The organism is Bradyrhizobium sp. 190 (assembly GCF_023073415.1).
Lineage (GTDB): Bacteria > Pseudomonadota > Alphaproteobacteria > Rhizobiales > Xanthobacteraceae > Bradyrhizobium.
Genome location: NZ_JADPJL010000032.1, coordinates 57,672 through 114,313 on the forward strand (window position 1 = coordinate 57,672; position 56,642 = coordinate 114,313).

52 protein-coding genes and 2 pseudogenes (2 of these 54 cut by a window edge) are annotated in these 56,642 nt (G+C 63.3%); 29 read left to right on the forward strand and 25 right to left on the reverse strand.

The annotated features are described in order from the left end of the window. Positions 1-842: the 5' portion of a CaiB/BaiF CoA-transferase family protein gene (locus tag IVB22_RS19650; protein ID WP_247518931.1), read on the reverse strand. 364 nt of this gene lie to the left of the window's left edge; only the first 842 of its 1,206 coding nucleotides appear in the window; it begins with the start codon at positions 840-842; the stop codon falls past the left edge of the window. A gap of 186 nt (positions 843-1,028) precedes the next feature. Here IVB22_RS19650 and glgA point away from each other — a divergent pair, with 186 nt between their 5' ends. After that, positions 1,029-2,456: a glycogen synthase GlgA gene (glgA, locus tag IVB22_RS19655; RefSeq protein WP_247518932.1), complete on the forward strand. Its 1,428-nt coding sequence runs from the start codon at positions 1,029-1,031 to the stop codon at positions 2,454-2,456. 6 nt (positions 2,457-2,462) lie between these two features. Here glgA and IVB22_RS19660 read toward each other — a convergent pair whose 3' ends face one another. After that, a complete protein-coding gene (locus IVB22_RS19660) occupies positions 2,463-3,626 on the reverse strand; it encodes a patatin-like phospholipase family protein (RefSeq protein ID WP_247518933.1) in 1,164 nt (387 codons plus the stop codon). 28 nt (positions 3,627-3,654) lie between these two features. Next, positions 3,655-4,479 (reverse strand): 3-hydroxybutyrate dehydrogenase, encoded by an 825-nt coding sequence (locus IVB22_RS19665; RefSeq protein WP_247518934.1) that lies wholly within the window; start codon positions 4,477-4,479, stop codon positions 3,655-3,657. A gap of 184 nt (positions 4,480-4,663) precedes the next feature. Here IVB22_RS19665 and IVB22_RS19670 point away from each other — a divergent pair, with 184 nt between their 5' ends. Continuing rightward, positions 4,664-5,566, forward strand: coding sequence for a LysR family transcriptional regulator (locus tag IVB22_RS19670; protein WP_247518935.1), 903 nt, complete (start codon positions 4,664-4,666; stop codon positions 5,564-5,566). Positions 5,567-5,574: 8 nt separating this feature from the next. Here the strand turns inward: IVB22_RS19670 and IVB22_RS19675 are convergent, their stop codons facing one another. Further along, positions 5,575-6,294, reverse strand: coding sequence for a peroxiredoxin-like family protein (locus tag IVB22_RS19675; protein ID WP_247518936.1), 720 nt, complete (start codon positions 6,292-6,294; stop codon positions 5,575-5,577). 81 nt (positions 6,295-6,375) lie between these two features. Then, positions 6,376-6,660 carry a hypothetical protein gene (locus IVB22_RS19680; protein ID WP_247518937.1) on the reverse strand — a complete coding sequence of 95 codons (285 nt, stop codon included), beginning with the start codon at positions 6,658-6,660 and terminating at the stop codon, positions 6,376-6,378. Positions 6,661-6,937: 277 nt separating this feature from the next. On the opposite strand from IVB22_RS19680, the gene IVB22_RS19685 reads away from it, so the two are divergent. Both IVB22_RS19685 and IVB22_RS19690 read left to right on the forward strand, forming a co-directional pair. Then, positions 6,938-7,429, forward strand: a complete 492-nt coding sequence (locus tag IVB22_RS19685) for a cupin domain-containing protein (protein ID WP_247518938.1) — start codon at positions 6,938-6,940, stop codon at positions 7,427-7,429. Between the two features lie 121 nt (positions 7,430-7,550). Continuing rightward, positions 7,551-8,777, forward strand: a complete 1,227-nt coding sequence (locus tag IVB22_RS19690) for an MFS transporter (RefSeq protein WP_247518939.1) — start codon at positions 7,551-7,553, stop codon at positions 8,775-8,777. Here the strand turns inward: IVB22_RS19690 and IVB22_RS19695 are convergent. The 4 genes from IVB22_RS19695 to IVB22_RS19710 all read right to left on the reverse strand — a co-directional run bounded on the left by IVB22_RS19695 (position 8,749) and on the right by IVB22_RS19710 (position 14,766). After that, positions 8,749-9,978, reverse strand: coding sequence for an MFS transporter (locus tag IVB22_RS19695; protein WP_247518940.1), 1,230 nt, complete (start codon positions 9,976-9,978; stop codon positions 8,749-8,751). The genes IVB22_RS19690 and IVB22_RS19695 overlap by 29 nt on opposite strands. A gap of 232 nt (positions 9,979-10,210) precedes the next feature. After that, entirely contained in the window at positions 10,211-10,696 is a 486-nt protein-coding gene (locus IVB22_RS19700) for a PRC-barrel domain-containing protein (RefSeq protein ID WP_247518941.1), read from the reverse strand. A gap of 41 nt (positions 10,697-10,737) precedes the next feature. Continuing rightward, entirely contained in the window at positions 10,738-12,936 is a 2,199-nt protein-coding gene (locus IVB22_RS19705) for an amylo-alpha-1,6-glucosidase (RefSeq protein ID WP_247518942.1), read from the reverse strand. Between the two features lie 66 nt (positions 12,937-13,002). Next, complete coding sequence (locus IVB22_RS19710; protein WP_247518943.1) at positions 13,003-14,766, reverse strand: ABC transporter ATP-binding protein; 1,764 nt, start codon at positions 14,764-14,766, stop codon at positions 13,003-13,005. 303 nt (positions 14,767-15,069) lie between these two features. Here IVB22_RS19710 and IVB22_RS19715 point away from each other — a divergent pair, with 303 nt between their 5' ends. Beyond that, entirely contained in the window at positions 15,070-16,140 is a 1,071-nt protein-coding gene (locus tag IVB22_RS19715) for a glycosyltransferase family 4 protein (protein ID WP_247518944.1), read from the forward strand. Between the two features lie 133 nt (positions 16,141-16,273). Here IVB22_RS19715 and IVB22_RS19720 read toward each other — a convergent pair whose 3' ends face one another. From IVB22_RS19720 to IVB22_RS19730, 3 genes are read right to left on the reverse strand one after another with little or no spacing between them, the layout of a single operon-like run. Then, complete coding sequence (locus IVB22_RS19720; protein ID WP_247518945.1) at positions 16,274-18,220, reverse strand: alkyl/aryl-sulfatase; 1,947 nt, start codon at positions 18,218-18,220, stop codon at positions 16,274-16,276. A 42-nt stretch (positions 18,221-18,262) separates the two neighbouring features. Continuing rightward, positions 18,263-20,083 carry an NAD(P)/FAD-dependent oxidoreductase gene (locus IVB22_RS19725; RefSeq protein WP_247518946.1) on the reverse strand — a complete coding sequence of 607 codons (1,821 nt, stop codon included), beginning with the start codon at positions 20,081-20,083 and terminating at the stop codon, positions 18,263-18,265. A 49-nt stretch (positions 20,084-20,132) separates the two neighbouring features. Next, on the reverse strand, positions 20,133-21,374 hold the full coding sequence (locus IVB22_RS19730) for an acyl-CoA dehydrogenase family protein (RefSeq protein ID WP_247518947.1): 1,242 nt from the start codon (positions 21,372-21,374) through the stop codon (positions 20,133-20,135). Between the two features lie 103 nt (positions 21,375-21,477). Between IVB22_RS19730 and IVB22_RS19735 the strand changes: the two genes are divergently transcribed. Continuing rightward, positions 21,478-22,293 carry an IclR family transcriptional regulator gene (locus IVB22_RS19735; protein ID WP_247518948.1) on the forward strand — a complete coding sequence of 272 codons (816 nt, stop codon included), beginning with the start codon at positions 21,478-21,480 and terminating at the stop codon, positions 22,291-22,293. Positions 22,294-22,355: 62 nt separating this feature from the next. Then, on the forward strand, positions 22,356-23,342 hold the full coding sequence (locus tag IVB22_RS19740; protein WP_247518949.1) for a tripartite tricarboxylate transporter substrate binding protein: 987 nt from the start codon (positions 22,356-22,358) through the stop codon (positions 23,340-23,342). Between the two features lie 27 nt (positions 23,343-23,369). On the opposite strand, the gene IVB22_RS19745 is transcribed toward IVB22_RS19740, so the two are convergent. After that, positions 23,370-23,798: a DUF1772 domain-containing protein gene (locus IVB22_RS19745; protein ID WP_247518950.1), complete on the reverse strand. Its 429-nt coding sequence runs from the start codon at positions 23,796-23,798 to the stop codon at positions 23,370-23,372. A gap of 64 nt (positions 23,799-23,862) precedes the next feature. On the opposite strand from IVB22_RS19745, the gene IVB22_RS19750 reads away from it, so the two are divergent. Together IVB22_RS19750 and IVB22_RS19755 are read left to right on the forward strand one after the other, a co-directional pair. After that, positions 23,863-24,345 (forward strand): helix-turn-helix domain-containing protein, encoded by a 483-nt coding sequence (locus IVB22_RS19750; RefSeq protein ID WP_247518951.1) that lies wholly within the window; start codon positions 23,863-23,865, stop codon positions 24,343-24,345. A gap of 39 nt (positions 24,346-24,384) precedes the next feature. Further along, positions 24,385-24,687 carry a hypothetical protein gene (locus IVB22_RS19755; RefSeq protein WP_247518952.1) on the forward strand — a complete coding sequence of 101 codons (303 nt, stop codon included), beginning with the start codon at positions 24,385-24,387 and terminating at the stop codon, positions 24,685-24,687. Between the two features lie 54 nt (positions 24,688-24,741). Here IVB22_RS19755 and IVB22_RS19760 read toward each other — a convergent pair whose 3' ends face one another. Then, positions 24,742-25,746: an ABC transporter substrate-binding protein gene (locus IVB22_RS19760; RefSeq protein ID WP_247518953.1), complete on the reverse strand. Its 1,005-nt coding sequence runs from the start codon at positions 25,744-25,746 to the stop codon at positions 24,742-24,744. Between the two features lie 99 nt (positions 25,747-25,845). Here IVB22_RS19760 and IVB22_RS19765 point away from each other — a divergent pair, with 99 nt between their 5' ends. The 6 genes from IVB22_RS19765 to IVB22_RS19790 all read left to right on the forward strand — a co-directional run bounded on the left by IVB22_RS19765 (position 25,846) and on the right by IVB22_RS19790 (position 31,058). Next, on the forward strand, positions 25,846-26,493 hold the full coding sequence (locus IVB22_RS19765; RefSeq protein ID WP_247518954.1) for a TetR/AcrR family transcriptional regulator: 648 nt from the start codon (positions 25,846-25,848) through the stop codon (positions 26,491-26,493). 89 nt (positions 26,494-26,582) lie between these two features. Then, positions 26,583-27,353, forward strand: coding sequence for an ABC transporter permease (locus tag IVB22_RS19770; protein ID WP_247518955.1), 771 nt, complete (start codon positions 26,583-26,585; stop codon positions 27,351-27,353). Between the two features lie 13 nt (positions 27,354-27,366). Beyond that, entirely contained in the window at positions 27,367-28,404 is a 1,038-nt protein-coding gene (locus IVB22_RS19775) for an NAD(P)-dependent oxidoreductase (RefSeq protein WP_247518956.1), read from the forward strand. Then, positions 28,391-29,215: a GNAT family N-acetyltransferase gene (locus tag IVB22_RS19780; protein WP_247518957.1), complete on the forward strand. Its 825-nt coding sequence runs from the start codon at positions 28,391-28,393 to the stop codon at positions 29,213-29,215. The genes IVB22_RS19775 and IVB22_RS19780 overlap by 14 nt, the downstream gene beginning before the upstream one ends. A gap of 11 nt (positions 29,216-29,226) precedes the next feature. After that, positions 29,227-30,282 carry a dihydrodipicolinate synthase family protein gene (locus tag IVB22_RS19785; protein ID WP_247518958.1) on the forward strand — a complete coding sequence of 352 codons (1,056 nt, stop codon included), beginning with the start codon at positions 29,227-29,229 and terminating at the stop codon, positions 30,280-30,282. Then, positions 30,270-31,058 carry an ABC transporter ATP-binding protein gene (locus IVB22_RS19790; protein WP_247518959.1) on the forward strand — a complete coding sequence of 263 codons (789 nt, stop codon included), beginning with the start codon at positions 30,270-30,272 and terminating at the stop codon, positions 31,056-31,058. The genes IVB22_RS19785 and IVB22_RS19790 overlap by 13 nt, the downstream gene beginning before the upstream one ends. A 5-nt stretch (positions 31,059-31,063) precedes the next feature. On the opposite strand, the gene IVB22_RS19795 is transcribed toward IVB22_RS19790, so the two are convergent. From IVB22_RS19795 to IVB22_RS19805, 3 genes are read right to left on the reverse strand one after another with little or no spacing between them, the layout of a single operon-like run. Further along, positions 31,064-32,167 (reverse strand): ABC transporter ATP-binding protein, encoded by a 1,104-nt coding sequence (locus IVB22_RS19795; protein ID WP_247518960.1) that lies wholly within the window; start codon positions 32,165-32,167, stop codon positions 31,064-31,066. Positions 32,168-32,192: 25 nt separating this feature from the next. Then, complete coding sequence (locus IVB22_RS19800) at positions 32,193-33,224, reverse strand: ABC transporter substrate-binding protein (RefSeq protein WP_247518961.1); 1,032 nt, start codon at positions 33,222-33,224, stop codon at positions 32,193-32,195. A 24-nt stretch (positions 33,225-33,248) separates the two neighbouring features. Continuing rightward, on the reverse strand, positions 33,249-34,979 hold the full coding sequence (locus IVB22_RS19805; protein WP_247518962.1) for an iron ABC transporter permease: 1,731 nt from the start codon (positions 34,977-34,979) through the stop codon (positions 33,249-33,251). Between the two features lie 285 nt (positions 34,980-35,264). On the opposite strand from IVB22_RS19805, the gene IVB22_RS19810 reads away from it, so the two are divergent. From IVB22_RS19810 to soxA, 9 genes and pseudogenes are all read left to right on the forward strand, one after another. Further along, positions 35,265-36,659 (forward strand): MFS transporter, encoded by a 1,395-nt coding sequence (locus tag IVB22_RS19810; RefSeq protein WP_247518963.1) that lies wholly within the window; start codon positions 35,265-35,267, stop codon positions 36,657-36,659. Positions 36,660-36,813: 154 nt separating this feature from the next. After that, on the forward strand, positions 36,814-37,263 hold the full coding sequence (locus IVB22_RS19815; RefSeq protein WP_247518964.1) for a (2Fe-2S)-binding protein: 450 nt from the start codon (positions 36,814-36,816) through the stop codon (positions 37,261-37,263). 10 nt (positions 37,264-37,273) lie between these two features. Continuing rightward, positions 37,274-39,459: pseudogene (locus tag IVB22_RS19820) on the forward strand (molybdopterin cofactor-binding domain-containing protein). 53 nt (positions 39,460-39,512) lie between these two features. Continuing rightward, complete coding sequence (locus tag IVB22_RS19825) at positions 39,513-39,809, forward strand: cytochrome C (protein WP_247518965.1); 297 nt, start codon at positions 39,513-39,515, stop codon at positions 39,807-39,809. Positions 39,810-39,822: 13 nt separating this feature from the next. Next, positions 39,823-41,103, forward strand: a complete 1,281-nt coding sequence (locus IVB22_RS19830) for an NAD(P)/FAD-dependent oxidoreductase (RefSeq protein ID WP_247518966.1) — start codon at positions 39,823-39,825, stop codon at positions 41,101-41,103. Next, positions 41,096-41,554, forward strand: a complete 459-nt coding sequence (gene soxX / locus IVB22_RS19835) for a sulfur oxidation c-type cytochrome SoxX (RefSeq protein ID WP_374207569.1) — start codon at positions 41,096-41,098, stop codon at positions 41,552-41,554. Before IVB22_RS19830 ends, soxX begins: the two co-directional genes overlap by 8 nt. A gap of 9 nt (positions 41,555-41,563) precedes the next feature. Then, the gene (locus IVB22_RS19840) at positions 41,564-42,043 is read left to right on the forward strand and encodes a SoxY-related AACIE arm protein (RefSeq protein ID WP_247518967.1); all 480 of its coding nucleotides are present in this window, start codon (positions 41,564-41,566) and stop codon (positions 42,041-42,043) included. Beyond that, positions 42,043-42,363: a thiosulfate oxidation carrier complex protein SoxZ gene (gene soxZ / locus IVB22_RS19845; protein ID WP_247518968.1), complete on the forward strand. Its 321-nt coding sequence runs from the start codon at positions 42,043-42,045 to the stop codon at positions 42,361-42,363. Before IVB22_RS19840 ends, soxZ begins: the two co-directional genes overlap by 1 nt. Beyond that, positions 42,360-43,133, forward strand: coding sequence for a sulfur oxidation c-type cytochrome SoxA (soxA, locus tag IVB22_RS19850; protein WP_247518969.1), 774 nt, complete (start codon positions 42,360-42,362; stop codon positions 43,131-43,133). Before soxZ ends, soxA begins: the two co-directional genes overlap by 4 nt. An 11-nt stretch (positions 43,134-43,144) precedes the next feature. Here the strand turns inward: soxA and IVB22_RS19855 are convergent. Then, positions 43,145-43,910: pseudogene (locus tag IVB22_RS19855) on the reverse strand (ferredoxin--NADP reductase). Between the two features lie 145 nt (positions 43,911-44,055). Between IVB22_RS19855 and IVB22_RS19860 the strand changes: the two are divergent. The 3 genes from IVB22_RS19860 to IVB22_RS19870 all read left to right on the forward strand — a co-directional run bounded on the left by IVB22_RS19860 (position 44,056) and on the right by IVB22_RS19870 (position 47,862). After that, a complete protein-coding gene (locus tag IVB22_RS19860; protein WP_247518970.1) occupies positions 44,056-45,255 on the forward strand; it encodes an amidohydrolase family protein in 1,200 nt (399 codons plus the stop codon). A gap of 545 nt (positions 45,256-45,800) precedes the next feature. Then, positions 45,801-47,417 (forward strand): SUMF1/EgtB/PvdO family nonheme iron enzyme, encoded by a 1,617-nt coding sequence (locus tag IVB22_RS19865; protein WP_247518993.1) that lies wholly within the window; start codon positions 45,801-45,803, stop codon positions 47,415-47,417. A 19-nt stretch (positions 47,418-47,436) separates the two neighbouring features. Next, the gene (locus IVB22_RS19870; RefSeq protein ID WP_247518971.1) at positions 47,437-47,862 is read left to right on the forward strand and encodes a DUF4399 domain-containing protein; all 426 of its coding nucleotides are present in this window, start codon (positions 47,437-47,439) and stop codon (positions 47,860-47,862) included. A gap of 39 nt (positions 47,863-47,901) precedes the next feature. On the opposite strand, the gene IVB22_RS19875 is transcribed toward IVB22_RS19870, so the two are convergent. From IVB22_RS19875 to IVB22_RS19885, 3 genes are read right to left on the reverse strand one after another with little or no spacing between them, the layout of a single operon-like run. Continuing rightward, positions 47,902-48,759, reverse strand: a complete 858-nt coding sequence (locus IVB22_RS19875; protein WP_247518972.1) for a crotonase/enoyl-CoA hydratase family protein — start codon at positions 48,757-48,759, stop codon at positions 47,902-47,904. A 24-nt stretch (positions 48,760-48,783) separates the two neighbouring features. Next, on the reverse strand, positions 48,784-49,596 hold the full coding sequence (locus IVB22_RS19880; protein ID WP_247518973.1) for a crotonase/enoyl-CoA hydratase family protein: 813 nt from the start codon (positions 49,594-49,596) through the stop codon (positions 48,784-48,786). Positions 49,597-49,609: 13 nt separating this feature from the next. Then, a complete protein-coding gene (locus IVB22_RS19885; protein ID WP_247518974.1) occupies positions 49,610-50,272 on the reverse strand; it encodes a TetR/AcrR family transcriptional regulator in 663 nt (220 codons plus the stop codon). A 479-nt stretch (positions 50,273-50,751) separates the two neighbouring features. Here IVB22_RS19885 and IVB22_RS19890 point away from each other — a divergent pair, with 479 nt between their 5' ends. Both IVB22_RS19890 and IVB22_RS19895 read left to right on the forward strand, forming a co-directional pair. After that, positions 50,752-52,152: a selenium-binding family protein gene (locus tag IVB22_RS19890; RefSeq protein WP_247518975.1), complete on the forward strand. Its 1,401-nt coding sequence runs from the start codon at positions 50,752-50,754 to the stop codon at positions 52,150-52,152. Between the two features lie 2 nt (positions 52,153-52,154). Continuing rightward, the gene (locus tag IVB22_RS19895) at positions 52,155-52,820 is read left to right on the forward strand and encodes a hypothetical protein (protein ID WP_247518976.1); all 666 of its coding nucleotides are present in this window, start codon (positions 52,155-52,157) and stop codon (positions 52,818-52,820) included. A gap of 14 nt (positions 52,821-52,834) precedes the next feature. Here IVB22_RS19895 and IVB22_RS19900 read toward each other — a convergent pair whose 3' ends face one another. The 4 genes in view from IVB22_RS19900 to IVB22_RS19915 are tightly spaced (at most 31 nt apart) and all read right to left on the reverse strand, a layout consistent with a single transcriptional unit that may run on beyond the window. Beyond that, on the reverse strand, positions 52,835-53,290 hold the full coding sequence (locus IVB22_RS19900) for a MarR family winged helix-turn-helix transcriptional regulator (RefSeq protein ID WP_247518977.1): 456 nt from the start codon (positions 53,288-53,290) through the stop codon (positions 52,835-52,837). A 31-nt stretch (positions 53,291-53,321) separates the two neighbouring features. Then, complete coding sequence (locus IVB22_RS19905) at positions 53,322-54,026, reverse strand: ABC transporter ATP-binding protein (protein WP_247518978.1); 705 nt, start codon at positions 54,024-54,026, stop codon at positions 53,322-53,324. Then, on the reverse strand, positions 54,023-54,814 hold the full coding sequence (locus tag IVB22_RS19910; protein ID WP_247518979.1) for an ABC transporter ATP-binding protein: 792 nt from the start codon (positions 54,812-54,814) through the stop codon (positions 54,023-54,025). The genes IVB22_RS19905 and IVB22_RS19910 overlap by 4 nt, the downstream gene beginning before the upstream one ends. Beyond that, positions 54,811-56,642: the 3' portion of an ABC transporter permease gene (locus tag IVB22_RS19915; protein ID WP_247518980.1), read on the reverse strand. The gene runs 55 nt beyond the window's last position; only the last 1,832 of its 1,887 coding nucleotides appear in the window; its start codon lies off the right edge, out of view — the gene reads right to left on this strand; the stop codon is at positions 54,811-54,813. The genes IVB22_RS19910 and IVB22_RS19915 overlap by 4 nt, the downstream gene beginning before the upstream one ends.

Sequence of the window (56,642 nt, forward strand, 5' to 3'; positions counted from 1 at the left end):
TCGGAATATTTCGCAAAGCGTGGATCGCTCACCCATTCGGGATGACCGATCACCTGCATCAGGCTCTGAAAAGTTTTCTCGCTGGCGATTGCCATCATCACGTAGCCGTCCGTCGTCTCGATCGGACCGAACATCGGCCGCTGCGTCGGCTTCACCTCGAATTGCGACCATTGCAGTTCGTTCAGCGTCAGGCTCAGCATGGATTCCAGCATCGAGACGTCAATATGCTGGCCCTGCCCGGTTGCTGTGCGCTGATACAGCGCCGCCGAGATGGCGCCGAACGCATAGACGCCGGTGAGCACGTCGGCGTGGTAGATCCCGCAATAGTCCGGCCGGCTTCGTCCCGGCTGGTACGCCAGATGCGCCATCTCGTAACCGGAGGCCGCGTGGATCACCGGCGCATAGGCCGGCAGTTCGGCCGACGGCCCAGTCTGGCCGTATCCCGAGATCGAGCAATAGACCAGTTTCGGGTTGACCTCATGCAGCGAGGCGTAATCGAGCTTCAATCGCCGCATCACGCCTGGACGGAAATTTTCCACCAGCACGTCCGCGGTCGCGACCAGCCGGCGGACCGCCTCCGATCCCTCAGGCGACTTCAAATCCAGGACCAGGCTGTTCTTGCCGACATTGAGCTGGCCGAAGGCGGTCGAGCAATTATTCCGCACCGGCGGGCGGGTCCGCATCGTCTCGCCTTCCTCGGTCTCGATCTTGATAACCTCCGCTCCCATATCGGCGAGCATTCGTGTACAATGAGGTCCGGCAATCGTGGTTGAGAAATCGAGAATCCGCAGGCCCGCGAAGCTGCCTGTCAAATTCCTCTGATCATTGCCGGCTATCGTCATTGCGTGAAACTCCCCGGCCTTTTGCGGCCATTCGTTTTGGTTAGCGGGCGTGACCCTAAATTGTGCAGCGTCGACAGGAAAGTAGTTCGCTTAGGAACGACGGCCCGCAGCGCGCGTTGTAACACGTAAGGAAGTTGGACCCATTCTTGCATCAGTATCACAGTGGCTGGTACGAGGGCGTTTGCCTTGAAGGTCTTGTTCGTCACCACTGAAATGGATGACTTTGTCCGGGTGGGCGGTCTCGCTGCCGTTTCCGCCGCGCTGCCCCGGGCACTGCGCCGCTGGAGTGACGTCAGGATCATGCTGCCCGGTTATCGGGACATCGTCGAACAGTTCACCCACATTGAAATCGTTGGGGAATGCCCCGCCCTGGCGGAGATGCCGGCATGCTCGCTCGGGCGGGCAGCGACCAAGGATGGCCTGCCGGTTTACGTCCTGCTCTGCCCGCAACTTTATGACCGACCGGGCAACCCCTATGGCGACGAATCCGGGCGCGACTGGCCGGACAACGACGTCAGGTTTGGCCGCTTCGCATCCGCCGCCGCCGAACTTGCCGCGGGCACCCTGGACAAGAATTGGGCAGCAGACCTGGTCCATGCCAACGACTGGCAGGCCGCGCTCGCGCCGGCTTATCTGGCATGGCGAGGCTCAAAGGTTCCCTCGATCCTGACCATCCACAATCTGGCATATCAGGGGCTGTTCCCGCCGGACTCGCTGCGCCGGATCGGGGCGCCCGAAAGCTCCTTCCACATCGACGGGCTCGAGTTCTACGACCACGTGTCGTTCCTCAAGGGCGGTCTCGTTTACGCCTCGCATCTGACCACCGTCAGCGCCACCTATGCGAAGGAGATCACGACGCGCGAACTTGGCTGCGGGCTGGAAGGTCTGCTGCAGCGCCGCTCGGACGCCGCGCAACTGACCGGCATCTTGAACGGCATCGACGAAAGCTGGGATCCCAGCGCCTGCGCGCATCTGGCGCAGACCTTCGCCCCCGGCGATTGGGAAGGCAAACAGGCGAATGCCGATTACGTCCGCAAGCAGTTTGGCCTGGCGCTGTCGCGCGGTCCGCTGTTTGGGCTTGTTGCCCGCCTGGTTCACCAGAAGGGCGTCGATCTCGTCTTGTCCGCGGCCGACGAAATCATCGAGGCAGGTGGGCAGATCGTGGTGACCGGCAGCGGCGAGGCCCAGATCGAACAGGCGCTGGTCAACGCGCACCGCCGCAGGCCGGATGCGATCGGTGTCGTCATCGGCTTCAACGACGCCCAGGCGCGGCGAATTTTTGCCGGCAGCGATTTCACGCTGATGCCCTCGCGGTTCGAACCGTGCGGGTTGAGTCAGATGTATGCGCAGCGGTTCGGATCGCTGCCGATTGGTCACCAGACCGGCGGGCTGGCGGAAACCATCAAGGACGGCGAAACCGGTTTCCTGTTTCCGAAGCCGTCCGCGGAGTCCTTCCTCGGCGGCGTCAGGCGCGCCTTCGATACGTTCCGCGCCAAGGACCGCCTCGATGCGATGCGGCGCAGCGCCATGGCGCGGTCGTTTAGCTGGGATCTGTCGGCCGCCTGCTACAGCGCGCTGTATCGCAAAACAATCGCGCCTTCCATCATCGCGTGACTCCGGCTATTCCGCCGCCTCCGGCATGACTTCCATCTGCTCGTGGAGAATGACGCCGGAGAGCGGATCGAACTCGCCGACCCAGGGCTTCTTTTCGAGTACCGCTTTGGTGTGGCGGTAGCCGGCATCCCAGCGCTGCATGATCCCGGACGGGCTGAAATCGATGTCCTTGGTATGGTCCTCGCGGCTGAGCTGCGGGGCGAGCAGACGCACGACATGCATCCGGGTCGGGCAACCATAACCGGCGAGCTCGCTCACCGCCTCGCTGTTCCGCTCGGCTTCCGGCAGGCGCGCGGCGAGCTGGTTGATGACATGGCGCAGGCGATGCGCCTGCTGCTGCCGCGCAATGTGGCTGGCGATGCGGCTCGAATACTGCACGTCCTTGTGCCGGTTCAGCACCTCCGTCATCGTGGTCGGCTCGGCGCCGGACGGATTCCACAGATGCACGGCGAAGATTAGCGAGTTCTTGCGCGGATTGTCGTCGAACACGGCCTCCGTCGGCGTGTTCGATAATATACCGCCATCCCAATAGAGCTCGCCGTCGATGCGCACCGCCGGGAAAGCCGGCGGCAGCGCGCCCGACGCCATGATGTGCCTGACGCCGAGTTCGCCATCGCGGCTGTCGAAATAGCGCATCTGGCTGGTGCGGACATGGGCGGCGCCGACCGTCAGGCGCGGCGTGCATTGATTGACCAGATTGAAGTCCACCAGCTCTGTCAGCGTCTGCTCCAGCGGCGAGGTCGAGTAATAGCCGGCATTGTCAGCGCCAAGCGGATAGCCGTCGCCGGCATGGGCGAGCGGGTTGGGCCGGAAGAAACCGGGAATGCCGTGAGTCACCGTCGACCAGTAAGAGAGCTTTTCATTGAAGCCCGGGAAGATGCCGCGAAAGCTCCAGACCGGATTCTGTTCCATCTTCTTCCAGAATTCGCGCAAGCGCGACAGCCGGTTCTGCGGCGCATTGCCGGCGATCAGGCTAGCGTTGATGGCGCCGATCGAGGTGCCGATGATCCAGTCCGGCTCGATCCCGGCCTCATACAGCGCCTGGTAGACGCCGGCCTGATAGGAGCCGAGCGCGCCGCCGCCCTGCAGCACCAGCACAACCTGCCCGGGGTTGGATTTGGCCGGCGACTTCACATGCGTCGAGGAATGGATGTCCTGAACATCGTTCATGTCACGCTCCCTTGGGATCTTCGTCGTGCTAGTGCGCGGTCCAGCCGCCATCGACCGGCAGCGCGATGCCGGTGATCGATGCCGCTGCGTCGCTGGCGAGAAACACCGTCAGCGCGCCCAATTCCTCGACCGAGGCAAAGTGCTTGTTGGGCTGCTGCGCCAGCAGAACGTCGTGGATGACTTTCTCGCGGGAAATGCCGTGCGCCTTGGCCTGGCTGTCGATCTGCGCCTCGACCAGCGGCGTATAGACATACCCGGGACAGATCGCGTTGCAGGTAATACCGTCTTCCGCGGTCTCCAGCGCCGCGACCTTAGTGAGACCTACGATGCCGTGCTTGGCCGCGACATAGGCCGCTTTGAAGGGCGAAGCGACCAGACCGTGCGCGGAGGCGATGTTGACGATCCGCCCGAACTTGTTCTGGCGCATCGCCGGCAGTGCCAGCCGCATGGTGTGAAACGCCGATGACAGGTTGATCGACAGAATCGCGTCCCACTTCTCGACCGGAAACTGGTCAAGTGGCGCGACATGCTGGATGCCCGCATTGTTGACCAGAATATCGAGCCGGCCGTGACTGGCGACGGTCGCCGCGATCATCTCGGCGATCGCCTCCCGGCTCGTCATGTCGGCCGCGGAATAGCTGACCTTGACGCCGAAATCGGCGGCGATCTGATCCCGGGTTTTGGCGATCTCGGCCACGATGCCAAAACCGTTCAGCACCACCGCCGAGCCGGCTTCCGCCAGCGCGCGGGCAATCCCGAGCCCGATGCCGCTGGTCGAGCCCGTGACCAGCGAGACCTTGCCTGTCAGCGGTCGCCGAGCCGCCACACCTTGCGTTTTGAGCTGAATATTCATGGCCGTCCTTTTGTGGGGGATTCAGCGCTTTACGCTGACCATCTCCGCCCCACTCTGCCCGGCTGTCTTCATTCGAGGAAATGCCGATTGGCTTCCGAAACCATACGCTGGCGCTATCGCGGTTATGGTGTCATCGGACGCCGCGATCGGGTACGTTCTCCGCACCATAGACCGAGGCACGACCATGGAGATGCATCAGGTTCGCTACTTCCTCGCGGTGGCGCGTGTACTCAACTTCACGCGTGCCGCTGACGAGTGCAACGTCACGCAGCCGTCGCTGACGCGGGCCATCAAGCAACTGGAAGCCGAACTCGGCGGCGATCTGTTTCGCCGCGAGCGGCCCGCCGCGCAGTTGACCGAGCTCGGCCAGCGCATGCATCCGCTGCTCAAGCAGTGCTACGAGGCGGCGACCGGCGCGCGCGAACTCGCCTCATCCTTCAAGAGCGGCGAAGTCGGAGCGCTCAGGATTGCGCTGACCCATTCTGTCGACCTGTCGCTGCTGATTTCGCATCTCGACCAGATCAAGCGGATGTTCAATCGTCTGGAGTTCCGCTTTCTGCGCGGCAACGCCCGCGAAGTCGCGGAGTTTCTCAAGAAGGGCGAAGCCGAGCTCGGCATTGCCGCCGAAATCAGCGAGGAATGGGACCGGCTCGACACCTGGCCGCTGTTCACGGAAAACTTTCAGCTCGTCGTCAACAAGAACCACCCGCTGGCAATGCGTGACAAAATCGATTTCGGCGACCTGCGCGCCGAGCAATTGCTGTCGCGGAACTACTGTGAACATGCGGCGCGGGTGAACACGTCGCTTCGCGAGCACGGGCTCGATGTGGATCGCAGCCACGAAATCGCTTCTGAACGCGATTTGATCGAGCTGCTGGAAGCCGATATCGGCGTCGCCGTGGTGCCCGATACCGCCTCGATCCCGCCGACGCTGAAGCGTGCTATCGTCGAAGGGCTGGATGCGCGGCGGACCGTGAACCTCTATGGCGTTGCCGGGCGTGAACGGACCGCCGTAGCATCTGCTGTGATGCGGATGCTGCGCGGCGCCGACTGGCAGCAATTCATTGGCAAGTCGTCGGGCGTCTGAGAGACGCGTTACTGTTCTTCGCTCGCGCTCTTCAGCGCGGCGATCAGGTCATCGATTGCCATGCGCTTGCGGAAATCTGGATCGACGAAGCGGGCCTTCACCAATCCGTCGCGGCCGACGACGAAGGTCGCCGGGATCGGCAACACCCAGCCGTCATTGCCCTGGAAGCTCGCCATGTCCTGATATGAAAGCAGCCGCTGGATTTCGCTGCCGAGCCACATCGCAAGATTGAGCGACAGCGCGTAGCCATTGTCGAGGTCGGTCAGTACCGGAAACGGCGCTTCCGCCTCGGACTTGAATTTCTCGGCATAGGCCTGCTTCTCCGGCATGATCGCAACGGTCTGCGCGCCCAAAGCCTTGATCCGGTCCTGGGCCTGAATCACCGCCCGCACATTCAGCCGACAATAAGGACACCAATGACCGCGATAAAACATCACCGCAACCGGGCCGTGGTCGAGCAGTGATTTCAGGCTGACCAGCCGGCCGGTCTCATCCGGCAGCAGAAACGGCGGCATCACTTCGCCCGGCCGCGGTGCATTTTCGCCGCCGCCGTTCTCGTTGAGCCGTGCCACAAGCCGGTCGACCGCTTCGCCATAGGCCGGAAAGATCTCCCGGCCCGCCGCCGCGTAGGCCTCGAGCTGCTCGCGCAAGCTGCCTTCCATGTCGCGACATTGCTGGAACGCCTGCTTGAGGCGTTCGGCGTTGGCTGATGATAGCGTTGTCGTCATGGTGTGCTCCGGCATATCAGTATTATTTTCCGGTCCGGGCCGCCCCGCAAGGGCGGCCCAAACGCTTCAGCACCTAAAGGCTCAGGGCAGATAGAAATTGCCGGTCGGGTCGAGCATACCCGAGGTCGAGTAGAGCTGGCCCTTGTCCATGAAGAACACGGTGTTGTTTGGCACCTTCCTAGCGTTCTTCATCATTGCGTCGTGATTCTTGGGGCTCGCCGCCATGGCCATCGCCGACATTTTGCCGGGGCCGGCATACATGTAGGCCATGCCCGGATTGAATTCCCAGGGAACTTGCGAGAAGGCCGTGGTGGCTATGGCGGCAAACGCCGTGGCGGCGATCAGGGTCTTGGAAAAGGTTTTCATGGAGATTCCTCTGGATGGTGGTGACGCCCGCCATCGGGCGCTGTCCCATCAAAGAGCCGTCTGACCTGAATGAGAAATGCCGTTGCACAATCGGTTCGATAGCCGCGACGTATTGAGAGGTTGCCAATAGCCCTCCGCTATCGACTTCAGCGCATAGCGCGACGCTATGGAGTTGAGAGCCAACCGGCATTTCCTCCTGCACGCAAATTCAATGATTGTCGTGGACGTAGCCGGCCGGATCATTCGGGGCCGCAAAACCTGAAGAGGAGATCACGACATGTCCAAATCCAACGTCACGTCACGTACGATCCGGCTAGGCCTTGCGCTTGCCGCAATCATCGCAGGCTCGCTTGCGGTGACCTCCGGCGCCATTGCGGGCGAATGCCCCGCTGGCAAAATGCAGCCGAACGTCCGCCCGATGGTCGATCACAAGCCGGTCGGCGTCACCGACGTCACACTTGGCTCGATCAACCTCGAGAAACAGCCGGCCAATATCAGGAATCGCGAACTGCGCTTCCGCAAGCTGACGATCGAGCCCGGCGGCATCGTGCCTTGGCACAGCCATGACGACCGCCCCGCGCTGATCTTCGTCCAGCAGGGCGAGATCGTCGAATATGCCAGCAACTGCGCCGACCCGATCGTGCACAAGGCCGGCGAGATCAGGCCGGAAGTCGCCGGCACCTCGCACTGGTGGAAGAACCTCGGCAAGGAGACCGTCATTCTCTATGTCGGCGACGTCCGCAAGGATCCGCACGACCACAACATGTAAGGAGTTGTAACGAGCGCCACCCGACGTCTCGTTACCGGATGTGACGGTCTGGGATCCCCGTGTCGCCCCACACGCCCAGGCGTCACATCCTTCTTTCTCAGGAACAGCATTGAGAAGCGCCATGACCGGCATCTCCGCGCAAATGAAATCGGAAGCGATGGAAATGCACGGTCACTCACCCGGCGTGGTGCTGCGATCCCTCGTCATCGGCCTCACGGCGTTCCTGACGGTGGTCGATCTGTTCGCCACGCAGGCGATCCTTCCCTCACTGACCCGGCATTACAACGTAACCCCCGCCGCGATGGGCTTTGCGGTCAACGCGAGCACCATGGGCATGGCGGTCGCGGGACTCGTGGTCGGTTTCCTGAGCCCGCACATCGACCGCCGGTTCGGCATTCTCCTGAGCCTGATCCTGGTCGCGATCCCCACCACGCTGCTGGCGAGCGCCCCCGATCTAACCGTGTTCACGATCCTGCGCATTGCGCAGGGCCTTTGCATGGCCTCCGCCTTTGCGTTGACGCTCGCCTATCTCGGCGAGCAATGCAATCAGATGGATGCAGGTGGCGCGTTCGCCGCCTATATCACCGGCAACGTCGCAAGCAATCTGATCGGACGGCTGGTGTCGGCCGCAATGGTCGATACGCTCGGGCTGGCCTCGAACTTCTATTTCTTTGCTCTGCTCAATCTCGCCGGCGCCGTGCTGGTGTACTTCACCATCCACCGCGTCAAGCCGATGCATGCGATGCCCGCGGCACGATTGCCGTTCGCGGCAACGATCGGGCATTGGCGCAACCCAGCGCTCCGCTCGGCCTTCGTCATCGGCTTCTGCATCCTGTTTGCCTTCATCGGCACCTTCACCTTCGTCAATTTCGTGCTGGTACGCGCGCCGCTGTCACTCGGACGGATGGATCTCGGCTTGGTTTATTTCGTCTTCGCGCCCTCGGTGGTCACGACGCTGTTCGCGGGCAAGGCGGTGGCGCGCTTCGGCACGCGGCCGGCGATCTGGGGCGCGCTCGCGGTCGCCGCGTTGGGCCTGCCGCTGATGCTGTCTTCGCATCTATTGGCGGTGTTGGCGGGAATGGTGCTGGTCGGCATCGGCACATTCTTCGCACAGGCCTGCGCAACCGGCTTTGTCGGGCAGGCCGCCAGCGACAACCGCGGCATTGCCAGCGGGACCTACCTCGCCTGCTATTTTCTCGGTGGCCTGGTCGGCAGCGCCGTGCTCGGCCAGTTGTTTGACCGCTTCGGATGGACCGCCTGCGTCGCCGGCGTCGGCGCGTCGCTGGCCATCGCGGCGCTACTGACCGCGCGCCTCACGCTTACTCGGTCCGGCGGGTTTCCGGCATGAACAGCCAGATTACCGTCAAGCCGAGCGCTGCGATCCCGGCCAACCCGATGAAGGCCGTACTGCTCCCGAAGGTGTCGCTGATATAGCCCGCCAGCACCGTGCTCAATGACGCGCCGATGCCCGTCGCGGTTCCGACGACGCCTTGCGCGAGATTGAAGTGGCCGCTTCCGAAGGCGACATCGGCCACGATCAGCGGGATCATCACGCTAAGCACCGCCGCGGTGATGCCGTCGAACACCTGCACCGCGACCAGAAGATAGGGATCGCTCACCACCGAAAACAGCAGGCCGCGGATCGCCAGCGCGCCGAACGCCAGCAGCAGCAGGGGCCGCCTGCCCCATATCTGCGCCTTGCGGCCGACCGACGGCGAGGTCAACGCCACGATGGCTTGCGGCACGATAATGCAGGCCGCAATCAGCACCGGCGCCCACTGGCTCGATCGCGTGGTGACGACGCCGGCCATCAGCGGCAACATGGCGGCGTTCGCGAGCTGAAACAGCAGCACGCCACCGGCAAAGATCAGCAGCGGACGCTGGCGCAGCAGATGCAATACGCTGGTGGCCTCTTTATCGGGAACCTCACGCACCACGGCGCCGTGGGATTGCGCCACGTCGATTTCCTGCCCGCGAATCCGGGAGAGCGCCAGCAACGTCGGAATTACCAGAAGGAAGGTAACGATAAACACCGCCTGGTTCGACACCAGGTAACCGGTCGCGCCCATCAGCGCCGCCGCCGAGCCGTTGCCGAGCGATGCGAAGCGGGCGTTGCGCCCAAGCCGCTCCCCGATCGCGTACGGCCCGACCAGACCGAGACTGATCGCCGCAATCGCCGGACCCAGCACGCAGCTCGCCAGCGCATGCAGTGTCGCCGCGGCAGTCACCACCGGAAAAATCGGCCATAACGCATAGGCCAGCGCGGCACAGCCGATGGTGGCGACCGCCAGGCCCGCCATCAGCCGCTCGGAACGCGCGTAGTCGACGATGGCGCCGCCCGGCATCTGCCCGAGCAGGCCGATGATGCCGCCGATCGACAGCACGAAGCCGATCTCGACCTGCGTCCATTTCTGCGTGGTCAGATAGACCGCAATGAACGGACCGAAGCCGGTCTGGACGTCGGCGAGAAAGAAGATGAACCAGTCGAGGCCGCGCTGGCTTTCACGCGACGGTTTTGGCCTGCCGCCGGGCGCAGGCGGCAGCGGCACAACATGGCCCCCCTCGGCGGATCGCCCATGGCGATCGTCGTCAATCCGCTCAATCGATTGGGACGGGCGCGCGACCAGGCTGCTCACCTCCTCATTTGAGCATGATCTCCGGGCAAACGCTTCACGTTTGTCCCGAGGAAAACCGGTATCCACTTTTCCGGATCATGCACTCGGTTCTAGATTTGACGCGTTTTCTTGACGCGAACCGGTCTCCACTTCGCTCGAAAACGCTTTAATGATCGAAATCCCACGGCTGCAGGCGGCCGGCCGCACCGAGAACGATGACCGGCGCGTCCTCCTTGTATTCGGGCGCCGCCGCGACCTGCGCCTTGGTCAGCTCGAGCGTGATGCTGTCACGCTTGTTGGCAACTCCGCCGAAACGCAGCGCGCCCCAGTCGACGACGATCTTCCGGCTGCCGACGCCGAGAAAGCCGCCGAAATCGATCACCGCGGCGCGCACGTTGCCCTCGCGATCCACGATCGCGTCGACGACGCGACCCATATTTTCGTTCGCCGCGCTGCGAACTTCGCGGCCGAGAATGCCGTGGGCATCCTTGGCGCCAATGACCGTGACCGACGGCGGCGGCGGAGGCTCCTTTGCGGAATCTTGCGGCGCGGTGCGGCCGCCCTGCGGCGCGCCGGTGTCCTCCGCCGCATAAGCCGCCGGGATGCCGGCTAACCCGGTGATCAGAAACAGGATGAGAATACCGATGCGCATGTGGCCTCCTGACCTCCAGATGCATGAGCCGCGCATGGCTCCTAATGCGTCAATACGATCGACACCTGAATCTGACCGCGCGTTCGCACGACCTCGAGCGATACTTCATCGCCGTGACGGCGAATCCTCAAATCGACGCTGGAAGGCCCGAGCCGCAGATCGCGCAACAGCACCTCGTTGAGGAATTCCGGCAGGCGCGGATCGCGAAGACGGATCTCACCGTGCGCGGCATCGAACTCGAGACCGAGCGCCGCTTCCAGCAGGGTGAAAGGCGTCGCGCTGGCCCAGGCCTGTGGCGCACAGGCGACGGGATAGAGCACCGGTCCGCGCCGCCTTTCGCGACGGAATCCGCAGAACAATTCCGGCAGCCGCCGCAGGTCCATGTAGCTCGCGGCGTCGAACAGGCCCTTGAACAGATGCGCCACCGAATGCTTGAGGCCGTAGCGCGCAAAGCCGAGCGCGATCAGCGCATTGTCATGCGGCCAGATTGATCCATCGTGATAAGACATCGGGTTGTAACGGGCTTCGCCGCGCGCGACGGTGCGGATGCCCCATCCCGAAAAGAATTTGTGGCTCATCAGATCGGCCGCGACCCGTCGCGCACGATCGGTCCGGACGATTCCGGTAAAGAGAAGCTGGCCGGCATTCGACGTTCGCACCTTGCACGACCGCTTGGCGCCGTCGAGTGCCACGGCGTAGGTGCCGAGTTCCTCGCACCAGAACGCCTCTTCGAAGCGCTCGGCAAGGAGCAGCGCCGCGGATTCGAGCGCCGCCGCCCGATCGATCAATCCCAGGCGCCGGGCACAGCGCGCCGCCAGCCGCTTGCCGGCAAAGACATATCCCTGAACCTCCGCCAGCGCGATATAGCCTTCGGCGAGTTGCCCATCGGCATGGAAGATCGCGTCGAAGGAATCCTTCCAGCCCTGGTTGGCAAGCCCCTGTTCGGTGGCGCGCTGGTACTCGACGAATCCGTCCTTGTCGGGATCGCCGGGGCCGTCGATCCATTGCAACGCCGCCTCGATGGCCGGCCACAGCTCGGCCAGCGTTTCTTCGTCGCCGGTGCGTTCGACATAAAGGCCGGCCAGCAGTACGAACAGCGAGGTGGAATCGACGCTGCCGTAATACTGCGCGAACGGCACCTCGCGCAGCGCGGCCATCTCGCCGCCGCGCATCTCGTGCAGGATCTTGCCGGGCTCTGCGTCGGCGAGCGGATCTGTGGTCTTGGCCTGGAAGAAAGCGAGCCGCCGCAGCACGCCCTGGGCAATGCGCGGATCGATCCACAGCATCTGCAGCGCAGTGATCAATCCGTCGCGGCCGAACGTGGTCGAATACCAGGGAATGCCCGCATAAGGGTATCGCCCCTGCGGCGTTTCGGTCATCAGCATGTTGAGGTCGGCCATCGCCTGGCACAGCACCTCGTTGAAGATATCGTTCGACGTCTCGATGCTGGCCGCGCCGCTCGTTAAACGCCGCATCTCGCGACGGTGCGCCAACAGGCCGCGGAAGAACGGCACCGGCTTTTGCATGATCGGCTTGTTGCAGGATACCGCAACGAACAATGCGGTCGATTCCTTCGGCTCCAGCTCGAAATGAAAGGTCGCCGAGTGAGTGGCGAGCCGTGTCGGCCGCGGCTCGAAATGCAGGGCGGTAATGCGGACCTGGCCGTCGAGCCCGCTATATTCCAACACGACATCGGCGGGGCCGAGCAACCGGCTGGAGCCTACTCCCCGGCGCGGCCGGCGCTCGCCGCGCACCTCGAACAGATCGGCGAAATCATTGTCGAACAATAACGTGAGATCGAAGCTTGCCGGCAGGTCGCCGTGATTTTGCAGGGCGATGCGCTGATAGGCCGTGCCGCGCCACAGGAAAATCGAGCGTACGATGTGCAGCGTGTCCTTCTGCAGCATCAGCCTGCCGTTGCGGTAAACGTCGGAATTGGTGAGGTCGACGGTCAGCGCCGAATTGTCGTCGCGCAGATTGGAGCCGAGCAACAGCGGCTGGACCTCGTCGAGCACCATCTCCAGCCGGGCGAGATAGCGTGTATCGGCGTTGAACAGGCCGTCAGGCCCGCCGGCAGAGGCGCCGATATCGCCGTGGCTGTCCAGGACGATGAAGGTGTCGTCGTGCTTGAGCGAGCGGCGCTGCCGCGTCGCTGGGCCCGTCATCGGGATGTAGAACGGCGATTCCGCGACGTGTTCGGCAGCCTCGATGGCGATCAGTTGAGTGACTTCGGCTGTCATCTGGACCTCAAGCGATTTCCTTGCGTGGTGATGGACGCATCGGGACGCAAACGCTACTGCCGCAGATCAGGCCGCATGGCTCGCGAGACGGCCCATTTCGCGCGCGACCAGTTCGCGGTAAGGACCCCTTCCCTGCACGAGAATATCCGGCGGTCCATCCTCGATGATCCTTCCGCCCTGCAGTACCACGACGCGGTCGAAATTGCGCAAGGTCGCGAGACGATGGGCGATGGCAATCACGGTCCGTCCGCGCATCAGCCGCGACAGCGACTCGCGGATCGCCTCTTCGGATTCACTGTCGAGCGAGGCGGTCGCCTCATCCAGCAACAGGATCGGCGCGTCCTTCAGGAAGGCACGCGCGATAGCGATCCGCTGCCGCTGCCCGCCGGAGACCTTGATACCGCGATCGCCGACCATGGTCGACATCCCCTCGGGAAGATTCTCGATGAAGTCGCAACGCGCCGCGATCGCCGCGCGCAGCACCTCGTCGTCGGTCGCGTTCGGCCGCCCATAGCGGATGTTTTCCATGATCGAGCGGTGGAACAGCGAGATGTCCTGCGGCACCACCGAGATCGCCTCACGCAGGCTTTGCTGCGTCACCCGCGAAATGTCCTGGCCGTCGATCGTGATGCTGCCACGCTGGATATCGTAGAACCGCTGCAACAGCGCGAACAGGCTGGATTTTCCGCCGCCGGAATGACCGACTAGGCCGACCCGTTGTCCTGGCTGAATGCGCAAGGCGAACTTTTCGAACACCTGAGCACCGCCGGGATAGTGGAACGCGACGTTATTGAAGGCGACGGCAGCGCCGCTGCGGATCAGCGGCTCGGCCTCGGGATGATCCTTCAGCTCATGCGGCAGCAACAGGGTCGCGATCGCTTCGGTCAGGCGGGCGACGTGCTGGGTCACGTCGACCAGCGCCACCGCGAGGTCGCGCGTCGCGCTCAGAATCGAAAGCCCGAGCGTGCAGACCAGCACGACGTCGCCGGTAGTCGCCCCGCCCTGCTGCCAGAGCGTGATAGCCCACGCCAGCAGCGCGATCGTCAGCAGGATTGTCACGACGGCGTGAAGCAGCCGCAGCTTCTCGAGATAGCGCAGGCTGCGTCCACGGGCGTCGAGTTCCCGCTCGACGGTGGCGTCGAAGCGGTCATGTTCGTAGCTGAGGCCGCAGAATGCGCGGACCAGCGGCAGGTTGCTGATGACGTCGACCATCTCGCCGTCCACCGCAGCCGCCTTGTCGGCAAAATCGTCATGCAGTGGCTTGCCGGCCGCCGCGAGGCGGAACATCGCCATCAGCATGATACCCGCGATGACGATCAACCCCGCGGACATCGCCAGGCTGACGGTTCCGATCAGCAGTATCGCCGAAATGGTCGCGATGCACGGCGGCAACACGTTCCAGACAAACATGTTTTCAACGGTGAACACCGCGTTGGAAGTCGCGGTGATACGGCTGGTCAGCATGCCTGGCAGCCGATCGGAGAAATAGCTGGGGGCGTGACCGGTCAGATGGCGGAACATGTCGCGGCGGAGATCGCCGGTGACGCCGACGAAAGTAAAGCTCGCCGTCCAGCTTGCGACCCGCCACAGCAGATTATCTGCCGCAATCAGCGACATGAGAAAAGCGAATGCCAGCCATACGCTGCTCGCGTGCGACGAACCGGCCGTCAGGCTGTCGACCAGATGTTTCACGCCGTACTGCGTGCCCACTGAGCAGGCAACCGCTGCAGCGACGGCAGACACGATGACCACATGGGCCGTGCGACGCCGGCGCAGATAGCGCAGCACAAATGAAAACGGCCGTCGCACATACCCTGAAAGATTGTCCATGAGTTCCGCAAACCTGTTGAGAGTGAACGAGAATCCCTAACGCGTGTCGCACACGACGACGTGAAGAATGCCGCTTCGGGTTTCCGCGCGCGTGGCCATCACTGCGCAACAATTCTGCAGCATCGAGACGGACGTAAATCTGTTGGTGTCAGATGGCATCAGCAAGACAGCCGTGTGGAAGAAGCAAGATGTGCTGACTAAAGGAACTTCACAGATGCGGGAACGTTCCCGCTATTGGCACGCCGGTGTCGATCGTGGGCTGAGGGCTTTGTTCAACCACCATTCCAAAAAGGAGACGCAAATATGCGCATCGCGCAGGTCGCCCCGCTGACGGAGGCTGTCCCCCCCAAATTGTACGGCGGCACCGAGCGGGTGGTGCACTGGCTGACCGAGGAACTTGTGGCATTGGGGCACGACGTCACGCTGTTTGCCAGCGGCGATTCACGCACCTCAGCGAAACTCGACGCAATGTGGCCGAAAGCGCTGCGTCTCGACGGCTCAGTGCGGGATCCCAATGCACTGCATATGGTGATGCTGGAGCGCGTGCGGCAGAAATGCGACGATGAAGAGTTCGATTTTCTGCACTTTCATCTCGACTATTATCCATTCTCGCTGTTCTACCGGCAGCCGACGCCGTTCCTGACCACCCTGCATGGCAGGCTCGACCTTCCGGAGCATCAGCCGGCGTTCACCACCTTCTCCAAGGTTCCGGTGATCTCGATCTCCAACGCGCAGCGCCGGCCGGTGCCGCAGGCCAACTGGGTGCGCACCATTTACCACGGACTGCCGGAGAATTTGCTGACGCCGCAGCCGGTGCAACCGTCCTATCTTGCGGTGCTCGGGCGGATCGCGCCGGAAAAGGGCGTGGATCGCGCCATCCGCATCGCCACAAGATGTGGCATTCCGCTCAAGATCGCGGCCAAGGTCGACCGCGCCGACCAGGACTATTACGACGAGTTGATCTCCCCGCTCATCAAGGCCAATCCGCTGGTCGAATATATCGGCGAGATCTCAGACCGCGAGAAATCCGATTTCCTCAGCGGCGCGATCGGTCTCCTGGTACCGATCGACTGGCCGGAGCCGTTCGGCCTCGTGATGATCGAAGCCATGGCCTGCGGCACGCCCGTGATTGCCTATAACCGCGGATCGGTGCCGGAGATCATCGACCCCGGTCTCACCGGCTTCGTCGTGGAGGACGAGACCAGCGCGGTCGCCGTGGTCGACCGTCTCGGCGGACTGGACCGCGCCGCCATCCGCAAGCAATTCGAGGTCCGCTTCACCGCGCGGCGCATGGCGCTGGATTATCTCGCCGCCTATCGCGGCCTGATGGAGGAAGCCGAGCCGCGGATCAAGCTGGTGAGCAGCGCGGAGTAGCAGTCCGCGACATTGCGACGGAAATCGTAGGGTGGGCAAAGCGCAGCGTGCCCACCATCTCCAGGCAAGATGCCGATGGTGGTGGGCACGGCGCAAGTGCGCCTTTGCCCACCCTACTCGTTCTACACTTCACTCAACTCACCGCCGTCCGTTTCGGCTCGACGATCTCGAACATTCGCGGAAACTCGTCCATCAACGTCATCAACTCGCCAAGCCGCATCGGATCACCGCTGACCTTGATCTTGCCGGAGGCGACCGCTTCCGGAAATGTCGTCAGCTTGGCGATCACTTCGTCGAGCACGCCGCGCGGAAGCGTGAAGCTGGCGTCGGCATCGGACGCTTGCGCGCCCGCGGCATAAGTCAGCGCGCAATTTTCCAGATTGAGGGTGAACGTCTCATCGGTATCGGTGAAATTCCAGTTCAGCACGATGCGCTTGCCTTCGGCCCTGGGGCCGTTGAGGCGCACGCCGAGCACGTCCCACAGCTGTTCGGTGCGCAACGCGGCGAGCGTTTCGCGCGGCATCGTCGAGCGTGGCGGCACCTTGGGCATGCCCTGTCGCAATTCCTGCGCGCCGAACAGATAGGCGTTGCGCCAGGTCGAACTCTCCGAGGCATAGCCGAGTTGCTCGAAGGTGTCGGCCAGCATCGCACGCGCCGCCTGGTTGTCCGGCTCGGCGAATACCAGATGGCTCACCGCCTGCGCGACGAAGCGGAATTCCCCCTTGGCAAAATCCTTCGCCGCGCGCGCGAGGATCGCATCCGCGCCACCCATATACTCGACATACTTCCTGCCTGATTCCACCGGCGGCAGCGGATCGAGATTGACGGGATTGGCGTCGTACCAGCCGAGATACTTTTGGTAGATCGCCTTCACGTTATGCCGGATGTGCCCGTAATAGCCCCGGCCGTGCCAGGCCCCCTCGAGGCTCGCCGGCAAGCGGATAGCTTCCGCGATTTCGGCCGCGGTGAGCCCGTGGTTCATCAACCGGATGGTCTGGTCATGCGCGAATTTGTAGAGATCGCGCTGCTGGCGGATCATGGTGTCGATCCGCTCATGGCCCCACACCGGCCAATGATGCTGGCCGCACATCGCGTCCGCCTTACCGCCCCACATCTGCAGCGCTTCGCCGAGATACTTTGACCACGCCAGCGCGTCGCGCACGTCGGCGCCGCGGAACGGCAGCAGATTATGGAAATTGTGCGTGCAGTTCTCCGCGAGGTTCAAAAGCTTGTAGCGCGGGATGAAGAAATGCATTTCCGCCGGCGCTTCGCTGTTCGGCGCCATCTGGAACTCGAATTCCACGCCGTCGATGGTTCGCTTGTCACCAGTCGCGATGATGAGGTCCGTCGGACGCAGCAGCGCGACCGCACCCGCCGCCATGGTCTTGCCGAGCCCGCAATCGACCTGCCCGCGTACGCCCTTCGCCAGCAGCGGCCCGAACTGATACATCGCGCGGCGCAACATCGCCGGACCCGCGATGATGTTTTCGGAGACCGCGTGCTCCATGAACAGATTGGGCGCGATGATCGGCACCTTGCCGCCGGCGAGCGTTGCGTCATCGAGCACACCGCGCGCGCCGCCCCAATGGTCGGTATGGGTATGGGTGAAGATGACGGCGCTGACCTGCCGCTTGCCCCGGTGCTGGAAGTAAAGCTCCATCGCGGCCCGCGCGCCCTCGATCGAGGTCAGCGTATCCACCACGATCACGCCGCTGTCACCCTCGATCAGCGTCATGTTGGCGATGTCGAGCCCCCGCGCCTGGTAGACACCGGGCACTACCTCGAACAGGCCGTGGTGCATGTTGAGCCGCGACTGCCGCCACAGGCTGGGGTCGACCGTCGGCGGCGCTTGTTCCGCGGAGAGAAAGCCGTAGGGCTCCAGGCTCCAGACCACCCTGCCCTGTGGCGACGTGATTTTGGCGTTCTCCACCGTGCCGAGAAAGCCCCGCGCCGCGTCGTCGAAATCTCTGACGTCGGAGAACGGCAGCGCCTTCAGCGTCGCCGCGTGCTGCGCGATGACGGAGGCGGAAGCCTCCTTCGGGGATTCCTTGGACATTTCCGTCGTGGCTGGTTGGCTCATTGTTGTGTACTCCCTTGCGCAAACAAAAATCGAAAAACGACGTCAGCGAAACTGCAGCCCCTCGAACTGGCCGCTGTTGCGCCACCCGTCGATATATTTGAAATAGGCCAACGGGCCTGCGGGATGCCCGACATTGAGCTTGGCCGCCGGACCCGGCTCGCGCCCTTCATTGTTGTAGTAGCCAGGCGTGCAGTCGGGCGAGCCGATCATGCGGCCGGCGCCGGTCAGCAGCAGTTCGACCCAGCGGTCCTCGGCTTCCCGGGTGACTTCGATCTCCTTGAAATCGTTCGCCTGCGCATGCCGGATCATCAACGCAATCGTCTTCGCAGCCTCGGTCAGATTATGCGGGACGTTTGAGATGAGGTTGGCGCCCTGCGTCGGCTGCACGAAGAATGCGTTCGGAAAGCCATGGACGTGGATGCCGTGCTTGGTGCGCATGCCCTCGGCCCAATGGTCCGATAGCTTGATGCCGCCACGGCCGGTCAGATCGAAGCCGGCGCGCCGCTTGTATTCGGTGCCGACCTCGAATCCCGAGGCGTGGATGATGCAGTCGAGCTTGTATTCTGTCCCTGCGACGACGACGCCGTTCTCGGTGATGCGCTCGACGCCCTTGCCGTCGGTATCGACCAGATGCGTGCCTGGCGTGTTGAAGGCTTGCAGATAGGAGTCGTGGAAGCACGGCCGCTTGCAGAGCTGGCGGTACCAGGCTTTCAGCTTCGCGGCCGTTTCGCGGTCGCTGACAACAGCATCGACCCGCGACCGGATTTCCTCCATCTTCTCGAAATCGGAATCCTCGAACGCCGCCAGCATGTTTGGTGGGGTGCGCTGTTCACGCGGCAGGTCCATGATCCTGGCGCGAATTCGCCGCGACAGATCGGTCCAGCCGTCCTGCACCAGATCTTCTTCCGCGGAGCCGCCGGCCTGGTTCGCGGTAAAATTCTCCAGCCAGCGCTGTTGCCAGCCTGACGTCGCGATCCCTGCAAACCATTCTGGATCGATCGGCGCGTTGGCTCTGATGTCGACGGAGGATGGCGTGCGCTGGAAGACGTAGAGCTCCTTGCAGGCGCGCGCGAGATGCGGCACGCACTGGACGGAAGTGGCGCCGGTGCCGATGATGCCGACGCGCTTGTCGGCCAGTTTTTCCATCGGTCCACCCTTGGGGTCGCCGCCGGTGTAATCGTAATCCCAACGGCTGGTGTGGAACGAGTGTCCCTTGAAGGATTCGATGCCGTCGATGCCGGGAAGTTTTGGCACGTGCAGCGGCCCGGTACCCATGCCGACGAACTGGGCGGTGAAGGCATCGCCGCGATTGGTGCGGATATTCCAGCGCGATTTTGCCTCGTCCCAATCGAGGCTCACGACCTCGGTGTGGAATAGCGCGTGTTCGTAGAGGCCATATTGCTTGCCGATGCGCTGGCAGTGCGCGAGGATTTCCGGCGCATGCGCATACTTCTCCGACGGCATGTGGCCGGTTTCTTCGAGCAGCGGCATGTAGACCATCGATGCGGTATCGCATTGCGCGCCCGGATACCTGTTCCAGTACCAGGTGCCGCCGAAGTCGCCGCCCTTCTCGATGATGCGGACATCCCCGATGCCGGCTTCGGATAAGCGCGCCGCGGTGGCGAGCCCGGCAAAGCCGCCGCCGATGAAGGCGAAGCTGACGTGGTCGGTCTTCACCTCACGCGAGGTGACGGGCGTATAGGGATCGTCGAGATAATGCGCGAGCTGTCCTGCGACGCGCAGATACTGGTCATTGCCATCAGGGCGTAGCCGCTTGTTGCGCTCCTCGACATATTTCTGGCGCAGCCACTCCTTGTCGATCGCGGCGTCCTGCGAGGCAAGGGGTTGATCAGTGATCGTCATCCGAAGACGCCTTTCAAGAAATTACGAAACGTTCCTGTCTTACCACCGCTCAGGACGGATGTGCGGACAGGTAGGGCGAGTTTGCAATCGACCAGGACGGCATCGACTCCATGCGAAAGATCTGCCGCAGATGCACTTCATCGGGGCCGTCGCCAATGCGCAGCAGGCGCCCCCAGGCCAGCGCCTGATGGATCGGCGTATCGTCAGAGCCGCCCATCGCGCCGAACACCTGCATGGCGCGGTCGGCGATCCGCTGCAGCATCGCGGGCACCGCCACCTTGATCAGCGAGACGTCGCGCCACGCGTCCTGGTGACCGGTCTGATCGAGCCGCCACGCGCAGCGATAGGCCAACAGCCGCGCCTGTTCGAGTTCGACGCGGGATTCGGCGATCCAGCGCTGCACGGTATCATACTGGATCACGGTACGCCCGAAGGCGGAGCGCTCCGATGAACGCACCATCATCAGTTCGATCAGCAGTTCACACAGCCCGATCGAGCGCATGCAATGATGGATGCGCGCGGGGCCCAAGCGAATCTGCGCGACCTTAAAACCTTCGCCTTCGGCACCGAGCAGGTTCGCGCGGGGGACACGAACGTTATCGAACGTGAGTTCGCCGATCGGGGCGACGTGATCCTCACATCCCATCCACCGCAGCCGTCGCACCAGACGGACGCCTGATGTATCCATCGGCACGATGATGCAGGAATGGCGGCTGGTTCGGTCGGCATCGGAATCGGTCACGCCCATCACGATCAGGAAGCTGCATTTCGGATGCGCCGCGCCGGTGATGAACCATTTGCGTCCGTTGATGATGTAGTCGTCGCCGTCGCGGACCATCCGCGTGGCGACATTGGTGGCATCGGATGAAGCCACGTCCGGTTCGGTCATGCCGAAGGCCGAACGGGTTTTGGCTTCCAACAGCGGCTGCAGCCAGCGCACCTTCTGTTCAGAAGTGGCGCAGTTCTGCAGCGCGATCATGTTGGGCACGTCGGGCGCCTGGCAGTTGAAGACCTCAGGCGCCCAGAACAGCCGGCCCATGATTTCCGCCAGCGGCGCATATTCGAGATTGGAAAGCCGGGTGCCGGGCTCGTCGTCGGACAGTTCGGGAAGACCGAGGTTCCACAGCCCTGCTGCCCGCGCCTTGCGTTGAAGATCGCCCATGAAGGGCACGGCCTCGCCCTCGTCGACGTGCGCAAGCCAGGCGCGGTGGCGCGGCAGCACCTCCTGATCGAAGAACGCCTGCAGCTTCTCCAGCCATGTTTCCGATCGACCGGAAAGATCGAAATCCATGTCGCCCTCCCGCTTTTGAGCGAAACCTAACCGTATATCGACACGATTTGCAAATTCATTCCGATATATTGACAGAGTTCGTGATTTTGACCAATCTTTGACCATGGCAGCCCTCTCCACCGTTGATCCCTCCACCCGGCACCGAATGCCGGAGGACCAGGCAGATCCCTCCTTCGCGACCACGCTGGCGCATGGGCTCGACGTGCTGGCCGCGTTCCGGAACCGCAGCGGCTCGCTGTCGAACGCCGACCTTGCGCTGCATACCGGCCTGTCGCGACCGACGGTGTCGCGGCTGACCTACACGTTGGCGCAACTCGGCTATCTCAAGCGCGATGCCAAAGGACGCTTCCAGCTCGGGCTCGGGATTCTGGCCGCCGCCTATCCCGTGCTGTCGGCGCTGAAGGTGCGGCAACTGGCGCGGCCCCTGATGCGCGATTTCGCCGCCTACACCGGCGGCACGGTTTCCATCGCGATGCCGTTCGGCCTCGACTTCATCTATGTCGAGACGCTGCGCACCACCGACGCCGTGACGCATTTGCCGGATGTCGGGTTTGCCAGCTCGCTGGCGCCGACCGCGGTTGGCCGCGCGCTGCTGTCGCTGTTCACCAAGGAAGATCTCGACGCCTATGTGGCGAACGTGAAGGCCGAGCGTCCGGAAGAAGCCGACTATGTGCAGGCGCGGACGCTGCCGGATGTCGAGCTTTGCAAGGAGCGCGGCTTTGCGATCTCGCTCGGCGAATGGCGGCGCGAAATCTTCGGCGTCGCCGCGCCGCTGTACCGTACGCCCTCGGGCGACTGCCTTTCCGTCAATTGCGGCATTCCCTCGTTTCGTTTCAACGCCGAACAGATTGAGCGTGAGTGCGCGCCGCGCATGCTGGGCCTGGCGCGCAGCATCCGCTCGCTGGTGGCCAACGACTGAATACCCCCGCTAGAGGGGCAAGCGCATCGCTCGAACGATGCGTAAAATATGGGGAGGGAAGAATGAGCCGGATCAAAACCGTGCTGGGCTTCGCTGTGGGTTCTGCTTTGGGCGCGGCCATGCTGCTCGCCAATGCCGCACAGGCGCAGAGCAATTACCCGAACCGCCCGATCCGCATCATCGTGCCCTACCCCGCCGGCGGCATCGTCGACATCGTCGCCCGCGCTGTGACCGAACAGGTCGGCCGCGACTGGAAACAGACCGTCGTCATCGAAGCAAGGCCGGGCGGCAACAGCAATATCGGCACGGCCTCGGTGGCGCGTAGCGAACCTGATGGTTACACCTGGCTCGTCACCGGCCCGGCCGCGCTGGTCAACCCGACGCTTTACAAGGACGCCGGCTGGGACGCGCTGAAAGACCTCAAATGCGTCGGCCTCGCCGTCTGGAATCAAAGCGTGGCGCTGGTCCATCCATCGATGCCGGCCAGCACCATCAAGGAATTCGTCGAGATTGCGCGCAAGAAGCCGGGCGAACTCAATTTCGGCAATCCCGGCACTGGTTCCTCCATCGACCTGAGCGCGCAGAAACTGTTTCAGGCCGCGAACATCAAGCTCACCAATGTCGGCTACAAGGGCCAGCCGCAGGCCCTGATCGACCTGATGACGAACCTGATGCATTTCGAGATCGTGTCGCTCGAACTGGCATTGCCGCACATCAAGGCGGGCAGCGTGAAGCCGCTGGCCGTCATGACGGACAAGCGCGTCGCCGACCTGCCTGATGTGCCGACGATTGCGGAAGCGGGATTTCCGGAAGCCACCTATGTACCGTGGTACGGCATTTATGTTCAGGCGGGAACGCCCGATGCCATCGTTGGCAAGATCAACGACGGCATCAACAAGGCGCTGCAGAATCCGGAGGTGCAGCGTCAGCTCGCGGTCGCCAACATCCCGGGCAAGCCAATGCCGCTTGCCGATCTGGCCACGCTGATGAAGGCGGACCACGAGAAACTGACGAAGGTGATCGCGACCTCGGGCATGGCGCTGCAGTGACGCGGGTTGAAGGCATCGTCCCTGTCGCTAGTTGAGTGCCCACAGGTAGGCCAGCGTCGCCGCGATCCCGAGCGCCGTTCTGACAGCGTGCAGGCCTCCCCACTTCACGATCAGCGCGCGTGATTGCGCCCCGGCGTCTTCTTCGGCAATCGCTCTCAACGCGCGGTTGGTCGGCATGATGCCAACGAGCGTATAGGGCCAGTTTGCAAGAATGAGCACAGCGCCGACAATCCAGCGCCAATCCTGCGTCAGCCAGGCGGCGATCAGACCGAGCACGCCTGAAATGACCGCGCCACTCGCCTGCATCTGAAGGCCACGGTCGTAGCTTGGCTTCCACTGTTTCAAGAGGGCTCGGTCATCGAGACCGAGACGCGCCGGCTGCTCGGCGAAATTGACGTAGAACGCAGCCCCGGCGAACGCGGCGGCGACAATCGTCGCAAGCTGTCCTGCAAACATGAGTCACTCCACATTGCATATTTCATATTGACAATATATTGTCATCTTGACTACTATTTGTCAAATGACAGCCAAACGACACACGCCTGGCGGCGACGCCCTGACTGGCCTGGTCCTTGCGGTGTTCCGGCTCAACGGGCGCCTGCTCACGGCTGGCGACCGGCTTGTCGCCGATCTAGGGCTCACCAGCGCGCGCTGGCAGGTGCTGGGTGCCATCGCTTTGGCGCCGAGCCCGCAACCGGTGGCGTGGCTGGCGCGGAACATGGGACTCAATCGCCAAGGCGTTCAGCGCATCGTCAACGAGATACGGCAAGATGGCCTCGTTGAGCTGCGCCCCAACCCGCACCATCGCCGCGCGCATCTCGTTGCGCTGACGAAACGGGGAGAAGATGCCTTTGGTTCCGCGAGCCGGTTGCAAGCGCCATGGGCGAACGCCCTGGCCAGGGGAATCAGCGCCGAGGAATTCGCGAAGACGCGCCGCCTTCTCGCAACGTTGTGCGAACGGCTCGATCAGGAATTGGCCAAGAGCCGCGGCGACGACGATTGATCCATCAATGAAATACTATGCGAGTACCTGCACGAACAAATGCACTGGTACACGGAGCGGCTGGGCTGTGCGGGACCGGAGTCCTCTCTGATAGGCGAACTAAAGCGCCGCTATCCAGCGGCGCCAGTGGGTTTCCCAGAAGGGGCAAACGACGAGTACTCCACCTACCTGCACCTGCTCGTGAACTGGCTGGAGATCGAGGCAGCCTCCCAGTTCCTGACGCATGAGCGCGCGGAAGAGACTGCCCGCAGGAAGCACTACTACCGCTGGATCTATCGTACCGTGCTTGACGATTGGTCCGAGCTCGAAGAGCTCTTCGCGAGCGCAATATCGTGCCAATAGTACCGGCTTAGCGTTTGCGCGATCGCTCGATGACGACGGCTTGGATGCCTAGCCCTACTTCTTGACCTTGCTGGCATCCATCTTGATCGACGTATCGAGCATCTTGACCGAGAACGCGGTATTCACGTCGAACGGCTTTTCCATGCCGAGATAGGTCTGCACCAGCTCGTAGTCCTTTTTCATGCGTTCGGCGTCGATCCAGCCCAATGCCTTGGTCGTTGTAAATTCGTCCGTCATCAGGAACTTGATGCGCTCCCATTGGCGCTGCTGGTTTTCCTTGTCGAGGCCGGAGGCCGCATCGAGCAGCGCCTTGAGGCAGGGCGCGACGTCGGCGACGCAGGCGGCGTAGGCCTTCTGGCTGATCTTGACGAACTCCTCGACCAGCTTCGGATTCTTCGCCAGATACGCGCCGTTGACGATCAGCGAGTTGCCGTAAGGATTGAGCCCGATATCCTTCCAGTTGACGTAGCCGAGATCGGTGCCGAACTCGATCACCTTGAGATCGTGCTCATTATAGAAGTCGCTGATGATATCGACGGTGTGGCTCTTCAGCGCCGCGATCTTGGCGGTCGGGCCGACATTGACGAAGCTCACCGAGTCGGGCGCGATACCGGCGGCCTTGGCAAAGGCCGGCCACATCACCCGCGAGGCGTCGCCCGGCGGATTGCCGATCTTGTGGTTCGGAAAATCCTTCGGCCCGTTCACGCCATAGCTCTTCAGCCAGTAGAAGGTCTGCCCGGTGTTGGCGTAGATGCTCATCAGCGCCACCACGTCGGCGCCCTTGCTCTTGGCCACCAGCATGGTTGCGAGATCTGCGATGCCGAACGGCGAGCCGCCGGAGCCGACCTTCAGCGAGGAGACGCCGGACCCCTTGCCGACCTCGATCGTCAGGTCGATGCCGGCCTTCTCGTACCAGCCTTGCGCCTTGGCGTAATAGAACGGCGAATGATCCGCCGTCGGCGTCCAGTTCAGGATCAGGTTGACGGCTTCGGCGGCTCCGCAGGGCGCAGCCGGTAGAGCCAGCGCAAGCGCCAATCCCGCAATTCTGAAAACCTTCATTGCACCCTCCTCGTTCTGCAACCCGATCTTGTCGCCGCGTTCCTGTGACGCTACCAATGCAACAAGGGACCAGACGACTTGTCAACTATTTGGTTGGAAATGCCCAAAAAACGCATCGACGATACCAAGCCGCAGCGGCGCGATCCGGCCGCCACCCGCAGGAAACTGCTGACGGCGGCGCGGCGGGAATTCGCCAGCAGCGGCCTTGCCGGGGCCCGGGTCGACGAGATCGCCGCGCGCGCGGGCGTCAATAAGCAACTCGTCTATCACTACTTCGGCGACAAGGACGCGCTGTATCTGGCGGTGCTCGAATGGGTCTACGAGGAGATCCGCGCCCAGGAGCGCAAGCTCAATCTCGAGGGATTGCCGCCCGAACAGGCGATCAAGAAGCTGATCGAGAGTTCCTTCGACCACCTCGCCGCGCATCCCGACTTCATCGTGCTGCTGAACGACGAGAACCGTGGCGGCGCCCGGCACGTGCGCGGCTCGCGCAAACTCGAGGCGATGCATTCGCCACTGGTCAGCCTGGTCTCGACCATTCTCGGCGAGGGCGTCAAGGCAGGCATATTCCGCAAAGGTATCAACCCCGTACACCTCTATATCTCGATTGCCGGGCTCAGTTACTTCTACTTTTCGAATACGCCGACCCTGTCGGCGATCTTCGGCAAGGACCTGGCGAGCCGGGCCGCCCGGCAGGCCCGCCGCAGGCACGTGGTCGATCTGGTGATGCATTCGCTGCGACCCTAATCAACCAGATGGTTGATTACCGGGAGAGGCCGCGATAAGATTGCCGCCACGCGGCCGGGAACCGGCCGCGCGTCTAAAGGGAGCGCACGGTGTTCAGCGGTGACGGCGGATCGGCACGGTCTTTCGCGATCATCCTGATCGTGCATCTGGCCGTGATCGTGCTGTGGCAGGTATTGGTCGACGCCTTCCAGGTGCCGAAATTCATCCTGCCCTCGCCGCTTGCGACCATCGCGACGCTCGGCACGCCCGGCTATGCGTGGCTTTCCAATCTCGCGGTGACGGCTGTCGAAATTCTCGGCGGGTTCTGCCTTGGTGCGCTGGTCGGCATCATGCTGGCGGTGATGTTCACCTGGTCGCCGCTGATAAGCCTGTTGCTGCTGCCGCTGTTCGTGACGCTGAACATGATTCCAAAGGTGGCGCTGGGTCCGCTGTTCATCGTCTGGTTCTCCTACGGCATCTTTCCGAACATCCTGATCGCGTTTTCGATCTGCTTCTTTCCGATCCTGCTGACGACCGCACGCGGGTTGAGCGAGGTCGAGCCTGATTTGCTGGACCTGGTAAAATCGCTGCGCGGCTCGCGCTGGACGCTGTTCCGGAAAATCCAGTTGCCGGGGGCGCTGCCTTACGTGTTTTCCGGGATGAAGGTCGGCGCGATCCTGGCGGTGGCGGGCGCGATCGTCGGCGAGTTCATCGCCTCCGAACGCGGGCTCGGCTACCTCATGATTCAGGTGCAGTCCTCGCTCGATACGCCGGCGATGGTCATGGCTGTCGTGCTTCTGACGCTGCTGGGCGTGGCGTTGTACGGGCTCGTGCTCGGCCTGGAGCGGATGTTCGTCGTCCGCGACATCCGGTTGCAGTAACAAGGGAAGAAACATGCTGCTGACCCGCGACACGCTGCCCGCAACGATTGCCGATATCGCAGCCCTCGACGACTTGCTGTGCCGCCCGAGCCAGGCGCTGATCGACGATCTTCGCAAGGTCGACGGCGATATCATGATTTTGGGTGTTGCCGGCAAGATGGGGCCAACCCTGGCCGGCCTTGCGAAAGCCGCTGTGCCGGATCGCAGGGTCATCGGCGTCGCGCGCTTCAGCGATGCCGGCGTCCAAGACTGGCTTCAGGCCCGCGGTGTCGAGACCATCAGTTGCGATCTGCTCGACGGAGCTGCCATCAGCGCGCTGCCGAAGATTGCGAATATCGTCTTCATGGCCGGGCGCAAGTTCGGCGCCGAGGGCGACCTCTCGCTGACCTGGGCGATGAACTCGCACGTCCCTGCGCTCGTGGCGCAGGCTTTTGCCAGCTCGCGCATCGTCGCGTTCTCGACCGGCTGCGTCTATCCGTTCGTGCCCGTCAACGGCAAGGGCTCGGCTGAGGACATGCCACCCAACCCGCCCGGCGAATACGCGCAATCCTGCGTCGGGCGCGAACGCATGTTCGAGTATTTTTCGAAGAAGTATTCGACGCCCGGACGATTATTCCGGCTCAACTACGCGATCGACATGCGATACGGCGTGCTGCACGACATCGCCAGCAAGGTTCTGCAGGGCAAGCCGATCGACGTCAGCCTCGGCCACGTCAATTTTATCTGGCAGGGCGACGCTTCCGCACAGGCGCTGCGGTGTCTGGCGCATTGCGATACGCCGACCTCACCGATCAATGTCAGCGGCCACGAGATTCTCGCCGTGCGCGATCTCGCCGCGAAATTCGGCCAGCGTTTTGGCCGCGCACCCGTGATCACCGGCAAGGAAGAGCCGACGGCGTGGCTGACCGATACGTCGCAGGCGGTGAAACTGGTCGGCCTGCCGGTCGTCGATACCGAGCAGCTCATCAGTTGGACCGCCGACTGGGTGTCGCGATCGATGCCGAGCCTCGGCAAGCCCACCAAATATGAGGTGCGCGATGGCCGCTATTGAGCCGATCGACATCGTCGAGCTCGGCGTTGACGACGCGCGGGCCGGGCTGACGCTGTCGGCCGAAGCAGGCTGGAACCAGAACGAGGCCGACTGGCGATTTTTCCTGAGCAAGGGAGCCGTGTTCGGCTTGCGTGAGGGCGACCGGTTGGTCGCAAGCGCAGCACTGCTGCCCTACTCCGCGGGCAACGCCTGGATCAGCATGGTACTGGTGACCGCGGACTTTCGCCGCCGCGGTATTGCGACCAAGCTCGTCGATGCCTGCCTCGATTTGGCGAAGCGACGCGGCCTGACGACCTGGCTGGACGCGACACCGGCCGGCGCCACCGTATACGGTCCGCTCGGCTTCGTGCCGACGCTGCAGTTGCGACGGCTGCGGCTGCAGAAGCCGCAAGCCGCCACGGCCACACGGCCACTATCGGCCGGCAACCTCGACGGCTTGGCCGCACGCGATGGCAGCGCCATGGGATTCGACCGCAGCACATTGCTGTCGGAATTTTCCGCGCGCCCGGGCTCTCGCATCGTGTCTGATGATCGGGCCGTGGCCCTCGTCCGCAATGGACGCACCGCGCGTCATATCGGTCCGCTGCTGGCCGATCGCGCCAATCAGGCGCTCGCGCTGGTGGATGCCATCGTCCACTCCGAGACTGGGCCCTGGCTGATCGACGCCGTCCATTCCCAGGAACAGTTTCTGAACGGGCTTGTTCAGTCAGGCTGGAACATCGAGCGGCCGTTTCAGCGCATGCGCTTTGGCCGCCTCACCGCGCCGCCTGCGCAACTGCCGTTCGCCGTCGCCGGCCCGGAATTTGGATAGGAAGCGCCGTCATGCACCATAGCGAAATCGAAGCCGACATTCGCAAGCTGATCGCCGAGGGCACGGTACTCCCGGCGCATCCGCTCGCGCTCGACGCCAACCGCGCGCTCGATATCAGGCATCAACGCGCGCTAACGCGCTATTATCTCGATGCCGGCGCCGGCGGATTGGCGGTTGGTGTCCACACCACGCAATTCGCGATCCGCGACGTCGGCCTGTACCGGCCGGTGCTGGAGCTGGCGGCGGAGACCGCGGCTTCATGGACCAAGCGACCGGTAGCGATGGTCGCGGGGCTCGCGGGTCCGACCCAGCAAGCCATCGAGGAGGCGCAAACGGCACACGACATCGGCTACCACGCCGGCCTGCTCAGCCTTGCCGCGATGAAATCGGCATCCGAAGACGAGATCATCGCGCATTGCGAGGCGGTGGCGCGGGAAATTCCGCTGGTCGGCTTCTACCTGCAGCCGGCCGTCGGCGGCGTCATCCTCAGCGCCGATTTCTGGCGCCGCTTCGCTTCCATCGACAACGTCATCGCCATCAAGATCGCGCCGTTCAACCGCTATCGGACACTCGACGTCCTGCGCGGGGTGGCGGCGGCCGGCGCACTCGACCGCGTCGCGCTCTATACCGGCAATGACGATCACATCCTGCTCGATCTCATGTTGCCGTTCGACCTGCGCGACAACGGCGTCACCACCCGCGCCTACTTCAAAGGTGGCCTGCTCGGGCACTGGTCGGTATGGACCGCGAGTGCAATGAAGCAGTTCGAGCGGTGCAAGGCCGCGCGCGGCAAGGACAGCGTGCCGGCCGATCTCCTGGCGCTCGACGCGCGCGTCACCGATTGCAACAGCGCGTTCTTCGATGTCGCCAATAATTTTCACGGCTGCATCGCCGGTTGCCATGAAATCCTGCGTCGGCAGGGGTTGATGCAGGGGCTGTGGTGCCTCGATCACGCCGAAGGGCTCAGCCCCGGGCAGATGGCCGAGATCGACCGCGTCTGCCGGGAACATGCCGATCTCTCCGACGACGCCTTCGTGAAGGCGAACTTGCAGAAATGGCTGGCATGAGCGCCGACGAACCCTTCATCAGCCTGCGAAACGTCCGCAAGGTCTACCGGTCCAAGGGCGCGGAATTCCTCGCCGTCTCCGACGTCACCATGGATGTGCAGGAAGGCGAGCTGGTTTCGTTGGTCGGCCCCTCCGGCTGCGGCAAGACCACGGTGCTGAAGATCCTGGCCGGGCTGCATGACGCCGATGGCGGCACCATCAAAATCGGCAATGCGAAAACGCCGTTCGATCCCGCCCGCGATATCGGCATGGTGTTCCAGCAAGCTCTGCTGCTGAAATGGCGAACGATTCTCGATAACGTGCTGCTGCCGGCCGAAATCGTCGGCCTGCCGATGAAAGCAGCGCGCTCGCGCGCGCGCGATCTGCTCAACTTGGTCGGGCTCGCCGGTTATGAAGACAAATATCCGCAACAATTGTCCGGCGGCATGCAGCAGCGCACCGCGATTGCGCGCGCGTTCATCCACGATCCAAAACTGATCCTGATGGATGAGCCGTTCGGCGCGCTCGATGCGCTCACCCGCGAACAGATGAATCTCGAAATGCTGCGGATCTGGCGCGAGAGCGGCAAGACCATCCTGTTCGTGACGCACAGCATCCAGGAAGCGGTGTTCCTCGCGTCGCACTGCGCCGTGCTCACCGCAGGCCCGGCGCGGATGGCGGAATATTTCCCGATCGAGCTGCCATTCCCGCGCGACTTGCCGATCAAGACCACGGACGAATTCGGCGCCTATGCACGGAGGATTTATGCGAGCCTGGGATTGAGCCCAAGCGCCTGAGCCCACTACTCATACGCCATGGGCCCGGTATCGCGATAGGCCCAGCAACTCTCCTTCGGCAGTGAAACCTTGGTCTCGACACCCACCTGATGACGGGCGGCCGTGCCGAGTTCGACCACCTCCAGTCGCCGGCCGAACAGTTCGATGCCGTAGGCCGTCTGCGTGCCCTGATAGCGGCGGTCGAGGACGCGGGCGGGAAAGATGTTGGCGCCGTTATGCTGGCCGATGGTGATGTTTTCCGGTCGCAGCGCGACGCGCACCTTTTCGTCCGGACCGAGCGGGTGCAGCAAGGCCACCTCGCCCCTTCGTCCCTCGCCAAAATCGACCGTGCCGAATTGGCCGTTGCGCGACACCAGCGTACCCGCGAGCTCGTTGGTCGCGCCGGTGAAATTGGCGACGAAGAGATCCGCCGGACGGTTATAGATCGCGTCCGGCGTATCCATCTGCAACAGCTTGCCGTCGCGCATCACGCCGATGCGGTCGCCCAGCACCACCGCTTCGGCCTGGTCATGGGTGACATACAGCGCCGTCATCCCGGTCTGCTTGAGGATCACGCGAAGATCGTCGCGCAACCGAAGGCGCAGCTTGGCATCGAGGTTCGACAAGGGCTCGTCGAGCAGCAGCAATTGCGGCCGATACACGATGCTGCGCGCCAGCGCCACGCGCTGCATCTGACCGCCTGATAATGCGACCACCGGCCTTTCGGCATATTCCGACAGGCCGACCAGTTCGAGCGCCTCGTCGACCTTGCGGCGGGCGTCGGCGCGCGAAAGCTTTCGGTGCTTGAGTGGATAGACCACGTTCTGCCGCACCGTCATATGCGGCCACACCGCATAGGACTGAAACACCATGCCGAGATCGCGCAACCGCGGCGGCACCAGAATCCCGCGCTCGGGCGACGAGACCACCCTGCCGGCGATGCTGATCTCGCCCGAGGTCGGATGCTCCAGTCCGGCAACGCAGCGCAGCGTCGTGGTCTTGCCGCAGCCGGAGGGGCCGAGCAGGACCACGATCTCGCCGGCCGGCACGCCAAAACTGACGCCGTCGATCGCCGGCCGGCCGATCGCAAACTGCTTGCGCAGGTCGGTGACTTCGAGGGTTGCCGTCATCGGTTCGATGGTTTCCCTGTGACGATCATTGCGCGTAGCCGTAGGTCTTGTTCCAGTCGGCTACCCAGGCCGCGTGGAGCTTCACATACTCGTCGAACTTGGGAAACCACACCTTGACGACTTTGGGATCAAAGCCTTCCGGATAGGCCGGCGGCACCTTCAGTGATGTAAGGTTGCCGAGCTCCTTGATCATGAAGGTCTGCCCCTCTTTCGACAGGCACCAGTTCAAAAACAGTTTTGCAGCGTTGGGATGCGCAGCGGTCTTTGGAATGCCCGTCGCATAAGGATTGACCGGTGCACCTTCCGGCGGGAAGAAGATCTGGATCGGCGCACCGTCCTTCTGCTTCGGATAGATCGCGTTATAGAGCAAAGGCCCCATGGCGATTTCGCCGCGTACCAGCGAATCCGACATCGGCGCGCCTGAGGGATAAAGGACCGGACGGGTCGCTGCCTGCTTGGCCCAATAATCCTCGCCGAGCACCTGGCGTTCGAACATCACCCGCGTCCACGTGGTGCCGCCCGACGGCGCGATGACCTGCCCGGTCAATTTGTTGTATTCGGGCTTGGTAAGGTCCATCCAGGTTTTAGGCGGGTTCTTTACCAGCTCGGTGTTGTAGGCGATCGACCATACCAGCGTGACACGCGGCCAGAGCTGCGGTGCGATCTGCGCTTCGGGATTGTAGTCGGCGGCATTCGGCGGCGCGTAATCCTGGAACATGTCCGCCAGGGGCTGCATCAGCGCGCGGTCGGAATGATCGACCACGTCGGCGATCAGCTTTCCGGCGGCGGCTTCCGTCTTCACGCGGGTGATGAGCTGACCGCCCGGCGCGCGCACCATCTCGACCTTGATTTCGGGGAACCGCTTGTTGAACGCCTTGATGACCTGCTGTTCGACCTCGGCGAAGTTCGCGGTGTAGTACACCAGCTTGCCCTCGGCCTTCGCCGCCGCAATCAGTTCGGGCGAACCGAATTCCTGCGCCCGCGCCGCTCCGCTCCATGCCAATGCAAAAGCGGTGATGCCGGCGATTGCAATGTTGGTGAAGATTCTTCCAGTCATAGCCAATCCTCCCGTTCGTCTTTGTTATCCGGTTCGGGCGACACTGCTCTGCGCCGCACCACGCGACAGCCAATTGGCGCCGCCGATGAGAACGCCGAGCAGAACGGTTTGCACCAGGCTGAACGCGGCGGTCTTGCCGAGGTTTCCGCCTTCGTAATAGTCGAGCAACAGCACCGACATCACCATGGTGTTGCTGGTGTAGAGGAACAGCGACGAGCCGAGTTCCCGGATCGCGAGCACGAACAACAGCGTCATCGAGGCGACCACGCCCGGCCGCGCCAGCGGCAGCACGATCGTCCTGATGGTGCCCAGCACACCCTTGCCGCAGACCCAGGCCGCTTCCTCGAGTTCGCGATGAATCTGCAGGAACGAGGTCGACAACGACTTGACCGTATCCGGCATGAAGCGCGCGATGAACGCCAGCGCCAGGATCCAGATCGTGCCGTAGAGACCGCCTGGAATGCCGATCCATGCCCAGAGATAGGCGACGCCGACCACAAGGCCGGGGATCGCGACCGGCAGGGTCGAAATCACGTCGATCCAGCGCCGGCCCGTCACCTGGGTGCGGTGAATAGTGTAGCCGATGGCAAACGCGAGCGCGCCGCCGACCACAGCGGTGATGATGCCGACCTCGACCGAGTTATAGATCGAGCGCATGGTCAGCGGATTGTCGAAGATGCTGTGGAAATGCATCAGGGAATACTGCCTGGCATCGAACAGGCTGCTGACGTCGCGGATGAACATGAATTTTCGAAATGCCGCGACAATAAGCGCGAGCAACGGCAGCACCACCACGACCAGGAGATAGACGACGCCAAGGCCGAAGGTGAACCAGCGCCAGCGCCCGAGATCCAGGCTGCGCGGACGGAACGCCTTGCCGGCGACGGTAGTATAGCTTCGGCCGCTCAGCACCTTGTGCTGCAGGAACACGAGCAGGCCGGTGACGACCATCAGGATGATCGCGACCGCAGCGGCGGTGTTGTAGAGCGGCGGCGACCAGTTGGTGAGCTTGAAAATATAGGTCGTCAGCACGGCAAGGTTGGTCGGCGCGCCCAGAACCGCCGGAATGCCGTAGATGCCGAGCATCACGATGAACGACAGCAGCATGCCCGAGACGATCGCTGGCATGATCAGCGGAAACGTCACCGTGAACAGTGTCGCGAACGCGCTGGCGCCGGAAATCTCGGCGGCCTCCTCCAGGCTCGGATCCATGTTGCGCAGCGCTGAAGCGGTGAACATATAGACATACGGCGCGTAGTAGATGCCGAACACGAACACCAGGCCCCACATCGAATAGAAATCGACGCGCCAGTCCAGCCCGATCCATTTGAACATGGTGTTGATCAGGCCCGTTTTAGGCGAGCCGAGGATCGCCCATGCGACGCCCGCGACCAGCGGCGGCGCGAACAGCGGCAGAATACTGGCTGCCGCGATAACCCCCTTGAACGGCGTATTGGTGCGGACGACGATCCAGGAGAACAACAGTCCGATCACAACCGCGATCAGGGTGCCGCCGCCGCAGGCGATCAGCGTGTTCGCCAGCGCCTCGGCGACATTCGGGTTCGCCAGTACGGTGAGAAAGTTCGTGACCGAGAGGTGACTGAGCGAGATGCCCTCGACCACCGGATTGGTGTCGGTGAGCGCGCCGAGCAGCAGCATCAGGATCGGATAGATGACGAGAAAGCCGAGGATCGCCAGCAGGAGCGTCACCCACGAGCCGGCCCACGCGCGCTGCCCCTCACTGGCGCTACGCATGACTTCGCTGCGCCGGCTCACCTGTCCGTTCAACGCGCTTCCCCTCGCCGGTGACCGTCTTTTTATGGAATTGCGGTCGCGATGCGCGGGAAGCCTAGTCGATTGCCCGGCGCGCGGAAAGGTATCCGAAAGTCGGCGCGCGGATATGGCGCGGGAGCCACTTTTTCCGACACCGACAGTTGCTTCGCATACGCATCATGCAGCGGCGTGCCTGTGGCCCGTGCAGCGTCCGTAGTACACGCCGCAAAGGGCGCGACCGCCCCCCGGCGTGGAGAGCCCGACCTGATGTCACTGGATACGACCGCAAAGCCACCCGCCCCTGCGCCGATCGACGGCCTGCCCCCGGAACTCCGGCGCTGGGCGGTCGCGGCGATCTTTACCGCGCTGGCGCTAGCCTCGCTGGATACGGCGATCGCCAACGTTGCGCTACCCGCCATCGCCGCCGATCTCCACGTCAGCCCGGCCGACGTGGTCTGGGTGGTCAACATCTATCAGATCGCGCTGGTTGCGACGCTGCTGCCGCTCGGCGCGCTCGGCGAAATCGTCGGCCATCAGCGAATCTATATCGGCGGCCTCGTGCTGTTCACGCTGGCCTCGCTCGGCTGCGCCTTGGCATGGTCGCTGCCCAGCCTGACGGCTGCCCGCGCACTGCAGGGGTTAGGCGCCAGCGGCATCATGAGCGTGAACGCGGCGCTGGTCCGCTTCGTCTACCCGACTCATATGCTCGGCCGCGGCTTCGGCCACAACGCGCTGGTGGTCGGAACGGCGTTCACGTTCGGCCCGACGATTGCCTCCGCGATCCTTGCGATCGGTACATGGCCGTGGCTGTTCGCGATCAATATCCCCTTCGGGATGATCGCAATCTGGATCGGCCTGAAGACCTTGCCGAAAACGCCGCGCGCCAAGCACGCGTTCGACTTTGCGAGCGCAGCGCTGACCGCAAGCTGCCTCGGACTCTTCATTATCGGCATCGGCAGCGCGGCGCATCAGGCGCCTCCCGCCCTGGTCGGTCTGGCGCTTGGCGCTGCATTGCTGCTCGGCTGGATCATGATGCGCCGAGATGCGGACCATCCGGCGCCGATGTTGCCGATCGACCTGTTCCGGCGGCCGATGTTCGCGCTGTCGGCGGCCACGTCGGTCTGTGCATTCGCGGTGCAGGGATTGGCCTTCGTCTCGCTGCCCTTCTACTTCGAGGATGTGCTGCACCGGTCGCAGGTGGAGACCGGCTTCTTCATGACGCCCTGGCCGCTGGTGGTGGCGATCATGGCGCCGATCGGAGGCCGCCTGTCCGACCGCTATCCTGTCGGCATCCTCGGCGGCATTGGTCTGGTGCTGCTCGGCATTGGCATGGCGCTGCTCGCGACGCTGCCGCCGGACCCCAGCATCGCCAACATCGTCTGGCGCACCGTGATTTGCGGGATCGGATTCGGATTCTTTCAAACGCCTAATTTGCGGGCACTGATGTCGAGCGCACCGCCACATCGCAGTGGAAGCGCGAGCGGCATCGTCGCGACCGCCCGGCTGACCGGACAGACGCTCGGCGCTGCGCTCGCGGCCCTGTGCTTTGCCCTCGCCGGCCACCACGGCGCGACGGTGGCGTTGATGCTCGGTGCCGGATTTGCCGCGCTCGGAAGCCTGATGAGTTTCCTGCGCCTGGCTGTGGGCGCAGAACGGACATGACAGCCATGACGATTCCGCAAGGCCCCGTAACACCGGCGGATCAAATTTCTTCCGGCTCGCAAGCGCGCTTTTTCTTGATTTGAACTATTCCAAGTTGCAGGCCATCTTCCCGCACGCAGCTCACTCGGTGGATTGAGCGAACAGGGGATACGCGATGGCAAACCTCACAATTAACGGCAAATCAATCAGCGTGGACGTCGAAGACGACACGCCGCTTCTTTGGGCAATCCGGGAGAACGTCGGGCTGACCGGCACCAAATACGGGTGCGGCATTGCACTATGCGGCGCCTGCACCGTGCATGTCGACGGGGTCGCGATGCGCTCCTGCGGCGTCACGGTCAGCGAAGCCGTCGGCAAGCAGATCACCACGATCGAAGGTCTCGCCAGCAATGGCGCGCTGCACAAGGTGCAGCAGGCCTGGGTGGCCAACGACGTTCCGCAATGCGGTTACTGCCAGGCCGGCATGATCATGGCGGTCGCAGCGCTTCTCAACGAGAAGCCGAAGCCGACCGACCAGGACATCAACGAGGCCATCACCAATATCTGCCGATGCGGGACCTTCCAGCAGGTCCGCGAGGCGATCCACGCCGCCGCGAACGCTTGAGGAGGACGCCATGAACAAGCACGTCATGCCTAAACTCACTCGCCGCGGCTTCGTGATCGGCACGGCTGCCGCCGGCGCCGGTCTCGCGATCGGCCTCGATATTCCCTTCGGCGGACCAACCGTGGTTCGCGCCGCCGACGGCTCGCCCGAAGTCAATGTCTGGGTGGTGATCCGCCCCGACAACACGACCGTGGTTCGCATTGCCCGCTCGGAGATGGGACAGGGCTCCCTCACCGGCCTCGCCCAGCTCGTCGCCGAAGAACTCGAATGCGACTGGTCGAAGGTCGTCACCGAATATCCGACACCGGGTCAAAGTGTCGCACGCAAGCGCGCGTGGGGCGATTTCTCGACCGGCGGCAGCCGCGGCATCCGGTCCAGCCAGGACTATGTCCGCAAGGGCGGCGCCACCGCGCGCGTGATGCTGGTGCAGGCGGCCGCGAACGAGTGGAAGGTGCCGGCCTCGGAATGCACCGCCGCCAACAGCGTCATCACCCATACGCCGTCCGGCAAGACCACGACCTACGGCAAGGTGGTTGAAGCCGCGGCGAAGCTCGAGCCGCCGGCCGAGGTGAAGCTGAAAGATCCCAAGGACTGGAAGATCATTGGCAAGGGCGTGAAGCGGCTCGACACTGTCGACAAGACGACGGGTGCGATGATCTATGGCTCCGACGTCAAGCTGCCCGGCATGCTCAACGCCACGATCAAGGATTGCCCCGTGTTCGGCGGCAAGCTGAAGAGCTACGACGAAGCCAAAATCATGGGCATGAAGGGCGTCAAGAAGGTCGTGCGCGTCAGCGACAGCAGTGTCGCCGTCGTTGCCGATACGTGGTGGCACGCCAAGACCGCGCTCGATGCGCTGCCGATCGTCTGGGACGAAGGCGAGAACGCAAAAGTCTCCAGCGAGTCGATCGCAAAGTGGCTGGCCGAAGGTCTCGACAACGCGCAGCCGGCCTACATCGGCAACCAGAACGGCGACGCCAAGGCCGCGATTGCTGGCGCCGTCAAGAAGGTCGAAGCGGTCTACAACTATCCCTACCAGAACCATGCGCCCATGGAGCCGATGAACGCCACGGCGCTCTATACACCGGACAAATGCGAGGTCTGGTGCGGTACACAGAACGGCGAAGCGGCGTTCGCCGCCACCATGGAAGCCTCAGGCCTGCCGGCCGAAAAATGCGAGGTACACAAGCTTATCCTCGGCGGCGGCTTCGGCCGTCGCGGCATGACTGACTACGTCCGGCAGGCGGTTCTGATCGCCAAGGAGATGCCGGGAACGCCGGTCAAGCTGCTGTGGTCACGCGAAGAGGACATGGCGCAAGGCAAGTTTCATCCGGTCACGCAATGCAAAATGACCGGGGCCTTCGATGCCGACAACAATCTCACGGCGCTGCACGTGAGATTGTCCGGTCAATCGATCCTGTACACGGTGCGTCCGGCGGCGCTGGTGAACGGCATGGATACGGCCGCGTTCCAGGGCCTCAGTCCTTCCGGCGACGCCGCGATCGGCTACTCCGTGCCGAACCTGCTGGTCGAGCATTCCATGCGCAACCCCACGTTCCGCCCGGCTTCTGGCGCGGCGTGAACGTGAACCAGAACGCGATCTACATGGAATGCTTCATGGATGAGCTGGCGCTGTCGGTCGGCCAGGATCCGGTGGAATTCCGTCGCAAGCTGATGAGCAAGCACCCGAAGCATCTTGCCGTGCTCAACGCCGTGGCCGAGAAGATCGGATGGGGCACGCCCGCGCCGCAAGGCGTCTATCGCGGGATTGCGCAGGTGATGGGCTATGGCAGCTATGTCGCGGGTGCCGCCGAAATCTCCGTCACCGAAGGCAGCAAGATCAAGGTGCATCGTATCGTCGCCTCGACCGATCCCGGCTACGTCGTCAACCCGGCGCAGGTCGAGCGGCAGATCGCGGGGTCCTTTGTCTATGGCCTGTCCGCCCTGTTCTATGGCGGCTGCACGGTGAAGGACGGCAAGATCGAGCAGACCAACTTCGACACCTACAACTCGATGCGGATTGCCGAGATGCCGAAGGTGGAATGCGTCATGGTGCCGAGCGGCGGCTTCTGGGGCGGCGTCGGAGAGCCGACGATCGGTGTTGCCGCGCCAGCGGTGCTGAACGCCTATTTCGCGGCAACCGGAAAACGCATACGCTCGGTGCCGCTGAAGGACCAGAACATCACCTTTGCCTGACAACGGCCAGCGGCGGCCCTAGGGCCGCCGCTCCACCATCCGGAGATGCGCTGATGAAAACATTGTCTGTCATCCTCGGGATTGCAACGATTGTGGCATCGGGCCTGCCGGTGCTGGCGGCTTCCCCACCTCCGCCTGGCGCGGCATCCTGCTCCGGCTGTCACGCCGCCGGCGCAACGGTGACCTCGTCTATTTCGCGGCTGTACGGCCGCGACGCCGGCGAGATCACGACCGCAATGGCTGGATTTCGCGACGGCTCGCTTCCCGCCACCGTGATGAACCGCATTGCCAAAGGCTTCTCCGACGACGAGTTGCGCGCGATTGCGACGTGGCTCGCGGCACAGAAATAATGGGAGCACCGGCATGGGTGTAAACCATCGCATGAGCCGCCGGGCGTTTTGTGGCGCCGGCGCGGCCACCGTAACGGCACTGACGTTTCCCCTGCCCGCGTTCGCGCAATCCGCGGCACGTGTCGTCGTGATCGGCGGCGGCTTCGGCGGCGCGAGTTGTGCCCGCGCGCTGAAACAGATCGACCCGAAATTGCAGGTCACGCTGGTTGAGCCGAACAAGACCTTCATCGCCTGCCCGTTCAGCAACAACGTCATTGCCGGGCTGCGTTCGATCGAGCAGCAACAATTCGGCTATGACAAGTTCTCCGCCACCGGCGTGACCGTGGTGGCGCAGGCGGCAACGGCCGTCAATGCAGCGGCGCGGACCATAGGCCTCGCCGACGGCACCTCGCTATCCTACGACCGGCTGGTGCTGTCTCCCGGCATCGATCTGCGTTTCGACGCGCTGCAGGGCTACGACGAAGCCGCCGCGGCGAAGATGCCGCACGCCTGGAAAGCCGGCGAACAAACGCTGCTGCTGCGCAAACAGCTCGAAGCCATGGACGATGGCGGCCTGGTGGTGATCGCGGCGCCCGCCAATCCCTTCCGTTGCCCGCCGGGCCCATATGAGCGCGCCTGCCTGATTGCGCATTATCTGAAAACCAAAAAGCCGCGTTCGAAGCTGCTCATCCTCGACGCAAAGGACACGTTCTCCAAGCAGCGCCTGTTCCAGAACGCCTGGAAAGAGCTTTATCCGGGAATGGTCGAATGGATATCGCTGTCGCAGGGCGGCAAGGTGAACGCCGTCGACCCCGCGACCAACACGCTGATCACCGATTTTGGCAACCACACCGCCAAGGTTGCCAATGTCATTCCGCCGCAGCGGGCCGGCCGCATCGCCACTATCGCAGGCGCGACCGACAATACCGGCTGGTGCGCGATCGATCCCGTCACCTTCGAATCCAAATCGGTGCCGAACATCCATGTCATCGGCGATGCCTGTCTTGCCGGCGCCATGCCAAAATCCGCATTCACGGCGAATGCGCAGGCCAAGGTTTGCGCGGCCGCCATTGCCACGCTGCTGTCGGGTGGATCGCCGGCCACGCCGAAACTGATCAACACCTGCTACAGTCTGGCGGCGCCCGATTATGGCATCTCGGTTGCCGGCGTGTACCAACCGAAGAACGGATTGCTGGCCGATGTCGAAGGCGCCGGCGGCGTCAGTCCGGTGGATGTACCTCGCGATTTCCGCGCGCGCGAAGCCGACTATGCGCAAGCCTGGTTCGCGACCATCACGGCGGAAGTCTTTGGCTAGAGAAGGATTTCGCATATCGGCACCGCTCCTTGCCGGAGCGCTGCTTGCCCTGCCTGGCGGCGTCGCCGCGCAGGACCTTCGCAGCTATGCCGTCGTCGGAGATGCCATTCCGCGCTCACTAACGGGCGCGGTTGGCGATGCGGCGCGCGGGCGCGCCCTTGTCGTCGAACGTTCCAGCACTTGCATCCTCTGCCACAGCGGCCCATTTCCCGAGCAGAAATTCCAGGGCGACCTGGCGCCTGATCTTTCCGGTTCCGGCAGCCACGCGTCCGAGGGCCAGCTTCGGCTCCGGCTGGTGGACGCGTCCCGTCTCAATGCCGCGACCATCATGCCGTCCTATTACCGCGTGGACGGCCTCGATCGCGTCGGGACGCTGTGGCGTGGCAAGCCGATCCTGTCGGCCGAACAGATCGAGGATATCGTGGCGTATCTCGTAAGCTTGCGCGAATAGGAAGAAGCGATGCACCGACCACCTGATACATCACGCCGCCAGTTCCTCGGCCTCGCCGGCGGCGCAGCCGTGCTCGGCACGCTCCCCGTCGTGATTGTTCGTTCCGCGGAGGCGACGCCCGCGATGCTGGCCTCCGCCATCCAGAATGTCACCGGCGGCGCGGCGGTGCAGACCGGCAAGGTCAAGCTCGACATCCCGCCGCTGGTCGAGAATGGCAACACGGTACCGATGACGGTGAGCGTCAACCACCCGATGGCCCCGGAGGATCACGTCCGGAGCATTCATGTCTTCAACGAGAAGAACCCGCAGCCGAACTTCGCCAATTTCCATCTCGGCCCGCATAACGGCCGCGCGCAGGTTTCGACCCGCGTCCGTCTCGCCGACAGCCAGAAGATCGTCGCGATCGCAAGGCTCTCGGACGGGTCGTTCTGGTCGGCCAGTGTCGACGTCGTGGTGACGCTGGCAGCCTGCACGGAGGATGTGATCTGATGGCCTCGGCACTGATCAACGTTCCAGCGAAAGCCAAACGCGGCGATATCATCGAGATCAAGACGCTGATGTCGCACATCATGGAAACCGGCTATCGCCATACGGCTGCAGGCGAAGTCGTTCCGCGCGACATCATCACGAGCTTTACGTGCCGCTTCAACGGCGCCGAGATTTTCCGCGCCGACCTGTTTCCGGCGATATCAGCTAACCCCTTCATCACCTTCTTCACCACCGCGACCGAGAGCGGCAAGTTCGACTTCGAATGGACCGGCGACCAGGGGTTTTCCGAAACCGCGTCGGCGTCGATCACGGTCGAATGAGATTTGCCGGCGCCATAGCCGCTGTGCTGCTGATCGCGAACACTGGTTTCGCCGCCGCAATCCCGCAAGCCGACCGCCGCTCCGGCTACGACTTCATGAAGCCGGACACCAAAGCGATGCAGGATGAGGATACCGCCAATCCCGGCATGCTCTGGGTGCTCGACGGCGAGGCGCTTTGGAAGCGCAAGGCTGGCACTGCCAACAAGGCCTGCGCCGATTGCCACAGCGATGCCCGCACCAGCATGAAGGGGGTAGCCGCCCGCTACCCCGCCTTCGACAAGGCAACCGGCCGTCCCCTCGATCTGGAGCAGCGCATCAATTCGTGCCGCACCAACCAACAGCAGGCGACGCCGCTGCCCTTCGAGAGCCGCGAGCTACTGGCGCTCACGGCCTTTGTCGCGCGGCAGTCGCAAGGCGTACCAATCGAAACCGGCGCCGACCCGCAGCTCGTGCCGTTCATCGCCAAGGGGCACGAGCTTTACATGCAGCGGCAAGGGCAGCTCAATCTCAGCTGCGCCAATTGCCATGACGACAACTGGGATAAGCGGCTCGCCGGCTCGGCGATCACGCAGGGACACCCGACCGGATATCCGCTCTACCGGCTGGAATGGCAGTCGCTGGGATCGCTGCAGCGTCGCCTGCGCGCCTGCATCACGGGCATAAGGGCGCAGGCCTATGATTACGGCGCGCCGGAACTGGTCGAGCTTGAACTGTATTTGATGTCGCGCGCCCGCGGCATGCCGCTGGAGGCACCGGCGGTGCGGCCCTAAGCAGTTGACGTTCAGCGCTCCGCGAACGCCTTCTCGACCACGAACTGCGCGGCCTCGCCGTGATTGCCCTCGACAAAGCCTTTGCCGTTGAGCAATGCCCGCGTGTCCGTCACCAGCGCCGGGCTGCCGCAGATCATGACGCGGTCATGGGCGGGATCGAGCGAGTCGAGACCAATGTCAGCGAAGAGCCTACCTGACGTAATCAGGTCGGTGATGCGGCCGCGGTTGCGGAAGGGATCGCGCGTCACGGTCGGGTAATAGACCAGCTGGTTGCGAACGTATTCACCGATCAGCTCGTCGTTCGGCAGCTTCTCGGTGATCATCTCGCCATACGCGAGCTCGGCGACAGCCGTGCAGCAGCACCACCTTCTCGAAACGCTCATAGGTCTCGGGATCCTTGATCACGGAAAGAAACGGCGCCAGCCCGGTGCCGGTGCCGATCAGATAGAGGTTGCGGCCGTCTTCGAGGTTGTCGATGACCAGTGTGCCGGTCGCCTTGCGGCTGACGATGATCTCGTCGCCCTGCTTTAAGTGCTGGAGGCGCGAGGTCAGCGGTCCGTCCGCCACCTTGATCGAGAAGAATTCGAGCCGGTCCTCGTAATTGGCGCTGGCGACCGAGTAGGCGCGCAGCAACGGCTTCTCGCCGACCTTCAGCCCGATCATGGTGAACTCGCCGTTGCGGAAACGGAACGAGGGATCGCGCGTGGTGGTGAAGCTGAACAGCGTATCGGTCCAGTGATGGACGCTCAGCACGCTTTCCTGATTGAAATTGCTCATCGCACCGTTCCCTGACCTGCAAGCCGGATTGACCGGTTCAATCATTCGTATACGATCGTTCGTATACAAATGAATAATCCAGCTTGATCCGATCGTCAAGCCGGGCAGAATGTCCAGCGAAGGCATTGAACCAAAAGGAAAAACCATGGCCCACGATGCACCCCAGGCGACCGGCCCGAGCAAGCTGGTGATCCGCAATATCGGGCTGCTGCTGTCGGGGGCCCTGGAGAAGCCGATCCTGGACGGCGACACGATCGTGGCCGAGAACGGCAGGATCACTGCGATCGGCCGCTTCAAGGACGTCAACACCGAGGGCGCCACCACCGTCGTCGACGCCAACGGCACCACCGTCGCGCCCGGCCTGATCGACAGCCATGTCCATCCCGTCGCCGGCGACTGGACGCCGCGGCAGAACCAGACCAACTGGATCGACAGCTACCTCCACGGCGGCGTCACCACCATGATCTCCGCCGGTGAGGTGCATATGCCCGGCCGCCCCCGCGACGTCGTCGGCCTGAAGGCGATGGCGATCTTCGCGCAGCGCGCATTCTGGACGCTCCGCCCTGGCGGCGTGAAGGTGCATGCCGGCGCGCCGGTGATCGAATGCGAGATGGTCGAGGACGATTTCAAGGAGCTGGCCGCGGCTGGCGTCAAACTGCTTGGCGAAGTCGGCCTCGGCGGCGTCAAGGACGGCCCGACCGCGCGGAAAATGGTGGGATGGGCGCGCAAGTATGGAATCCAGAGCACCATCCACACCGGCGGACCTTCAATTCCCGGATCCGGCCTGATCGACAAGGACGTCGTGCTGGAAGCCGATACTGACGTGGTCGGCCACATCAATGGTGGCCACACGGCCCTGCCCGACGACCAGATCCGCTGCATCTGCGAGGGCTGCAAGCGCGGGCTGGAGCTGGTTCACAACGGCAACGAGCGCTCGGCGCTGTTCACGCTGCGCATCGCGCGCGAGATGGGCGACCTCAACCGCGTCATCCTCGGCACCGATGCGCCGGCAGGCTCCGGCGTGCAGCCGCTCGGCATCTTGCGGATGGTGTCGATGCTGTCATCGCTCGGCGATCTGCCCGCCGAACTCGCCTTCTGCCTTGCCACCGGCAACACCGCCCGCATGCGCGAGCTCGACTGCGGCATCATCGAAGTCGGCCGCTCAGCAGACTTCGTCCTGATGGACAAGGCGCAGCATTCGCCCGGCAAGAACATCCTTGAAAGCGTGCAGCTCGGTGATCTCCCCGGCATCGGCATGACCATCATCGACGGCATCGTCCGCACCCAGCGCAGCCGCAACACGCCGCCGGCCGGGAAAGTGCCGGAGATCATCATCGGGCATTGATGCCGACACGGGCCAGCCTGGCCGGCTCTGCCGCATCGGACTGTCAGCCATGGCCCCGCATGCCTCCGAGCTCGGGTCCGGGGCAGCCGATTCCCGACGGCAGCGAAATCCGCTATCGCGCCAAATGGCCGGAACGGGATTGAGCCATGCAAGCGCGAGGCAATCATCCACCTCTTCCTTGAAAACCGGCCTGCTGTTGAGATGCATTAGCTGAGCAATCCAACTGGCGGACGCTCGCCAGTGGAACTTAACTCGCCGCGTTACTCGCCCGTGTGCACGTAATTGCGAGGGTAATGGCCGGCCGGTTGATGCCCGGCCAGCTCGTTTGTCGGTATTCAGGTCTGAAGTTCAAATCCGGAATCTATATGATCTGGATCACACTCATTCTCACATTCTCATGCTCTCATGGCCCCCATTGCCCGTACCAGCCGGCGTGGAACCCGAGCACGCCTGCTTTGCGGCGAGCAGCCAGCATGGTACGCTGTGAGTGCTGGAAAGATTGCTTGCCTTACACTGTGTTAGCAGTTTGGGAGCCAATCCGAGCCATGGCCCAGATTCGTGACATCAAGTCTGGCCGCGTTGGAGAGCCTCCGCGCGAGCCAACGCCGCGGCGTCTTGCGGCCATCGTCGCAGGCGATATTTCCGGCTACAGCCGACTGATGCAGATCGACGAGGAAGGGACGCACAACCGCGTCAAGCGGCTCGAGCGCGACCTCATCGAACCCACCATCAGAGAACACCACGGCAGGCTCGTCAAAACCACAGGCGACGGCTTCATCGCCATTTTCGACAGCCCCGTAGAGGCCGTCCGATCCAGCATCGTGATCCAGCAAAATGTGGTTGGACGCAACGCATCGCTGCCCAAGCATCACTGGATCGAATATCGGATTGGCGTCAATCTTGGCGACGTCATCATCGAAACCGACGACGTATATGGCGACGGCGTCAATATTGCGACGCGGCTGGAGGGCATAGCCCATCCCGGCGAAGTCTATATCTCCGGCGGCATCTACGAACAGATAAAGCATAAGCTGGTTTGCGGATACGAGTCGCTCGGCGACCGAAAGGTCAAGAACATCACCGAGCCTGTCCGGGTCTACCGCGTGCTTCCCGATCCCTCCGCCCTGCACGAACGTCGGAACTGGCGCGAACGTATCCTGGCCCTCCTTCTCATTCTTGCATTACTGATCATTGCGGGCGGCACTCTCTGGTACACGCTGGGGCAGCCTCGCAAGGCGACAGAACAGGCGGCAGCTCCCGTTTCATCTCCGGCTGAAGCGCCGAAGGCGCCTGCGCCTGCCGCAAAACAACGAGCGACGCCGCAACCCTCGCCTTCCGTGGCGCCAACTCAACAACAGGCGGCACCTCAGCCTGAGCTGTCTCCAGCACCCAAACCTGCCCCCTCTCCGGCACCCCAACAGGCCGCTCCGCTACCGCCGCCCGCCGCGCCCGCGGGTCAACCAACCACGCAGGCGGCTGCGTCAATTCGAGAACCCGAGATGGTCTCGCTTCGGGGCGGCAGCTTCGCGATGGGCAGCAACGAGGACGCTTCGGAAAAGCCGGTCCGTCAGGTAACGGTCAAGCCCTTTGCGATGGGGAAATTTCCTGTCTCGGTGGGGGAATGGAACGCATGCGCTGCCGCAAAGGCATGCGGGTTTACGGCGAGCGGAAAAGACGATGCGCCTGTTGGAAACGTAAGCTGGAGCGACGCAAAGCAGTACGTCGCCTGGCTCGCCGAAACCACCCGCAAGCCGTATCGACTGCCGAGCGAAGCCGAATGGGAATATGCAGCGCGCGGCGGCACGCAGACCAAATTTTGGTGGGGCGATCAATTCCAGCCCGGCATGGTCAATTGCAAGAACTGCAGCGACATTCCGGCCATCGATCAGCCGGTGAAGGTTGGCAGTCTGAAGCCAAATCCTTTTGGGCTGTTCGATATGGGCGGCGCCGTCGATCAATGGGTCGAAGACTGCTGGCACAGAAATTATCAGGGCGCGCCCTCAGACGGGTCAGCATGGGTCGAGAATGCATGTTCCTCGCACGTCATCCGTTCCGGCTCCTGGAGGAAAGACTCGGCCTATGCCCGGACATCAAACCGCGGCAGCTATGACACCAACGTGCGATATCCCACCCATGGGTTCCGCGTCGCACTATCCCCCTAAGGAGCGCTGAGAGGCAGTCATGAAGGTCATGCGGTGGATCGCTCTGTCAGCAGCGCTCACTTGCCTGCCGTTCGCCGCGTGCGCTCAAGGAAAGCCCGCACACAAGGATGCGCTTCTCTATTTTGTGTGGCCGCAGAACGGCGCCTCCATCAAAGGTGGGTTTTGGTGCCGCTTTGGTCTGCGCAACATGGGCGTTACGCACGCCGGCGATAATTATCCAAACAGCGGCCATCATCATCTTCTGATCAATGTGAACGAGCCGCTCAATCCGAACGAACCGATCCCGCAAGACAAGTCACACCTTCATTTTGGGGCGGGTCAGACCGAAGCCCGGATCGAACTTCCACCCGGCAAGTACACGCTTCAGCTCGTGCTGGGCGATGCCGAACACTTCCCGCACAATCCTCCAGTGGTCTCGCAGAAGATTACCATCACGGTCAGATAGGGCAGAACTCTCCGCCGACTTGCATCGCTGCGCTTCGAATTACCTGTTTTGCGTGATCGGCTGATTGGTGGTCCAGTCGAAGGTGCCCTGGTCGCGTTCGTCGACGGCGCGCTTCCAGCCCATCTCCTCCGACCGCCGCTTGAAATTCAGCCCCTCGGGTGAGTGCCGGGTAATGCCGTCGAACACGGTCGCGATCATTTGCGTGCCCATCAGGCCCATGTTGTAGAGCGCCTGGTTGACCATCAGCTTCTGCATCATGAGCTGGTTCTGCGGCACGGTCGCCATCCGGTGCGCGAGCGCGTCCACCTCGTCGTCGAGCCTGTCGGCCGGAACGGCTTTCAGCACGAGGCCGAGCGCCGCCGCTTCGACCCCGGTGATCTTGTCGCCGGTGAACAGCATGCGCTTGGCCTTCTCGGCGCCGAGCCGATAGACCCACATAGCCGTGGTCGGACAACCCCAGACGCGAACCGGCGGATAGCCGATGCGCGCGTCCTCCGCCATGACGATCATATCGGAGCAGAGCGCTATATCGGAGCCGCCGGCCACTGCAAACCCGTGAACCTTGCAGATTACCGGCCGCTTGGAGCGGAACAGGCTCATGAACTTGGTGGTATTGTCGGACATGGCAGCGTAATCCTTCATCGGATCCCACGGCATTTCCTGCGTATAGCGATTGGCCTTGTCGCCGGAGGCGTAGGCCGTCAGGTCGTATCCGGCGCAAAAGGCCCGGCCCGCGCCGGCCAGCACGATCACATGCGCGCCCGGATCGCTATCGGCGCGCGCAACTGCATCCGCGAGCGCGCCCGGCAGCTCGTCGTCGATCGCATTCATGACTTCCGGCCGGTTCAGCGTGATGCGGGCAATGCGGCCGTCACGCTCGTACAGGACCTTGGCCATGTGTTGCTCCCTCGGAAAGCAGGATCAGATCTTGGCAAAATCGCCGTGGCGGCCCTTGCCGCTGGCAAAGCGCGCAGCGCCGCTGGCGCCTTCCTTGAAGACGGCTTCGACGCCGTTGGTCCATTCCTGCCGCAAGGCTTCGCGGACCGGCAAACCATACGTCTCGACCACGGAGCGGCGATCGGCCCGCACCGCCGCTTGCGGAAACCGCGCGATCTCCCGCGCCATCGCCTCCGCCGCGGCGCGTGCGCCACCGGTCTCGACCACCTGTTCGCACATGCCGATGCGCAGCGCTTCATCCGCCGAGACTTTGCGCCCCGTGAGGATGATTTCCATCGCCCGGCCCTGCCCGACCAGCCGCGCCAGCCGAACGCTGCCGCCGTCCAGCAGCGGGATTCCCCAGCGCCGGCAATAGACGCCGAAATAGGCGCTCGCGGCCATCACGCGGATGTCGCACCACAGCGCAAGCTCCATGCCGCCGGCCACGGCCGGCCCCTCCACCGCGGCGATTACCGGCTTCGATAATTCCAGTCGCGTCGGCCCGAGCGGGCCGCGCGGCGCGGGATTTGCGCCGGTCGGGAACGCCAGGCCATCGACGACGTGGCGTTGGAAGGCATCGCGATCACCGAGCGTGCTGGCGAATTTGAGGTCCCAGCCGGCGCAGAACGCGCCGCCCTCGCCCCATAGCACCACGACGCTGGCGGAATCGTCGGTGTCGAACTCCCTGAAGGCTGCTGCCAGCGCTTCCGCGCTGTCGGGATCCATCGCGTTGCGCGCCTCTGCAAACCGGCTGTGGATGACGGTCCACACCGCGCCCTGCTTTTCGATCCGGACCATTTCGCTTACTCCCTTACTGTTTTGATTTGCGTGCGGCCTTCACGTTCTTCGACACCACAGGCGCAAGGCATTGCGCCAGCATCATGCGAAGCAGCGACTGCGCGCCGGTTTGCAGAAAATCCAGCCGGCCCGCGATCTGCAGCACGAGAGCCCCGATCATCTGGCTGGTCAGCAGCGCCACCCACGGCCGAACCTCTGAAGGCTTGAGGCCGCGCACCTCGGTCAGCGGCAAGGCGATGCGTTCCAGCACCTTCCATAGCGCCCGATTTAGTTCTTCATCCGACGGCTTGCCGACGCCCAGTCGCTTGAGGCCGCGGAATGCATAGAGGCCCAGATTTATCTCGAACCGATGATCGAGGTAGTAGTTTAGGAAGGCGCCGCATGCCGCCTCGACCTGCGCCTCCGGCGTCCGCGCGGCAGCCACGGCCTCGGCGACATAGGCATCGAGCGCCGCCAGCGACTGTTTCAGCAGTTCGGCATAGATCGCCTCCTTGCTGTCGAACAGCGGATAGATCGCGCCCGTGGTGCAGCCGGCGCGAACCGCGATGCCGCGCATGGTGGCGCCCTCCAACCCCTGTTCGGCGAACTCGTCGCGCGCGGCCCGCAGCAGAAGCTCGCGCTTCGCTCCCTTCACGACGTCAGACCAGTCCTTTGCAGTGGCTGCGGGCTTACTCATATAACAACGTTATCATTTCATTCAATTCGAAGTCAATGGTAACAGTGGTTTTCTCCGGGCGCCTCTCGATGAGCAGACCATGCAAGCCGTCCTTGAAGTCGCCGCCCAGAGCGGTCGCCTCACACTGACCATGCGCGGCGCAGACGTAGGACCGATAGCGCCGAAGCCCTGCTCTCGCGCTTCCTCGTGCCGCTCGCAAAATTCTGGATCCGCAAGTGTACACCGCCGCTACTGGCGTGCGGGCCCTGCTCCATCGCAAGGCGCCGCACGATGCGATGCAGGCTCATGTCCGTCGGGCACTGCACCCGGATTTGTCGCACCATCGTTATTTTCGCCCGCCGTATTGCGGTGTATGGTCGATGGGTAAACTCCGGCCGGCGGCACTCTCAAAAAGGAACCCAACGCGCCGGGTGATTTCTTGCTGCTGCATGCCGCTGAACCGTGTTGCTGTACATCGAGGCAAACAGGGAGGCAGTACGATGAACATTCGGCCCGACCCCACGTTTCACGCTTCGCCAAAGCTTGCCATGGAAGCTCCGCCGGAGAGCTTCGCCTACACCGTGCTGCTCAGCCCGGACTCTTCGAAACCGGACGCGCTTGCCGTGATCGACGTCAAGCCAGGCTCTTCGACCTACGGTCAGGTCGTTCACACCGTGACGATGCCGAACAAGGGCGACGAGTTTCACCATTTCGGCTGGAACGCCTGCTCGTCGTCGCTATCGCCGCTGACCGGACATGCGTTCCTCGAGCGCCGCTATCTCATCATCCCCGGCATGCGGTCATCCCGCATCTACATCGTCGATACCAAGCCGGACCCCACCAAGGCGGCGATACACAAGATCATCGAGCCAGAGGAAATCTTCAGGAAGACGGGATACTCGCGGCCCCACACCGTTCATTGCGGGCCGGAAGGCATTTACGTCTCTACGCTCGGCGGCGGTGGCAAGAACGGCACCGATGGACCGCCCGGCGTCTTCATCATGGATTGCGAGACGTTCGAGGTGCTTGGGCGCTGGGAGCTCGATCGCGGTCCGCAAACACTGCATTATGATTTCTGGTGGAATCTGCCGCGCGATTACATGGTGACGAGCGAGTGGGCGTTGCCGCCGCAGTTCGAGAACGGCATCGTGCCGGAAGATCTCCTCTCCAACAAATACGGCCATCGGATCCACTTCTGGGACCTGCGCGCCCGGCGCAATGTCCAGACCATCGACCTCGGCGCCAACCATCAGATGGCGCTGGAAGTGCGGCCCGAGCACGATCCCGTTCGCGAATACGGCTTCCTGGGCGTCGTGGTCGACACCACCAACCTTGAAGGCTCGATCTGGACCTGGTGGCGCGAGGGCGGCAAGTTTCACATCGAGAAGACGGCGACGATCCCGCCCGAGCCCGCGCCGAAGGAGCAACTGCCGCCGCTGCTGCAGGGGTTCGGCGCCGTGCCGCCGCTGGTCTCGGACATCGACCTGTCGATGGACGACAAATTCCTCTACGTCGCCTGCTGGGGCACCGGCGAGATGCGTCAGTACAACGTCAGAGATCCGCGGAAGCCGAAGCTTGCCGGCTCGGTACGCATCGGCGGCATCACACGCCGCACACCGCACCCGAACGGCAAGGCCTTTGGAGGCGGTCCGCAGATGGTCGAGATCAGCCGCGACGGCAAGCGGGTGTACTGGACCAACTCGCTGTATTCGACGTGGGACGACCAGTTCTATCCCGATGGTGTTCCGGGCGCCATGGTGATGGCCAATGCGAAGCCGGACGGCGGTCTCGAACTGGCGAGAGACTACTGGGTGAATTTCCCCGACGGTTACCGCGCGCACCAAGTCCGGCTCGACGGCGGTGACTGTTCGACGGATTCATTCTGCTATCCGTCGGTCTGAATTTGAGCGCAGCCGACTGGACACCTGCCTGGCTCTGGCTGGCTGTCATCGCGAGCGGCCTCTACCATGGCGTCAACCCGGGCATGGGGTGGCCGCTCGCCGTTTCGGCTGGGTTGATGGAGAAGAGCCCGCGGGCGCTGGTGGCCGCGCTTGGGCCGCTTACGGCCGGGCATCTGCTCGCGATGCTGCTCGTGATCCTTCCCTTTGCGCTGCTGGTTGCCGTCGTCGAATGGCAGCGCACGATACAGATCGGCGCAAGCCTTCTTGTCATCGCCTTCGGTCTCTTCCGGCTTGCCAACCGGCGCCATCCGAGAGTCCTGGCGCGGATATCGCCGGCGCAATTGGGGCTGTGGTCGTTCGCCGTCGCGCTCGCGCATGGCGCGGCGTTGATGCTGGTGCCGATCTATCTCGGGCTCTGCCGGCAAGCCGAAATCGACAGGGGCCACGAGGCCGCCGGCACCCTCATCAACGCCAATCTCGGCATGGCCGTGCTGGTTGCCATCGTCCATGCCGCCGCGATGATCGCCGCCGGTGGATGTTGCGCGTGGCTCGCCTACCGCTATCTCGGCCTCAAATTCATATCGCAGAGCTGGTTCAATCTGGATACGACCTGGGCCGTCAGCCTCATTCTGGTGGGCGCTGTCGCGCTGGTGCTGAACCTGAGCTGACGCGGAAGCCGTCTTCAGCGCAACTTGTTCAACAGCACCATCAGGGTTTCGCGCTCCTTTGCGTCGAGCGGCGCGAGCGTCTCTCTTGTTATCGCGAGCGCATTGGGCGCGGCCTTCTCCGCCAGTTGCTGGCCGGCGCGCGTGAGACTCACGAGCAAGCGGCGGCCGTCCTCGGGGTCCGGGCTGGTCTCAGTGAGGCCCCGCGCGGTGAGGCGGTCGATCACGCCCTTGATGGTCGCGACGTCCATCGCCGTCAGCCGTCCGAGCAGGTTCTGCGAGCACGGCCCGGTCTCGGTCAGTTTTGCCAGCGCCGCCCATTGCGTCGGCGTCAAATTGATGCCGATCTCGCGGGCGAAGATGGTGGCGTGGCGCTGCCACACCTGGCGCAGGATGAAGCCGATCTGCTCGTCGAGTATGTAAGACGGCCGCGCAGGCTTGACGCTTCGTTTCGGCGAAACACTCCTTGCCATCTGCGCCCCCGCCCTTATCCTTGCCAGCCGCTTACAGCGACAGATGCGCGTCCCGGATGTCCGGCCGCGCATCGAGTTCCGCCATCGTGCCGCCAAAGCAGATCTTGCCGCGCTCGATGATGTAGGCGCGGTCGGAGATCAACCGCGCGAAATGCAGGTTCTGCTCGGATACCACGATGCTGACGCCTTCGCGCTTCATCGCGAGGATGGCTTCGACCATCTGTTCAACAATCTTCGGCGACAATCCTTCCGATGGCTCGTCGAGCAGCACCAGCGACGGATTACCCATCAACGTCCGCGCGATGGTCAACATTTGTTGTTCGCCGCCGCTCATGCGCCCGCCCGGGCGGTTGCGCATTTCGCCGAGGTTCGGAAACAGCGTGAACAGCTTTTCGCGCGTCCACTGCGGAGCGTTCGGCCGCTTCGGCTGGCGGCCGACCTCGAGATTTTCCTCGACCGTCAGGTCTGTGAAGATGCGCCGCTCTTCCGGCACATAACCAAGCCCGCCGCGCACGATCGCGTGCGTCGGCTCGCGCGAGACATCCTTGCCTTCGAAGACAATCCGTCCCGAGCGGTTTTCGACCAGACCTACGATGGAACGGAAGGTGGTCGACTTGCCGGCGCCGTTGCGCCCCAACAGCGCGACCACTTCGCCCTCGCCGACTTCGAGCGCGATATCGAACAGGATATGCGCCGGGCCGTAAAAACTGTTGAGATCGGAGACCTGCAGCTTCATGTGCCGGCTTCCTCGCGATGACGCGCATCGTAGACCAGGCCCTCGCCGAGATAGATGGCGCGCACCTGCGGATTGCCGCGGACTTGCTCGGGCGAGCCTTCGGCGATCAGGCTGCCGCGGTTCAGCACCAGGATGCGGTCGGCGTGTTCGAACACCACGTCCATGTCGTGCTCGGTGAAGAGCACGCCGATCGATTGCTCGCGGGCGATGCGCGCGGTTAGCCGCATCAGTTCGATCCGCTCGCGCGGCGCCATGCCCGCCGTCGGCTCGTCCATCAACAGCAGTTTCGGCTGGTTGGCGAGCGCGATCGCAAGCTCGAGCCGCTTGAGATCGCCATAGGCGAGCTCGCCGCACGGACGCCCGGCATAGGCGCCCATGCCAACGAGATCGAGCAGCCGGCCCGCCTCCTCGCGCGCGTAACTTGCGGTCGAACCCCAGAGATTGAACAATTGCCTGCCATACGACACCAGCGCGACCTGCACATTCTCGCGCACGGTCATGGTCGGGAACGTCGCCGTGATCTGGAACGTGCGCCCGACGCCGAGCCGCCAGATCGCGCGCGGCTTCCGGCCGACCGTATCCTCGCCGAGTAGATTGATCCGGCCGCTGTCCGGCATGTTCTGGCCGTTGAGCATGTCGAAGCAGGTGCTCTTGCCGGCGCCGTTGGGCCCGATCAGCGCCAGGATTTCGCCCGCACGCAGTTCGAACGACACGCTGCGCACGGCATGCACGCCGCCATAGGATTTGCTTAAACCCTCGACCGACAGCAATGTGGGAACCATGCTCATTCGGCAGTCTCGATCCGTGACGTGGCAAGCGCGGATTTTTTCTCGGGAGATCGCCAGCGATTCCTGATCGCCTCCAGCGTGCCGACGATTCCCTTGGGGAAGGCCACCACCATCAGCACGATGAAGCCGCCCAGCACCAGCTTTGAGAGATCGGTCTGGCTGACCAACCAGATGTTGGCCGCCTTGAAGACGATGGCGCCGATGACCGCGCCGGAAACCGTCTCGACGCCACCGAGCAGCACCATGACCAGCGCATCGACCGACAGCGAGATGCCGAGGCTGTCGGGGAAGACGCTTCCCTTCAGATAGGCGAACAGCGCGCCGCCAATTCCCGCAACCGTGCCTGATATGACAAAGGCCGTCCACTGCACGCGCTTGCCGTCGATGCCGATCGCTTCGCTGCGCAGCGGTGAGTCCCGCGTCGCGCGCAACGCGAAGCCGAACGGCGAGAACACGATCACCCGCAGCACGGTGACCGCGAGCGCGGCGATACCGAGCGACAGCCAGTAGAACGCGGATGGGCTCGCGGCCCACTTCTCCGGCCAGACGCCCAAAATGCCGTTGTCGCCACCGGTCACCGCCACCCACTGGAACGCGATCGACCAGACGATCTGCGCAAAGGCCAACGTCAGCATCGCGAAATAGACGCCGGACAATTGCACGGCGAAGAAGCCGAACACCGCGGCACCCAGCAGACCCAGCAACGGGCCCAGCAGCAGCGAAACAATCATCGGCAATCCCGCCGCCTTGGCGAGGAACGCGACGCCATAGGCGCCAAGCCCGAAATAGGCGGCGTGGCCGAACGAGGCGAGCCCGCCGACCGACATCAGGAAATGAAGGCTCGCGGCAAAGATCACGAAGATCGCGATCTCCGAGCCGACGGTGAGCGCGTAATTTCCGGCGAACAGCGGCAGCATCGCCGCAAGGGCCAGCGCGCCGAGTAAGATCCAGCGTTCACCCGAGGTGAGCGGCCGCCAGGGCGTAACGGTCAGGCCCGGCGTGCGGCGCGCCGCCGCTTCCGGTTTGCCGAACAGGCCCCATGGACGGATGATCAGCACCACCGCCATCACCAGGAACACCAGGATGATGGATATCTTCGGGAAAATGAGAATGCCGAAGGCGTTGAGCTCGGATACCAGCACAGCGGCCACGAAAGCGCCGATGATGCTGCCGAGCCCGCCGATCACCACCACCACGAACACTTCGACGATGATGCGCAGGTCCAGCGCGTGATGCACGGCATCGCGAGGGATCTGCAGCGCGCCGCCGAGCGCTGCGAGAAACACGCCAAGTGCAAACACGCTGGTGAACAGCCATTTCTGGTTGACGCCGAGCGCCGCCACCATGTCGCGGTCCTGCGTCGCGGCGCGCACCAGCACGCCCCAACGCGTGCGCTGGAACAACAGCCAGAGCCCGCCGAGCACGATCGGGCTGAGTGCGATCAGGAACAGGTCATAGCTCGGAATATTCTGGCCGAAGAAATCGACCGCGCCCTTGAAGCCGGGCGCGCGGCGGCCAAGCAGATCGTCCGGCCCCCAGATCAGGACCACGATATCCTGGACCATCAAGGTCAGGCCGAAGGTCGCGAGCAACTGGAACAGTTCCGGCGCATGGTAGATCCGTCGCAGCAACACCATCTCGACCAGCACGCCGACAACGGCCACCACCAGCGCCGCGACGACAATGCCGCCCCAGAAGCCGAACGCACCGGAGAAGCGCTCGGTCAGCGTGAACGCGACATAGGCGCCGAGCATGTAGAACGCGCCATGGGCAAAATTCACGATCCGCGTCACGCCGAAGATGATCGACAGCCCCGACGCAACCAGAA

Coding starts and splice junctions, on each gene's coding strand:
- IVB22_RS19660 (WP_247518933.1), bottom strand. CDS start 3,626: ATGAACGATGTTCAGGACATCCATTCCTCGACGCATGTGAAGTCGCCG.
- IVB22_RS19665 (WP_247518934.1), bottom strand. CDS start 4,479: ATGAATATTCAGCTCAAAACGCAAGGTGTGGCGGCTCGGCGACCGCTG.
- IVB22_RS19670 (WP_247518935.1), top strand. CDS start 4,664: ATGGAGATGCATCAGGTTCGCTACTTCCTCGCGGTGGCGCGTGTACTC.
- IVB22_RS19675 (WP_247518936.1), bottom strand. CDS start 6,294: ATGACGACAACGCTATCATCAGCCAACGCCGAACGCCTCAAGCAGGCG.
- IVB22_RS19680 (WP_247518937.1), bottom strand. CDS start 6,660: ATGAAAACCTTTTCCAAGACCCTGATCGCCGCCACGGCGTTTGCCGCC.
- IVB22_RS19685 (WP_247518938.1), top strand. CDS start 6,938: ATGTCCAAATCCAACGTCACGTCACGTACGATCCGGCTAGGCCTTGCG.
- IVB22_RS19690 (WP_247518939.1), top strand. CDS start 7,551: ATGACCGGCATCTCCGCGCAAATGAAATCGGAAGCGATGGAAATGCAC.
- IVB22_RS19700 (WP_247518941.1), bottom strand. CDS start 10,696: ATGCGCATCGGTATTCTCATCCTGTTTCTGATCACCGGGTTAGCCGGC.
- IVB22_RS19705 (WP_247518942.1), bottom strand. CDS start 12,936: ATGACAGCCGAAGTCACTCAACTGATCGCCATCGAGGCTGCCGAACAC.
- IVB22_RS19710 (WP_247518943.1), bottom strand. CDS start 14,766: ATGGACAATCTTTCAGGGTATGTGCGACGGCCGTTTTCATTTGTGCTG.
- IVB22_RS19715 (WP_247518944.1), top strand. CDS start 15,070: ATGCGCATCGCGCAGGTCGCCCCGCTGACGGAGGCTGTCCCCCCCAAA.
- IVB22_RS19720 (WP_247518945.1), bottom strand. CDS start 18,220: ATGAGCCAACCAGCCACGACGGAAATGTCCAAGGAATCCCCGAAGGAG.
- IVB22_RS19725 (WP_247518946.1), bottom strand. CDS start 20,083: ATGACGATCACTGATCAACCCCTTGCCTCGCAGGACGCCGCGATCGAC.
- IVB22_RS19730 (WP_247518947.1), bottom strand. CDS start 21,374: ATGGATTTCGATCTTTCCGGTCGATCGGAAACATGGCTGGAGAAGCTG.
- IVB22_RS19735 (WP_247518948.1), top strand. CDS start 21,478: ATGGCAGCCCTCTCCACCGTTGATCCCTCCACCCGGCACCGAATGCCG.
- IVB22_RS19740 (WP_247518949.1), top strand. CDS start 22,356: ATGAGCCGGATCAAAACCGTGCTGGGCTTCGCTGTGGGTTCTGCTTTG.
- IVB22_RS19745 (WP_247518950.1), bottom strand. CDS start 23,798: ATGTTTGCAGGACAGCTTGCGACGATTGTCGCCGCCGCGTTCGCCGGG.
- IVB22_RS19750 (WP_247518951.1), top strand. CDS start 23,863: ATGACAGCCAAACGACACACGCCTGGCGGCGACGCCCTGACTGGCCTG.
- IVB22_RS19755 (WP_247518952.1), top strand. CDS start 24,385: ATGCACTGGTACACGGAGCGGCTGGGCTGTGCGGGACCGGAGTCCTCT.
- IVB22_RS19760 (WP_247518953.1), bottom strand. CDS start 25,746: ATGAAGGTTTTCAGAATTGCGGGATTGGCGCTTGCGCTGGCTCTACCG.
- IVB22_RS19765 (WP_247518954.1), top strand. CDS start 25,846: ATGCCCAAAAAACGCATCGACGATACCAAGCCGCAGCGGCGCGATCCG.
- IVB22_RS19775 (WP_247518956.1), top strand. CDS start 27,367: ATGCTGCTGACCCGCGACACGCTGCCCGCAACGATTGCCGATATCGCA.
- IVB22_RS19780 (WP_247518957.1), top strand. CDS start 28,391: ATGGCCGCTATTGAGCCGATCGACATCGTCGAGCTCGGCGTTGACGAC.
- IVB22_RS19785 (WP_247518958.1), top strand. CDS start 29,227: ATGCACCATAGCGAAATCGAAGCCGACATTCGCAAGCTGATCGCCGAG.
- IVB22_RS19790 (WP_247518959.1), top strand. CDS start 30,270: ATGGCTGGCATGAGCGCCGACGAACCCTTCATCAGCCTGCGAAACGTC.
- IVB22_RS19795 (WP_247518960.1), bottom strand. CDS start 32,167: ATGACGGCAACCCTCGAAGTCACCGACCTGCGCAAGCAGTTTGCGATC.
- IVB22_RS19800 (WP_247518961.1), bottom strand. CDS start 33,224: ATGACTGGAAGAATCTTCACCAACATTGCAATCGCCGGCATCACCGCT.
- IVB22_RS19805 (WP_247518962.1), bottom strand. CDS start 34,979: ATGCGTAGCGCCAGTGAGGGGCAGCGCGCGTGGGCCGGCTCGTGGGTG.
- IVB22_RS19810 (WP_247518963.1), top strand. CDS start 35,265: ATGTCACTGGATACGACCGCAAAGCCACCCGCCCCTGCGCCGATCGAC.
- IVB22_RS19815 (WP_247518964.1), top strand. CDS start 36,814: ATGGCAAACCTCACAATTAACGGCAAATCAATCAGCGTGGACGTCGAA.
- IVB22_RS19825 (WP_247518965.1), top strand. CDS start 39,513: ATGAAAACATTGTCTGTCATCCTCGGGATTGCAACGATTGTGGCATCG.
- IVB22_RS19830 (WP_247518966.1), top strand. CDS start 39,823: ATGGGTGTAAACCATCGCATGAGCCGCCGGGCGTTTTGTGGCGCCGGC.
- IVB22_RS19840 (WP_247518967.1), top strand. CDS start 41,564: ATGCACCGACCACCTGATACATCACGCCGCCAGTTCCTCGGCCTCGCC.
- soxZ (WP_247518968.1), top strand. CDS start 42,043: ATGGCCTCGGCACTGATCAACGTTCCAGCGAAAGCCAAACGCGGCGAT.
- soxA (WP_247518969.1), top strand. CDS start 42,360: ATGAGATTTGCCGGCGCCATAGCCGCTGTGCTGCTGATCGCGAACACT.
- IVB22_RS19860 (WP_247518970.1), top strand. CDS start 44,056: ATGGCCCACGATGCACCCCAGGCGACCGGCCCGAGCAAGCTGGTGATC.
- IVB22_RS19865 (WP_247518993.1), top strand. CDS start 45,801: ATGGCCCAGATTCGTGACATCAAGTCTGGCCGCGTTGGAGAGCCTCCG.
- IVB22_RS19870 (WP_247518971.1), top strand. CDS start 47,437: ATGAAGGTCATGCGGTGGATCGCTCTGTCAGCAGCGCTCACTTGCCTG.
- IVB22_RS19875 (WP_247518972.1), bottom strand. CDS start 48,759: ATGGCCAAGGTCCTGTACGAGCGTGACGGCCGCATTGCCCGCATCACG.
- IVB22_RS19880 (WP_247518973.1), bottom strand. CDS start 49,596: ATGGTCCGGATCGAAAAGCAGGGCGCGGTGTGGACCGTCATCCACAGC.
- IVB22_RS19885 (WP_247518974.1), bottom strand. CDS start 50,272: ATGAGTAAGCCCGCAGCCACTGCAAAGGACTGGTCTGACGTCGTGAAG.
- IVB22_RS19890 (WP_247518975.1), top strand. CDS start 50,752: ATGAACATTCGGCCCGACCCCACGTTTCACGCTTCGCCAAAGCTTGCC.
- IVB22_RS19900 (WP_247518977.1), bottom strand. CDS start 53,290: ATGGCAAGGAGTGTTTCGCCGAAACGAAGCGTCAAGCCTGCGCGGCCG.
- IVB22_RS19905 (WP_247518978.1), bottom strand. CDS start 54,026: ATGAAGCTGCAGGTCTCCGATCTCAACAGTTTTTACGGCCCGGCGCAT.
- IVB22_RS19910 (WP_247518979.1), bottom strand. CDS start 54,814: ATGAGCATGGTTCCCACATTGCTGTCGGTCGAGGGTTTAAGCAAATCC.